This is a genomic window from Streptomyces sp. NPDC107575, assembly GCF_055657265.1.
In genome coordinates this window covers 1-56,058 of the sequence record NZ_JBVKBG010000006.1, presented here as the reverse complement: position 1 = coordinate 56,058, position 56,058 = coordinate 1, and the positions used below count along the sequence as shown (strand labels likewise).

The window sequence follows — 56,058 nt, the reverse complement described above, 5'->3', positions numbered from 1 at the left end:
GGCATGAGCGGCCGCCAGGTCTTCGCCCGGGTCGAACTGCCGCTGGCGTACCCGCTGGTGATGACCGGGCTGCGGTCCGCGACGGTGCAGGTGATCGCGACGGCGACGCTGGCGGCGATGGCGGGCGAGGGCGGGCTCGGGCGGATCATCACGGCGGGGTTCAACCTCCAGGACACGCCGCAGGTGGTCGCGGGGGCGGTGCTCGTGGCCGCGCTCGCGCTGGCGGCGGAGGGGCTGTTCGTCGCGCTGGGGCGGGTCTTCGACCCCATGAGGAGGCGGGCGTGACCCAGGGGCGGGCGCAAGGACTCGGTTTTGTTTTTTCGGTACCGGCAGTGCGACGAGGAGAGCGATGAACAGCAGAACGCGTCGGGTGGCCCTGGCGGCCGTGACCGTGGGTGCGCTGACCGCGGGGCTCACCGCGTGCGGTGGCGACAGCCTCGAGGGCAAGGACGATGCGGGCGCGTCGGGCGGTGGCGGAAAGGGCAAGATCGTCATCGGAGCCGCGCGTTTCACCGAGGCCAAGGTGCTCGGTGAGCTCTATCGGCAGATATTGGGCGACGCCGGGTACGACGCGTCGGTCAAGACGGTGGAGAACCGCGAGATCTATGAACCGCAGCTCGCCAAGGGCGCCATCGACGTGGTGCCCGAATACGCGGCGACCCTCGCCGAATTCCTCAACCTGAAGGAGAACGGGTCGAAGGCGAAGCCGGTCGCATCGAGCGATGTGGACGCCACGGTCTCCGCGCTGCGCAAGCTGGCCGAGCCGCAGGGTCTGAAGGTTCTGGACGCGGGAGAGGCCGTCGATCAGAACGCGTTCGCGGTGAGCAAGGACTTCGCCGCGAAGCACAAGTTGAAGACCCTTTCGGATCTTGGCAAGTCGGGCCAGAAGGTGAAGATCGCGGCCGGTGACGAATGCGAGACCCGGCCGTTCTGCGCACCGGGACTCAAGAAGTCGTACGGGATCGATGTCACCGGAATCGACCCGAAGGGCGTCGGCACCACGCAGTCGAAGCAGGCCGTGAAGAACGGCACGGATCAACTGGTCCTGACGACCACGACCGACGCGACGCTGGAGAACTTCGAACTCGTTCTTCTGGAGGACGACAAGAAGCTGCAGAACGCGGACAACATCGTTCCGGTTGTGAACGCCAAGGATGCGGGCGACAAGAAGGTCGCCGATGTCCTCGGGAAGCTGACGAAGGCGCTCACGACCGACGATCTCGTCGAGCTGAACCGGAAGGTCGACGCCGAGCGGCAGAAGGAAGCCGATGTCGCGAAGGAGTATCTGGAGTCCAAGGACCTCATCGCTGAATGATCTTGTTCGGCGCGCGTCGGCCGGGAGAAGGGTGAGCGGTATCGGCCGCGGTAAGTGGCCTTGTCCGTACGGGGGTTAGGTGGTTTCTGTGACAGGTGTGTCCGAATATTGCCGGGCGGGGCTTCGCGATTTGCCTACGCGCGGTAAGTTTCTGGCCATGCCACGTGGACGCCACCGCCATTCTCCGCCCCTGCACCGCCTCCTGCCTCCGACGGTGATCGCCGGTGTGCCTCTCGTCTGCGCGGGGGCCGCCTGGCTGTCCGAGGATCCGTTCGTGCTGCGGGGTGTCGCGGCCGCGGCCGCCGCCGCGGCGGTCGTCGGCGCCGTGGTGATGCGCCGCTGGGACCGGCTCGCCGGCAAGCGGGTCGCCGAGCTGACGCGCGGCGCCGCGAGCGAGCGGTGGCGGCACGAGGAGGCCGTGGCGGAGCTGGAGGGCGACCTCGACGAGTCGCGTGAGCTGCGCACCCGCCTGGAGGGCAAGCTGCGGGCGAAGCGTGCCGAACTCGCCGCGCTGCGGGGCGAGCACGCGGCGCTGCTGCGCCGGTACGCGAACGCGGAGACGGAGCGGGCCAGCGCGCTCGAGGGCCGTCGTCGCCTCGCGATAGAGGCCTCGGCCCCGGCGCGGGCGCTGCCGCCCGTGCCCCCGGCCGTGCCGGGCCGGCCGACGCCGGAGATGTACCGGCGGGCCAATGTCGCGCTGCAGCGTCTCGCGCGGCCGGAGCCGGCGGCGCCCGCCGCGGAGGAGGCCGATTCGCAGGGGAAGCCCGAGGCGGCCGCCGGTCACTTCACCGTGCCGGCCGCCGCGATGGTCGTACCGGCGGCGCCCGCGCGGAAGGTGCCCCAGGGCGGCTTCGACTTCTTCGGCGCGGGGCGCTCCGCGCAGGGCGAGGAGGATCTGGCGGACGTCGTGGGCGAGGAGCTGGCGGCGGAGGTCGCGGCCGAGGTGGACCAGGCGGACGAGCCGGTGGCCGAGCCGCAGGCGGATGGGGCGACCGAGTCCGAGTCCGAGGCGGTGACGGACACCGAGGTCTCCGAGGAATCCTCCGAAGACGCCGAGCGTGAGCAGCAGGTCATCGACCTGACCGCGCACGACGAGACGGAGCAGATCGACATGGGCGAGCTGCGGTCGGCGCTTCAGGCGTGACGCCACGGGCGTGATGCCATGGGTGTGACGCTACGGGCGGGACGCTTCAGGCGTGAAACGGGCGGGTGAGGGGCGAGTCGGCAGGCGGCCGGCTCGCCCCTCACCCATTCCGGGGTCCCGCCATCCACCGGTCAGGACGCGCGTCCCGCCGCCCCGTGCGGGACCGGTCCGCCTGGGTCCGCAGGAGGTCGGAGGCCTCGTCCGCGTCCCGCAGGCGGGCCGTCACCGTCTTGTTGGCGCCCGTGTCGAGGTGCAGGTCGGCGACGCGCCAGTGCCGCTCCCAGGGCCCCTGAGTGAGGCGCACGCTCTGCACCTTGGCGTGCGGGACGAGCGAGAGACGGCGCTGCAGCAGCCCGTGGCGCGCGGCGAACACCGTCTCCGTGACCGCCACCCCGTAGCCGCGCCACCACACCGGCACGCACCAGCGTCCGCGCCGCGGCGACCCCGCGAAGTCGGCGGGCTTCGGCACCGAGACCCCCGGCAGGATCCGCGCGACGACGTCCTCGGCGTCCTCGCGCGGCGCCACGGGGACGAGCGCGGTGTTCGAGGACCCGGCGACGTGCAGTTCGACGCGGACCCAGCCGCGGCGCCGCCACAGCAGCGGCTCGACGATCCGTACGGTCTGCACCCGCCCCGGCGGCACCGTCTCGTGCACCCGGTCGAGCAGCCCGTGGTCGATGCGCAGCCCGTCCTGGGACTCGCCGACCGTCCAGTCGTACTCCTTGATGAACCGGCCCGCGCTGTTGGTGAACGCCCCGCCGACCAGCGGCACCGCGACCGCGATCACCGTCCACAGGTTGTGGGTGGCGAACCACAGGAGCGTCGGTACGGCGACGGCGGCGAGCAGCATCGCCCAGGGGGCGCCCGTCAGGAGCAGCGCCACCGCGAGCATCCGCGGGGGCGTGTGCAGGATCGGCCGCGCCGGCGCCTCGCCCACCTCGTGCGCCGACTCGGGCGCGAAACCGGCGGCCCGGGCGAGGAGTTCGGCACGCAGCTTCCCGGCCTCGCGCTCCCCCAGGAAGGCGAGCTCGTCCTTCTTGTCGGCGCCCACCACGTCGAGCTTCAGCTTGGCCACGCCGACGAAGCGGGCGAGGAGCGGCTGCGTGACGTCCACCGCCTGGAGCCGGTCGAGCCGGATGTGGGCGGTGCGGCGGAACAACAGGCCCGTACGGATGCGCAGTTCGGTGTCGGTCACCGCGAAGTGCGTGAACCACCAGGTGAGGAATCCGTACAGGGCGGCCGCGGGAACCAGCACCCCGATGCCGAGCAGCAGCATGGCGGTGCTGAGGTTGGCGAGCTGGCGCTGCGCCTGGTCCATGTCGTGGACGGCCCAGCCGAGCAGGATCGCGATCGGCGCCCACGCGCGGCGCAGCGGCGTGACGGGGTGCAGGCGCCGCTCTCGCACGCTCTCGGCGGACTCCTGGGACGGGGCGCCCTCGGGGGCGCGGGAGGCCGTCACAGGCCCGCCGATCGGGCCTCGCCGAGTTCGGTCAGGCGGTCGCGCAGGCGCTCGGCCTCCGCGGGCGCGAGACCGGGGATCGTCGCGTCGGTGGCCGCGGCGGCGGTGTGCAGTTGCAGGCTGGCCAGGCCGAACTTCCGTTCCAGCGGGCCGGATGTCACCTCGACCAGCTGCATCCGCCCGTACGGCACGATCGTCTCCTCGTGCCACAGGACGCCGCGGGTGATCAGCAGGTCGTCGGCCCGCTCCGCGTACCGCCACGAACGCCAGTTGCGGCCGAGCATCACCCAGCCCCACACCAGGACCACCAGGGGCAGCGCGGCGAACGCCGCCCAGCCGGGGCCCGCGAACACGGCGAGCAGCACCGCGAGCGCCACCGTCAGCGGCACCAGCCACAGGACCAGCAGCAGGCGGCGCAGTTTCAGCAGTCCGGCGGGCAACCCGGTCCAGTCCGGCCCTGTCGTGCCTGTCGGCGTCGTCGCCCCTGCCGCCCCTGTTTCCATGGGTTCACCCTACGTACGAGAGACTGTGTCCATGACGCCCACGACTCAGGCCACGGTCGGCATCGGTGGTGCCGCGGAGAGCACCGACATGGTGCTCAACATCGGTCCGCAGCACCCTTCCACCCATGGTGTGCTGCGCCTGCGTCTCGTGCTCGACGGCGAGCGGATCGAGCACGCGGAACCGGTCATCGGTTACATGCACCGCGGTGCGGAGAAGCTCTTCGAGGCGCGCGACTACCGGCAGATCGTGATGCTCGCCAACCGCCACGACTGGCTGTCCGCGTTCTCGAACGAGCTGGGTGTCGTGCTCGCCGTCGAGCGGATGCTCGGCATGGAGGTGCCGGAGCGCGCCGTGTGGCTGCGGACGCTGCTCGCCGAGCTGAACCGGGTGCTCAACCATCTGATGTTCCTTGGTTCGTACCCGCTCGAACTGGGCGGAATCACGCCCGTCTTCCACGCCTTCCGCGAGCGCGAGGAGCTCCAGAACGTGATGGAGGAGGTCTCCGGCGGGCGCATGCACTACATGTTCAACCGCGTCGGCGGCCTCAAGGAGGACCTGCCGCTCGGCTGGACCACCCGCGCGCGTGCCGCGGTCGCGTCCGTGCGCTCCCGGATGGACGTCTACGACAACCTGGTCCTCGGCAACGAGATCTTCCGCGGCCGTACGCGCGGGGTGGGCGTGCTGTCCGCCGAGGCCGCGCACGCCTACGGGGTCAGCGGCCCGATCGCCCGCGCCTCCGGCGTCGACTTCGACCTCCGGCGCGACGAGCCGTACCTCGCCTACGGAGAGCTGCAGGACACCCTGAAGGTCGTCACGCGACAAGAAGGCGACTGCCTGGCCCGGTTCGAGTGCCTCCTGGAGCAGGCTCACAACGCGCTCGACCTCGCCGACGCCTGCCTCGACCGGCTCGCGGACCTCCCGCAGGGCCCGGTCAACCAGCGCCTCCCGAAGGTCCTCAAGGCGCCCGAGGGCCACACGTACGCGTGGACCGAGAACCCGCTCGGCATCAACGGCTACTACCTCGTCTCCAAGGGCGAGAAGACGCCGTACCGGCTCAAGCTGCGCTCCGCCTCGTACAACAACATCCAGGCGCTGACCGAGCTGCTTCCGGGGACGCTCGTCGCCGACATGGTCGCGATCCTCGGGTCACTGTTCTTCGTGGTCGGGGACATCGACAAGTAGGCCGTCCGCGGGGAGGCCCACCGGCTCGACCAGCCAGCCGAAGTCGCCGAGCCCGCCGCGCGCGGTCAGCTCGGCCGCCTCTCCGGCGCCCGCGAGCGCCCGCACGTACGCCGCCGGGTCCTTCGAGGCGAGGGCCAGCGGCGGGCGTCCCGCGCTCACCCCCAGGGCGCCCAGGGCGGCGCGCTGCGTGAGGAGGCGCGCGCCCGGAGCGCTCGCGCACGCGTCCAGTGCCACGTGCGCCGTGATGTCGCAGGAGCCGTCGGGCACGGGCGTCGTCTCGCGGCCCTCGCGAAAGCCCGTGAGCGTGCCGAAGGGCGGCCGGGAGGCGCGCGTGTGCGCGTAGTCCACCGCGACCGCCAGGCCGCGCTCCAGGGTGCGTACGGCGGCGTCCCAGGCCTCGTCGCGGGGGAGCCCGACCTCGGCGCGCAGGCCCGGCTCGGCCGGCAGCGGCCACCACCGGCGCAGCCAGCGCGCCGAGGCCTCGTCCAGGGGCGCCGTGTCGAGGGTCTCCGTGCCGTCCTCGCGTACGAGGACCAGCCGGGGCGTGCCGTCCGCGTCCGCCTCGACGACCTCCAGGGGCACGTTGTCGAGCCACTCGTTCGCGAAGAGGAGTCCGGTGACACCGGTGGGCGGCTCGGCCCGCCACTCGATCCGGTGGTCGAGTCCGGCGGGCGGTTCCGCCTTCTCCACCGCGTAGGCACGCACGCGTGGTGCCACTTTTTCCGGCAGCACCTCAAGGACGCGCGAAATCAGCTCGCCGCGACCCGCCGCCATGTCGACGAACGCCAATTCGGCGGGCTCGCCGAGGGCCGCGTCCACCCGGCACAACAGCTCGGCCACAGCCCCGGCGAAAAGCGGCGACGCATGCACCGACGTGCGGAAATGCCCGGCGGGGCCCTCGGGCCTCCGGTAGAAGCCGGCCGGTCCGTACAGCGCCTCTTCGGTGGCCGCGCGCCATCCGCGCGGTGCCGTCTGTTGTCCGTTCTCCACACCTGAAGGCTATGTGCGCCGGGCGCGTGCGCCGTGGGGTCCCTCCACCTTCAGGAGTACGCGCGCCGGGTCCGGATCGACCCTCCGGTTGACCCCTGCACGCTGCACGCTTCCCTACTCTGGGTTACGTGCAGCGCGTCTACGACTTCATCCGCAGACACCCGACGTGGGTCGACGGCTTCTGGGCCGTGATTCTTTTCGGCATGTCCGTGGTGGGGGCGAACGGCGCGGGCAGTGCGGGACACGGGAACGAGGCGGCGCTGCTGGTCTGCGCCGTCCTGATGTCCGTGGTGGTCGCGCTGCGCCGCCGCTGGCCGGACAAGATGCTGCTGCTCGCGGTGGCCACGGGCCTCGGCCAGCTGGTGTTCGACGCGCGGGTCAACCCGTCGGACTTCGCGATGCTGGTCATCATCTACACGTGCGCGGTGAGCGGACCGCGCTGGGCGTCCCGCTTCGGCCTGATCGGCGGGCTGCTCGCGGCGCCGCTCTCCCAGCTCCGCTGGCCCACCGTCGGCGACATCAGCACCGCGGGCCAGATCCTCGTCACCGTCTTCCAGATGGTGCCGTTCGCCCTCGCCTGGGTGCTCGGCGACTCGCTGCGCACCAGACGCGCGTACCTGGACCAGCTGGAGGAGCGCGCCAACCGGCTCGAGAAGGAGCGCGAGGCGCAGTCGAAGGTCGCGGTGGCGGCCGAACGGGCGCGCATCGCGCGCGAGTTGCACGACGTCGTCGCGCACAACGTGTCGGTGATGGTGGTGCAGGCCGATGGTGCCGCGTACGTCCTCGACCAGGCGCCCGACCAGGCCAAGAAGGCCCTGGAGACCATCTCGGGCACCGGCCGCCAGGCGCTCGCCGAGATGCGCAGGCTGCTCGGCGTGCTGCGCACCGGCGAGCACGAGGAGGCCGGCGAGTACGTTCCGCAGCCCGACGTCGAGCAGATAGAGGAGCTCGTCGAGCAGGTGCGCACGTCCGGACTCCCGGTCGACTTCAAGGTGGAGGGCACCCCGCGCCCGCTGCCCAGCGGCGTCGAGCTGACCGCGTACCGCATCGTCCAGGAAGCCCTCACCAACACCCGTAAGCACGGCGGCCCGAACGCGGGCGCCAGCGTCCGGCTCGTCTACTTCGACGACGGTCTCGGCCTGCTCGTCGAGGACGACGGCAAGGGCGCCCCGCACGAGCTGTACGAGGACGGGGGCGCGGACGGCCGCGGCCACGGCCTCATCGGGATGCGCGAGCGCGTGGGTATGGTCGGCGGCACGCTGGACGCGGGGCCGCGGCCCGGCGGTGGCTTCCGCATCAGCGTGCTGCTGCCTTTGAAGCCCGCCCATTGACACGTACAAGTCCATTTCCACGGACAAGTCCACCGCCACGGACAAACCCGCCGCCACGGACCAGACCACTGCCACGGACAAGTGAGGACCGCCCGATGTCGATCAAGGTCATGCTCGTCGACGACCAGGTGCTGCTGCGCACCGGTTTCCGGATGGTGCTCGCCGCGCAGCCGGACATGGAGGTAGTCGCCGAGGCGGGTGACGGCGTCGAGGCGCTGGAGGTGCTGCGCTCGACCTCCGTGGACGTGGTCCTCATGGACGTCCGCATGCCGAAGCTCGACGGGGTCGAGACGACGCGGCGGATCTGTGCGGACCCCGACTCGCCCAAGGTCCTCATCCTGACCACCTTCGACCTCGACGAGTACGCCTTCTCGGGGCTGCGGGCGGGGGCCTCCGGCTTCATGCTCAAGGACGTGCCGCCGGGCGAGCTGCTCACCGCGATCCGCGCCGTGCACAGCGGCGACGCGGTGGTCGCCCCGTCCACGACCCGGCGGCTGCTCGACCGCTTCGCCCCGATGCTGCCCAGCGGCCCCGACCAGCCGCAGCACAAGCGGCTCGAGCGGCTCACCGAGCGCGAGCGCGAGGTCATGGTCCTGGTCGCCCAGGGGCACTCGAACGGCGAGATCGCCGCGCGCCTGGTGCTGTCGGAGGCCACGGTGAAGACCCATGTGGGCCGCATCCTGACCAAGCTCGATCTGCGCGACCGGGTCCAGGTCGTCGTCCTCGCCTACGAGACGGGGCTCGTCCGCGCGGGCGGCGCCGGGGCCTGAGGACCGGCGGCCCGGGCCGTCAGCGCAGCACCCCCTCGATGAAGTCCCCGCCGAGGCGCGAGACCACGCTGAGGTCCAACTGGTGCTGCACATAGCGGCCGCGCCGCCGCGTCGTGATCAGCCCGGCCTTCTTCAGCACCGACAGGTGCCGGGATATCTCCGGCGCGGACATCCCGTGCGCGTCCGCCAACTCGCTTGTCGTGTAGGGGCCGCGGGCCAGGTGCCGGCACAGCCGCATGCGCGCCGGGTGGGCGAGCGCCGCCATGCGCCGCGTCAGCAGCTCGACCGAGGGCGGCGTCGTGAGTCCGGGGGAGGCGATCGGATAGGTGATCATCGGCTGCCAGCCCTTGCGGTGCAGCACCCACAGATGGGGCCACCCCAGGCTGGTCGGCGTCAGGATCAGATTGCCGCTGCCCGCCTCCGTACGCCCGTCGGAGATCTTGTCGACGACGATGGCGGGGCCCGCCTCGTCGAGCGAGACCGCCGAGGACGTCGCCGCGAGGGCCTCTTTGAGTCCCTTGTGGCGCAGCATCTCCGTCTTGTGTCGCGCGTCGGCCGCCAACTGGTGCCGCACGCGCGCCCATACGTCCGAGAAGAACGCCTCGTCGCAGTCCTGCAGCAGCTCGCGGAACCACGACCTGATGGCGGGCGGGTCCTCGAGCAGGCGTTGCGTGAACCGGACCTGGGGCGCTCCGCGCGCGGCCGCGAGTTCGAGCGCGCGCTCGCGGGTGCTCGGGTCGTCGAGCCGGTTCACCACCCGCTCCGCGTACTGCGACTGGCACGTGAACTCCAGGGCGGCGTCCACGAACTGCTCGTCGGAGAGCTTGTCGAGCAGGTCCAGCTCCTCGGCGAGCGTGGCACCGGGCAGCGTGCGCCGTCCCGGTATCCCCGCGGACGGCGTGAAGACGTCCGAGAACGTCGTCCGCCACAGGAAGTCCGCCTCGCACATCCGGTCCGCGAGGCACGGGTCCAGGCACGCGGTCACGCTTGTCGTCCACCCCTGCAGCCCCGGGTGGTGGGCGGGTTCCGACAGCGCGTGCAGCGCCATGCCCAGCTCGGCCAGGGGCGAGGGCACGACATGGATCCGCTCGGGCGGCAGGCCCGTGATGTCGATGCTCACGCTCATGACCCCATGGTGCACGCCGCCACTGACAGCCGGGTCGTCGATTGACGGCTCCCGTCAATCGACGTGACCGCGCGGCGGCGCCGGGCGCAATCTCGTACCCATCGGCCCCGAACAGCAGCAAACAGGCTGATTCCGGGGCACGGCGCGACAATCGAGATGAAGAGCGAGGTGTTCGACATGAGCGTCACCCAGCAGTACGCCATCGACCTCTACCGCGCCGCCCAGCGCGGCGAAGCGGCCCCGCCGGCGCCCGGGCAGCACGAGCTGGCCGCCCTGCGTGAGCTGCGCGACTACCGCCGGTTCAGGGCGGTCCTGGCCGGCCGCCCGGCCCGCGGCCGGATCCGGGCGGCGCTGACCCGCCTGCTGTCGGGGCGCCGCGGCCACCCGGCCGGTTGCTGAGCCAGGCCCCTACGAGGGGAGCCGCCCCACGAAGTCCGCGACGGCCGCGCGGACGTCGTCAGGGCCCCACTCCAGACCCGCCGCCGCGACCGTGACCTCCGTGGCCGCGAGCCCCGGCACCGCGCCCTCGTCCGACCAGCGCGCGAACAGGGCCGTCCGCGTCTGCTCCGCCTGCGCGATCCCGGCCTCCGTGAGCACCTCGGCGTCGTAGGGCAGCCAGACCTTGAACTGGTGCGTGTGCGGCACCTCGGGGAACACCCGCGCCCCGGTGACACCGGCCTTGGTGAAGCCCTCCACCAGCGCCTGCGCGACCACGCGCGCGTGCGCCACGTACTCGGGAAGCCGTGGCAGCTCCCGATCCAGGCCCGCAAGGGCCGAGACCGCCTGCGGGAACTGCTGGAAGACCTGGCCGCCGTAGCGGTGCCGCCAGGCCCTCGCCTCCCCGACGAACGACTCCGGGCCCGCGAGCACCGCGCCGCTGAGGCCGCCGAGCGACTTGTAGAACGACACGTAGACGCTGTCCGCGAGCTCCGCGATCCCGTCCAGCGGGCGCCCGAAGTGCGTCGTGGTCTCCCACAGGCGGGCCCCGTCGAAGTGGATCACGGCGTCACGCGCGCGTGCCGCTTCGCAGACCTCTTCCAGTTCCTCCCAGGTGGGCAGCGCGAAACCGGCGTCCCTGAGCGGCAGTTCGAGCATCAGCGTCCCGAACGGCTCGGCCAGGTCGTGCACGTCGTCGGCGCCGATCTGCCGCGCCGCCTTCGTGGGGTGCACGGTGCGCAGCCCCGCCACCGCGGTCAGCGCCTCCCGCTCGTGCACCTCGGGGTGCGCCAGCGGGTGCAGGGCCACCGTGGAATTGCCGGTGCGGCCCGCCCAGCAGCGCAGCGCGACCTGCTGGGCCATGGTGCCGGTGGGGAAGAACGCGGCCGCCTCCTTGCCGAGCAGCGCGGCGACCCGTGCCTCCAGGTCGGCGACGACGCCGTCCCCGTAGATGTCGACGTCGTCCGACAGGTCGGCCACCGTCGCGGCGGCGCCGGACAGGCTCTCCCACCGCTCGCCCAAGGTGGCCTCGTTCGGCCTGCGGGCCAGCGTGCGCTCGGCGCCCCGCAACGCCGTGATCAGCCGTTCGGCCTGCGTCTTCTCGGGCGTGACAGTGTTCTCGGCGGTTCCGTCCATCCGTCGATCATGGCGCACCCGCGTGCGCTTGCCCACAGCCTGTGGACAGCCGGGACCCGCGCGGACAGATAGCGTTAACATGACGAGAAATCGTCCGGTACCCCGAGCGGACTGGAACGGAAGGCCATCGCCTCGTGACAACACCCCCTCCGAACCCGCGATCCGAACCCATGGACCCCAAGGACCGCCCCGCCCGCCTCACCGTGGGCGTCGTCGGCGCGGGCCGTGTCGGCCCCGCGCTCGCCGCGTCCCTGCAACTGGCCGGGCACCGCCCCGTCGCCGTCTCCGGGGTCTCCGACGCCTCCGTGCGCCGAGCGGCGACGCTGCTGCCCGACGTGCCCCTGGTGCCGCCCGCCGAGGTCCTCGCGCAGGCCGACCTGGTGCTCCTCACCGTCCCCGACGACGTCCTGCCGGGCCTCGTCGAGGGCTTCGCCGAGACCGGCGCCGTACGCCCTGGCCAGCTGCTCGTGCACACCTCGGGCCGGTACGGCGCGAAGGTCCTCGAACCGGCGCTGCGCGCGGGCGGCCTGCCGCTCGCGCTGCACCCCGCGATGACGTTCACCGGCACCCCCGTCGACGTCCAGCGGCTGGCCGGCTGCTCCTTCGGCGTCACCGCGCCCGAAGAGCTGCGGCTTGCCGCGGAGGCCCTGGTCATCGAGATGGGCGGCGAACCCGAGTGGATCGCCGAGGAGAACCGCGCGCTCTACCACGCGGCCCTCGCGCTCGGCGCCAATCACCTGGTCACCCTGATCGCGGAGTCCATGGAACTGCTCCGCGAGGCGGGCGTCGGCGCCCCCGACCGGATGCTGGGCCCGCTGCTCGGCGCGGCCCTCGACAACGCGCTCAGGTCGGGCGACGCCGCCCTCACGGGTCCGGTGGCGCGCGGCGACGCGGGCACCGTCGCCGCCCACATCACGGAGCTGCGCAAGCACGCCCCGGGGACCGTCGCCGGCTATCTCGCGATGGCCCGCGCCACCGCCGACCGCGCGCTCGCGCACGGACTGCTGAAGCCGGAGCTCGCCGAGGACCTCCTGGGCGTCCTCGCGACCGGTACGGAGGAGACCCGATGAGCCCCACGGACTCCATGGCGGCGAGCCCCGCGGCGACGTCGCGCACGCGGCTCCTCCACAAGGGCGCGGACATGCGGGCACGCACGCGTACCGGGCAGCGCGTCGTCGTCATGACGATGGGCGCCCTGCACGAGGGCCACGCGACGCTGATCCGCTCGGCCAGGGCCCGCGCCGGGGCGGACGGCGAAGTGGTCGTCACGGTCTTCGTGAACCCGCTGCAGTTCGGCGCGGGCGAGGACCTCGACCGCTACCCGCGCACCCTCGACGCCGACGTGCGGATCGCCGAACAGGCGGGGGCGGACGCCGTGTTCGCGCCCTCCGTCGACGAGGTCTACCCGGGCGGGCAGCCCGAGATCCGCATCACGGCGGGCCCCATGGGGGAGCGGCTCGAGGGCGCCTCGCGCCCCGGTCACTTCGACGGCATGCTCACCGTGGTCGCCAAGCTGCTGCACCTCACGCGCGCGGACGTGGCCCTCTTCGGCCAGAAGGACGCGCAGCAACTGGCCCTGGTGCGGCGCATGGTGCGCGATCTGAACTTCGACGTGGAGATCGTCGCCGTGCCCACGGTCCGCGAGGACGACGGGCTCGCGCTCTCCTCCCGCAACCGCTATCTGTCCCCGGCCGAGCGCCGCACCGCGCTGGCCCTCTCCGACGCCCTGTTCACGGGCCGCGACCGGCATGCCGCGCAGGAGGCCCTGCGCGCGCGTGCCGCCGAGAACCCGACGCCGCGCGCGCGGGCGAAGGCGCTCGGCAAGATAGGCGAGGCCCGGGCCGCGGCCGACGCGCACGCCGTCGCCACCGCGGCCCCGGGCAGCCCCTCCGCGGTCCTCGCGGCGGCCCGCCAGATCCTCGACGAGGCGAAGCGCCTCCAGCCGCCGGTCGAGCTCGACTACGTGGCCCTCGTCGATCCGCGCGACTTCACGGACGTGAGCGACGGCTTCGAGGGCGAGGCCGTGCTCGCGGTCGCCGCGCGCGTGGGAAACACCCGCCTCATCGACAACCTGCCGCTGACCTTCGGAGGCCACTCGTGAGCAGCACCGGCATAAGGCTCCACGCCCCCACCCCCGGCTGGAACGTCGAGGCCGACGTCGTGATCGTCGGCTCCGGCGTCGCGGGCCTGACCGCGGCGCTGCGCTGCCAGGCCGCGGGCCTGCGCACCGTCGTCGTCACCAAGGCCCGCCTCGACGACGGCTCCACGCGCTGGGCGCAGGGCGGCGTCGCGGCGGCCCTCGGCGAGGGCGACACCCCCGAGCAGCACCTGGACGACACCCTGGTCGCCGGCGTCGGCCTGTGCGACGAGGAGGCCGTGCGCACCCTCGTCACCGAGGGCCCCGACGCCGTACGCCGCCTGATCGAGACCGGCGCGCACTTCGACGAGTCCGCCGAGGGCGACCTGGAGCTGACCCGCGAGGGCGGCCACCACCGCCGCCGCATCGCGCACGCGGGCGGTGACGCGACCGGAGCGGAGATCTCCCGCGCGCTCGTCGAGGCGGTACGCGCGCGTGGTGTGGAGACCGTCGAGAACGCGCTGGTCCTTGACCTGCTCACGGACGCCGAAGGCCGCACCGCGGGCGTCTCCCTGCACGTCATGGGGGAGGGCCAGCACGACGGCGTCGGCGCCGTCCTCGCGCCCGCCGTGGTCCTCGCGACCGGCGGCATGGGCCAGGTCTTCTCGGCGACCACGAACCCGCACGTGTCCACGGGCGACGGCGTCGCGCTCGCCCTGCGCGCGGGCGCCGAGGTCAGCGACCTGGAATTCGTCCAGTTCCACCCGACCGTGCTGTTCCTGGGCGCGGACGCCGAGGGCCAGCAGCCGCTGGTCTCCGAAGCCGTACGCGGCGAGGGCGCGCACCTGGTGGACGCGGACGGCGTGCGCTTCATGGTCGGCCAGCACGAACTGGCCGAGCTGGCGCCCCGCGACATCGTCGCCAAGGGCATCACGCGCCGCATGCAGGAGCTCGGCACCGAGCACATGTACCTGGACGCGCGGCACTTCGGCGCCGACATGTGGGAGAACCGGTTCCCCACGATCCTCGCCGCCTGCCGCGCCCACGGCATCGACCCGGTCACCGAACCCATCCCGGTCGCTCCCGCTGCGCACTACGCCTCCGGAGGCGTCCGCACGGACCTCTCCGGCCGCACCACCGTGCCGGGCCTGTACGCGTGCGGGGAGGCCGCCTGCACGGGCGTTCACGGGGCGAACCGGCTGGCCTCCAACTCCCTTCTGGAAGGCCTCGTCTACGCCGAGCGCATCGCGGACGACATCACGCGCCTGCACGCGGAGAACGCCCTCCACGCGCGCGTGCCCGCGCCCGTCGAGCACCCACAGACCCCGACCCACCCGCTGCTTCCCCCGGAGGCACGGTTCGCCATCCAGCGCGTGATGACGGCGGGCGCGGGCGTCCTGCGCTCCGCCGACTCCCTCGCCGAGGCCGCCGCCCAGCTCGGCCGCATCCACGCCGACGCGGTCAACTCCCTCACGGAGAACGGCAAGACCGCGGAGCCGGGCGTCGACACCTGGGAGGCCACCAACCTCCTGTGCGTGGCCCGCGTCCTGGTCGCCGCCGCGCGCCGCCGCGAGGAGACCCGCGGCTGCCACTGGCGCGAGGACCACCCGGACCGCGACGATGCCACGTGGCGCCGCCACATCGTCGTACGCCTGAATCCGGACCGGACCCTGGCCACCCGCACCACACCCACAGCAGACTTCCCGGCAACGGCAAAGAACCCTCAGGAGCAGTGACCGACGTGAGCGCCACCCCCGACCTCCCCCTGGCGGACGCAGGCAGCGAAGGCTGCGGCGACAACTGCGGCTGCGCGCAGGGAGATTCCGACGACGTCATGGAGTGCGGCCTCGACCCGTCGCTGGCCCAGCTGCTGCTCGACGCGGGCCTGCACCCGGTCGAGATCGAGGACATCGCCCACATGGCGATCACCGAGGACCTGGACGGCGGCGTGGACGTCACGACCGTCGCCACGATCCCCGAAGACGCCGTCGCCACCGCCGACTTCACGGCTCGCGAGGCGGGCGTCGTGGCGGGCCTGCGGGTCGCCGAGGCGGTCGTCTCCGTCGTGGCCACGGACGAGTTCGAGGTCGAGCGGCACGCGGAGGACGGCGACCGGGTCGAGGCGGGCCAGAAGCTGCTCTCCGTCACCACCCGCACCCGCGACCTGCTCACCGCCGAGCGCACCGCGCTCAACATCATGTGCCGCCTCTCCGGCATCGCGACCGCCACGCGCGCGTGGGCGGACGTTCTGGACGGCACGAAGGCGAAGGTCCGCGACACCCGCAAGACCACGCCGGGCCTGCGCTCCCTGGAGAAGTACGCGGTCCGCATGGGCGGCGGCGTCAACCACCGCATGTCCCTCTCGGACGCGGCCCTGGTCAAGGACAACCACGTGGTCGCGGCAGGCGGCGTCGCCCAGGCCTTCCAGGCCGTGCGCGACCGCTTCCCCGGCCTGCCGATCGAGGTCGAGGTCGACACCCTGCACCAGCTGCGCGAGGTCCTCGACGCGGGCGCCGACCTAATCCTCCTGGACAACTTCACGCCGGGCGAGACCGAGGAGGCCGTGGCGATCACCGACGGCCGCGCGCTCCTGGAGTCCTCCGGCCGCCTCACGCTGGAGAACGCCGCCACGTACGCGAAGACGGGCGTCGACTACCTCGCCGTGGGCGCGCTCACCCACTCCTCGCCGATCCTCGACATCGGCCTCGACCTGCGCGAGGCGGACGCCTGATGCTGCTCACCATCGACGTGGGCAACACCCACACCGTCCTCGGCCTGTTCGACGGCGAGGAGATCATCGAGCACTGGCGCATCTCCACGGACGCGCGCAGAACCGCCGACGAACTCGCCGTGCTGCTCAAGGGCCTGATGGGCATGCACCCGCTGCTCGGCGACGAACTCGGCGACGGCATCGACGGCATCGCCATCTGCTCGACCGTCCCCTCGGTCCTGCACGAGCTGCGCGAGGTCACCCGCCGCTACTACGGCGACGTACCCGCCGTCCTGGTCGAGCCCGGCATCAAGACCGGCGTGCCGATCCTCATGGACAACCCCAAGGAGGTCGGCGCCGACCGGATCATCAACGCGGTCGCGGCCGTCGAGATGTTCGGCGGCCCCGCGATCGTCGTGGACTTCGGCACGGCGACGACCTTCGACGCGGTCTCCGCGCGCGGGGAGTACGCGGGCGGTGTGATCGCCCCCGGCATCGAGATCTCCGTCGAGGCCCTCGGCATGCGCGGCGCCCAGCTGCGCAAGATCGAGCTGGCCAGGCCGCGCAGCGTCATCGGCAAGAACACCGTCGAGGCCATGCAGGCGGGCATCGTCTACGGCTTCGCGGGCCAGGTCGACGGGGTCGTGAACCGGATGGCGAAGGAGCTCGCGGAGGACCCGGACGACGTGACGGTCATCGCGACGGGCGGCCTCGCGCCGATGGTCCTCGGCGAGTCCACCGTGATCGACGAGCACGAGCCGTGGCTGACCCTGATCGGCCTCCGCCTGGTGTACGAGCGGAACGTCTCGCGGCTCTGAGGCCACCGGCAGGCGAGGCGCGCCCGGGAATTGCCGGTTAAGCCGATTTGTCCGTAATCGGTCGTACCGTCCTTTCATGCCCACGCCCTACGGAAATCGTGGCGGCATGGCGTTCGGTGCAGAAGAGCTGCGTGTGCTCCGACGCGCCCTCGCCCTCGCCCTCCACCCCAGCCCCACCTCGGACGAGGACGTCCGGGCCTGTCTGCGACTCGCGGAGTCGGTCGACGAAGCGGCCCGGGAAGGCATCCGCATGCGGGCCTTCCTCCGCTCCGACCTCGACCGCTACCGGGCCGCCCTGCCCGGCTCCGCTCCCGGCTATCTGAGCCTCCTCAAGGAGGCCCTGGCGGCGGGCCACAGGCCCGGCGCCGAGGACCTCGCGGCGCTGCGCGCGCTGCCGGCGAACCCGGCCGCCGTGGCCCTGCTCGCCCGCTGCCGCGACCTGGCGGAACAGGGCGTGCGCGCCAGGTTCGACGAGCGGTACCGGCCCCGCGTCCCGGCCTCCCGCACCCACCTGCTCGCCCTGCCCGGCGGGCTCTCGGCGGCGGACGGCGACAAGCCCGCGCGACCGGCCCCCGAGCCGCCTCAGCGCCCGGTCCCCACCCCGGCCGAGGTCTTCCCGCCCAAGCGCCGCCCCGCCCAGCCCCCGGCCCCGTCGCGGAGACTGGCCGTCGGGTAGCTACTCTGGGGGCATGGACTACGTCTCCGCGCTCGTGCCCCCGGTCGTGATGGCCGCGTTCTTCGTCGGTCTGATCGTGACCATCGTGAAGTCGCAGGGCGGCGACAAGAAGGCCAAGGAGGACGCGGCCGTCGACGCCGCCATCGCGCGCGCCGAGGCCGCCCGGCAGGGCGGCGGCGCGCAGCAGGACGCGACCGCCTGAGCGCGGTCGCGACCGGCACGGAAACCGCAGTGAGGGGCGCCCGCCGGGCGCCCCTTTTGTCATTGCTTGGCGATCGCCGCCACGTCCCGCGTTGAATTACCGACTTCTCCCACTATTGTGCTTCTCGTGCCGCGCCCCTTGGGAGAACTCGAAGACGCAGTGATGACGCGGGTGTGGAAGTGGAACCGCCCGGTCACCGTGAGGGAAGTCCTGGAGGACCTCCAACAGGAACGGTCCATCGCCTACACGACCGTCATGACCGTATTGGACAATCTCCATCAGAAGGGCTGGGTACGCCGCGAAGCGGAAGGCCGGGCCTATCGATATGAGGCGGTCTCCACACGGGCCGCGTACTCGGCCGCGCTGATGAACGAGGCCTGGGCGCAGAGCGACAACCCCGCCGCCGCGCTCGTCGCGTTCTTCGGGATGATGTCGCCGGAGCAGCGCGAGGCCCTCAGGGATGCCATGCGGATCGTCTCGCCCGAACTGCCGGCGGAAGTCCCCTCGGCCCCCGAGGAAGCGGGCGACGGGGCCGGGCGATAGCGTCCGGACATGCCAGCAGAGCTCCCCGAAGTCGGGTCAACCGTCGAATCGACCCGTAAAGCAGTGACCGTACGCAGGGCGAGGACGGCCGATGTGCCCGAGGTGCGCCGCCTGCTCGACGCGTACAGCCGACAGGGGATCCTGCTCGACAAAGCCACCGTGACGCTTTACGAGGACATCCAGGAGTTCTGGGTCGCGGAACGCGACGACAACGCGGCGGTCGTCGGCTGCGGCGCACTGCACGTCATGTGGGAAGACCTCGCGGAAGTCCGCACCCTCGCGGTGGACCCGCAGGTCAAGGGCTCCGGTGTCGGACATCTGCTGCTCGAGAAGCTTCTTCAGACCGCGCGCTGGATCGGTGTTCGGCGGGTTTTCTGCCTCACCTTCGAAGTCGAGTTCTTCGCCAAGCACGCCTTCGTGGAGATCGGCGAGACGCCCGTCGATACGGTCGACACCGATGTCTACAGTGAGCTCCTGCGTTCCTATGACGAGGGCGTGGCGGAGTTCCTCGGTCTCGAACGAGTGAAACCGAACACCTTGGGCAACAGCCGGATGCTTCTGCATCTGTGATCGCCGCCGGGCGCTATTCCGGCATGCGTGCTTGCAACGGTTCCCTATGTCCGAATCGCGCATGTTTTTGGTCCCGGTGGGCAGTGTTCAACTCCGGGATCTCTCCCTGATCTCAGCCAGGGGTTTGTGTTTTTCGGGCAAAAGCGGTTTGCTTTCCGACGTACTGCAGTACTGCATATAACAAGGGGACGGCGAATCAGCGGCCGTGGTCGCGGGGCCGCCCTTCAGATTTCGATGAAAGGAAATCCGGTGGCACAGAAGGTTCAGGTCCTTCTTGTCGATGACCTCGACGGTGGCGAGGCGGACGAGACCGTGACGTTCGCGCTCGACGGCAAGTCGTACGAGATCGACCTCACCACCGCCAATGCGGACAAGCTCCGCGGCCTCCTTGAGCCGTACCTCAAGGGCGGTCGTCGCACCGGTGGCCGCTCGAGCGGCCGGGGCAAGGCGCGCGCCACGTCCGGCGGCGGCAACCAGGACACCGCGCAGATCCGCGCGTGGGCGAAGGAGAACGGCTACGAGGTCAACGACCGCGGCCGTGTTCCCCAGTCGATCCGTGAGGCCTACGAGAAGGCCAACGGCTGACGGGACGGCCGCATTGGTCGCTTTGTTGACGTGGTCGCGGGCGTGGCAGCGCCGCGACGCAGCCGGGCCCGGTGGCAGTGCGTCGCCGCCGTGTCCACGAGGCGTACGAGATCGGGGGCGCCCCCACCGCCCCCCACGACCGACCAGGTCGAGACGGCCGTCAGGCTCGTCAGGGCCGGTAGCACCGGTTCCACCTCGCAGCCGGGCTCGGGGGGCCGCACCCAGACGGCGGCCTCCTGCGAGCCGGACCATCCCGGAGGCGTCGGCGCGTCGATGAGACCGCCCGCCCCGACGGCGACGAGATCCAGGGGCAGCGCCCCCCACTCCAGCCAGTCGAGCAGCCCCGGCAGTTCGTCCGCGCTGCCCGCGGCGACCAGCAGCCGCATCGTTTCCCCGCACACGGCCACCGGTGACCGGGGATCGAGTCTGCGCAGCATCGCGAAGCCGGCGTCGGTCGGCACCTCCAGTACGTCGAAGCGCAGCCCGGTGTGCAGCAGCGCGCCATCGGGGCCTGCCGCAGTCGCCCAGCCGAGCTCGTCCTCGTACCACTGCCGGACCGGATCGCGTCCGGTGTCGGTCAGCGGTTGCCGGGGAGCGGGAACGGTCGTGCCGGAGGTGGTGACCATGCCAGGAGCAACAGCCACCGACGCTCCGGGGTTACGCACCGTCGCCGAGTGCATGCGTACTGTGTCCGGAAAAGGGGCGTACGGGAGCGTTGGGCGGCGCAAAGATGTTCGCCCGTAGCGGAGGGAACCGGGGCGCGCCGCATGGAGTGTCAGTCCGTACGGGTAAGACATCCCTAGTGGGAGGGGCGACACGTGCGGGACGGGCAGCCTGCGTTCGCCATCGGCGTACTGATGGTGGGGGTATCTGCCTGGCCTGCGGGAACATCGTCTCGCACCATCGGGTTGGAGCAGTTGTCGGCGTTCGGGGCAGGAGACCATGAACGGGTGTCGGCAGATGGAATGAGCGGTCCCCGCTTGCGGGACTAAGCTGCGGAAGGACAGGGAGGGGACCGACCCCTAACTGCCTGACCGCTCTGAGGAGCGATTAACGATGTTCGAGAGGTTCACCGACCGCGCGCGGCGGGTTGTCGTCCTGGCTCAGGAAGAAGCCCGGATGCTCAACCACAATTACATCGGCACCGAGCACATCCTCCTGGGCTTGATCCACGAGGGCGAGGGTGTCGCCGCTAAGGCCCTGGAGAGCCTCGGGATTTCGCTCGAGGCGGTCCGCCAGCAGGTGGAGGAGATCATCGGCCAGGGCCAGCAGGCCCCGTCCGGCCACATCCCCTTCACCCCCCGTGCCAAGAAGGTCCTGGAGCTGTCGCTCCGCGAGGCCCTTCAGCTGGGCCACAACTACATCGGCACGGAGCACATCCTGCTCGGCCTGATCCGTGAGGGCGAGGGCGTCGCCGCCCAGGTCCTGGTCAAGCTGGGCGCAGACCTCAACCGGGTGCGGCAGCAGGTCATCCAGCTGCTCTCCGGTTACCAGGGCAAGGAGACCGCCGCCGCCGGCGGTCCTGCCGAGGGCACGCCCTCCACGTCCCTGGTGCTCGACCAGTTCGGCCGCAACCTGACGCAGGCCGCTCGTGAGTCCAAGCTCGACCCGGTCATCGGGCGCGAGAAGGAGATCGAGCGCGTCATGCAGGTCCTGTCGCGCCGGACCAAGAACAACCCGGTCCTGATCGGTGAGCCCGGCGTCGGCAAGACCGCCGTCGTCGAGGGCCTCGCTCAGGCCATCGTCAAGGGCGAGGTGCCCGAGACCCTCAAGGACAAGCACCTCTACACCCTCGACCTCGGCGCGCTGGTCGCCGGCTCCCGCTACCGCGGTGACTTCGAGGAGCGCCTCAAGAAGGTGCTCAAGGAGATCCGCACCCGCGGCGACATCATCCTGTTCATCGACGAGCTGCACACGCTGGTCGGTGCGGGTGCCGCCGAGGGCGCCATCGACGCGGCTTCCATCCTGAAGCCGATGCTGGCCCGCGGTGAGCTGCAGACCATCGGTGCGACGACGCTCGACGAATACCGCAAGCACCTGGAGAAGGACGCGGCCCTCGAGCGCCGCTTCCAGCCGATCCAGGTCGCGGAGCCGTCGCTGCCGCACACGATCGAGATCCTCAAGGGTCTCCGTGACCGCTACGAGGCCCACCACCGCGTCTCGATCACGGACGAGGCCCTCGTCCAGGCCGCGACGCTGGCCGACCGGTACATCTCGGACCGCTTCCTGCCGGACAAGGCGATCGACCTGATCGACGAGGCCGGTTCCCGGATGCGCATCCGCCGGATGACCGCGCCGCCGGACCTCCGCGAGTTCGACGAGAAGATCGCGGGCGTGCGTCGCGACAAGGAGTCGGCCATCGACTCCCAGGACTTCGAGAAGGCGGCCTCTCTCCGCGACAAGGAGAAGCAGCTGCTCGCCGCGAAGGCCAAGCGCGAGAAGGAATGGAAGGCCGGCGACATGGACGTCGTCGCCGAGGTCGACGGCGAGCTGATCGCCGAGGTCCTCGCGACCGCCACCGGCATTCCGGTCTTCAAGCTGACCGAGGAGGAGTCCTCGCGTCTGCTGCGCATGGAGGACGAGCTCCACAAGCGGGTCATCGGCCAGAAGGACGCCGTCAAGGCGCTCTCCCGGGCGATCCGCCGTACGCGGGCCGGTCTGAAGGACCCGAAGCGTCCGGGTGGTTCGTTCATCTTCGCCGGTCCGTCCGGTGTCGGTAAGACCGAGCTCTCCAAGGCGCTGGCCGAATTCCTCTTCGGTGACGAGGAGGCGCTGATCTCCCTCGACATGTCGGAGTTCAGCGAGAAGCACACGGTGTCGCGTCTCTTCGGTTCACCCCCCGGTTACGTGGGCTACGAAGAGGGCGGTCAGCTGACCGAGAAGGTGCGCCGCAAGCCGTTCTCCGTCGTCCTCTTCGACGAGGTGGAGAAGGCCCACCCGGACATCTTCAACTCGCTCCTCCAGATCCTGGAGGACGGTCGACTGACCGACTCCCAGGGTCGCGTCGTGGACTTCAAGAACACGGTCATCATCATGACGACCAACCTTGGAACCCGTGACATCTCGAAGGGCTTCAACCTCGGCTTCGCGGCCCAGGGCGACTCGAAGTCCAACTACGAGCGCATGAAGAACAAGGTGTCGGACGAGCTCAAGCAGCACTTCCGTCCCGAGTTCCTCAACCGTGTCGACGACGTCGTCGTCTTCCCGCAGCTCAGCCAGGGCGACATCCTCGAGATCGTCGACCTGATGATCTCGAAGGTGGACGAGCGCCTGAAGGACCGCGACATGGGCATCGAGCTCTCGCAGTCCGCCAAGGAGCTGCTCTCGAAGAAGGGCTACGACCCCGTGCTCGGCGCGCGTCCGCTGCGTCGCACGATCCAGCGCGAGGTCGAGGACAGCCTGTCGGAGAAGATCCTCTTCGGCGAGCTGCGCCCGGGCCACATCGTGGTCGTGGACACGGAGGGCGAGGGCGAGAACAAGACCTTCACCTTCCGCGGCGAGGAGAAGGCGGCCCTGCCGGACGCCCCGCCGATCGAGGACGCGGCTGCCGGTGGCGGCCCGAACCTGAGCAAGGAGGCGTAACCCCTCCGGGGCGAGCCTGATACGGGTGGGCCCGAGCTGTTCCTGACGGAACGGTTCGGGCCCACCCGTTTTTTCGTGTGCGGGTCAGCGCTGGTCGACGGTGACGTCGGCGTCCGGGAAGAGGCGGGCGTAGCGGTCGAGCGGGAGGGTCACGCCGGGGGCGGTCTGGAGGACGACCTCGCGTACGCCCGGGAAGCGGGACGGCAGCGTGGAGACGTCCTCGGTGCCGCTCAGCGCCGTCAGACGCAGCATCCGCACGTCCGGCAGCTCGGGCAGCAGGCCGATCGAACGCGGGTGCTCGTGGAAGAGGACCTCGTTCAGGGACAGGCAGGTGAGCGCGGGCAGCGCGGCGACCTCGGCCCAGTCCTCGGCGGTCGGGGCGGTCGTCAGCCGGCCGAGGCTGAGCTGGTTCAGGGTGGGCCAGTGGCCGAGGCCCCGCAGCCCGGTGGTGTCGGTCGTGCGGCGGCCCAGGAAGAGGTACTCCAGCGGGGCGCCGACCGGGAGCCCGGTGGTGAGCGAGTCGCCCGGGAGCGCCTGGTCGAGCGAGATGCGGCGCAGCGTGCGCAGGGCCGCCAGGCCGGTCACGTCGGCGGCGCCCGAGCACGTGAGGTGGGTCGGTGACAGCCCGGCGAGGCCCGCGAACCCGTGGGCGTTCGCGTTGCCCTCCATCCACAGCCCCCGCAGGTTCGGGAACGCCGTCAGCGCGCCGAGGTCGTCGAGCAGTGGATCGTCCCGGAAGTACAGGATCCGTACGGCGGCAGGGTCGGGCACCGCGGCGGCGATGTCCGCCGGGGCGTGCGGGCCGCGGAACGTCATGTCGGGCCACGGCCGCATCCGGGCCAGCGCCGCCCGCTGCTCGCCGGACTCGCACAGGAGGTGCAGTCCGTCGCGCTCCACGTGGTCCAGGACCTCCGCCGCGTACTCCTCGGTGGGGAACCGGCTCCAGGTGCCCGCCAGTTGGCGCCGCACCGTCAGCGACGGGTGCTCGCGCAGCCGGCGCAGGACGCCCAGCGCGCCCGCCGGTTCCAGGCCGCCGAGCAGCGACGCGGTCACCGCGACGCCGTGCGCCGCCCCGTCGTCGAGGCCGTCCGGGTGCGGCAGCAGCTCCAGGACCAGAGGACCCGCCTCGGCCAGCGTCTTCGCGTCCTGCGTGGTGCGCGGCGGGATCAGGGAACCGGCGCGGCGCTCGACCTCGGCGCGCACCGCCGGGTCGAGGGCCGTCGCATGCTCCAGGCAGGCCAGTGCCAGGAGCGTGAGGCGCGGGTGGTCGTACGCGAGCAACTCGCGCAGCAGGTGGGCGCGTTCGCCGGGGCGGGCGTGGGCGACGGCCATCCGGATCGCGTCCTCGCCCTGCGGGTCGTCGGCGAGGCGCTGGACGAAGGGGAGCGCGTGGCCCTCCTCCACGGCGTAGCGGGCGGCGAGGTAGTCCTGGAAGGTGCGGTGGCTGAAGTCGACCGTGTCGGCGGCGGGTTCGCGCAGCAGGCCGCTTCGTAGCAGCAGGGTGCGCAGGACGGTCGCCGCGTCGCCGTGCGCCGCCGCCGTGGCCACCGCGGGCAGCCGGCGTTCCAACGCGCCGATGGCGGCCTCGCGGCTCATCTCGGTGCGGCCGCTGAGGACGAGGGCGTACGCGAGGTGCTGGAGGAGGTCGAGCTGGGCCTCCTCGCCCAGCTCGGGCACGGCCATGCCGCGCTCCCGGTCGCGCCGGTGGAGCAGCATCGACAGGGCGGCGTCGTACAACTCCTTGCGCCCTGTGGGCAGATAGCCGCGGCGTTCGCGGTGCAGCGCGCAGATCAGGCCGCACATCAGGGGGTTGGTGGCGAGGCGGGCCAGGTCGCGTTTGGTGCGCAGCGAGTCGAGCAGCGCGGTCTCGTACGGGAGGGCGTCGGCGGCCGTGTGCCAGCGGTGCACGAACGTGGCGACGTCCGCGGAGCGCATCGGCGGCAGCAGCACCTCGCGGAAGCCGCTGTCGGCGAGCCATTCGGGGCGTACGGCGGTGGGGCGCGAGGTGAGCAGCCAGCGGTTGCCGGGGTGCGCGTCGACGAGGGCGAGCAGCCAGTCGCGCACCCGGTTCCGCTCGGCCGTGGGGATCTCGTCGAGGCCGTCCACGAGGACCAGGGCGCGGGAGGCGGCCAGGACCCGCTCGGCCCATCCGGCGGGCGCGCCCAGTGGGCAGGAGACCGCCGTCAGGAAGGCCTCGGGGGCGGGCAGCGGACCGGCCGCCAGCGTGCGCAGCGGCAGGACGAACGGGACGCGGTCGCCGTCCGCCGCGGCCCTCGTCGCCAGCCACTGGATCAGTGTCGTCTTGCCGGAGCCCGCCTCGCCGCGCAGCAGCACCCGGGAGACGCCGTCGCCGAACGCGTCCTCGGCGCGGATGCGGGCGGACGCGGCGGGAGCCTCGGTCTCCGCGTCGAAGGCATCGAAGGTGTCGAAGGTGTCGAAGGCGCCGTCCCGCGGCGCGACCGTCGCCTCCAGGCTCAGATACGCCACGTCGAGGGGCCAGCGTTCGGGGGCCTCGCGCAGGTCGATGCCGTAGATGGTCAGGTGCCGGTGGCGGTCGGCGATGTGCCGGGCGTAGCGCTCCTCGAAGGCGGTGTCGGCCGCGTCGGCGCGCGGTGTGCGGGCGATGAGCTCGTCCGCCCTGGCGAGGAGTTCGGCCTCGCCCCGGCGCTGCTCGACCAGGGTGCGGGGGACAAAGGTGGACCGCTGGGTGAAGAACTGCAGCACCTGACGGCAGGCCTCGTCGACGGCCGCGTCCAGGAAGTGCCCCGCGTCGGCGGAGAGCCCGTGCGAGGCGGGGGCCGCGCGGCGCAGCGAGCGGGCCAGCGCGTGCGGGTCGAGGCGGGCCGCCTGTACGTCGTCCATGGTGAGGCCGCCGAGGGCGGACAGCGTGGCGGCCAGGGCGAGGGCGAGGGGTTCCGCCTCGTCGGCCGGGTACGGTGCCTCGCCCGGTGCGTCCGCGGCGGCGGTGACGAGGGCGCGGGCGATCCGCTCGGCGTCGGCGCCGTCCAGGGCGCGCTTCTCGCCGCGGAAGGAGACAGGACCCGACAGGCGGACCGGCTTGTCCGTCAGGCCCGCGCCCGGGCCCTCCTGGACGAGGAGCTTCTTGAGCGCCGGGGCGATCAGGCTCGATGCCAGACGGGTGCCGAGAGCAGCGGGATCCATGGTTCGGGAGCGTAGCCCCGGTCACATCCGCGAGGGGTTGGATCTTGCCGACCGGTGACATGCCGCACAGGACGTGGATCACGTACTAACGGAAATAGTGGGTCGCGGGCGATCCGGTGGTGCCGTTACACGGTCGACGGGTTCCGGTGATGTGTCCGTTCCGGTGGGACAGGGTGGCCGCCGGGCCCGTATTGCCTTGCCTTGCTTTGATGAAGTGGGCTTAAACCAAGGATGAAGTCATAAATCGGACTACTTTCACCTGGGCTCGACGACGGTCCGGGCGGGAGGGTTCGCGGGGCGGGTCTACGAGGACATGTCGTAGATGGGCGTTTTGGGTGGCGATGGGGGGCGGGGTTACCAAGGGATGGCCGGCCCGGCAGCACGAGGCAGTGCGCCGGGCCCCGTCACGTCCCCGTTGAAAGGTCTGCCCATATGTCGAAGCGCACCCAGTCCCACCGCCCCGGTACGTCGATGCTCCGTAAGCGGGCTGCCGTCGTGGCCGCCGGATTCGGTGTGTCGGCGCTGCTCGGGACCGGGGCCGCGGTCGCCGACTCCGCAGACACCGCCCTCCCCGGTATCGCCGCCTCCTCCGTCGAGGCCCAGGCCACCGCTCAGGCCAAGGCCGCCGACAACGCCGCGAAGGCCAAGAAGAAGGCCGAGGCGAAGAAGAAGGAGGCCGAGGCCAAGAAGAAGGCGGCCGAGGAGAAGAAGGCCAAGTCCTGGATCGACCCGGTCGAGGACTACGAGCTCTCCGCAGGCTACTCGCAGGGCGGCGCCATGTGGGCGAGCGGCCACCACTCCGGCCAGGACTTCGCCGTGCCGATCGGCACCGACGTCTCCGCCGTGCACGGCGGCACCGTCGTCAAGGCCGGCGGCAACGGCGCCGGTGACGGCCCCGCGTACGGCAACGCCATCGTCATCAAGCACAGCAACGGCACGTACTCGCAGTACGCCCACCTGTCCCGGATCGACGTGAAGGTCGGCGACACCGTCACCACGGGCGACCACATCGCGAAGTCCGGCAACACCGGCAACTCCAGTGGCCCGCACCTGCACTTCGAGATCCGCACGACGGCGGACTACGGCTCGGCGGTCAACCCCGTCAACTTCCTGAAGAAGGAGGGCGTGCGCGTCTGACGACGCCCGCGCCGATGGCCCGTCAGTCGTGATGGGCCCGCGTGACCAGGTCGGAGGCGACCTCGAGGATGGCCTTGCGCTTCTCCTCGGGGTCGCCTTCGACGTCTCTGAGGACGAACATTCCGGCGTGCATCGAGATCAGCGCGCTGAGGCAGCGGACCCGGTCGGTCAGCGTGACGTCCTCGGGGAGCAGGTGGTCCAGCAGGGACGTCATCCGCTCCTTGAAGTTCTCGCCGATGCTCAGCTCGCGCATCGTCGCCTGGTTCTCCTGCATGAAGCGGAAGAGCGGGGCGGCGTCGGCGAGCGCGCTCGAGTAGCGGCCGAGGATCTCGAGCTTGGCCTCGAGCGTCGGCGGCTGCTCGGCGGCCCAGGTGATCACGTCGTCGATCGGCCCCATCAGATCCGTGAAGAGGCTGACGAGGATGTCTTCCTTGGTCTTGAAGTGGTAGTAGAGCGCGGCCTTCGTCACACCGAGGCGCTCCGCGATCTCCCGCAGTGAGGTCTTCTCGTACCCCTGCTCGGCGATGAGTTCCAAGGTCACGTCCTGAATGCGCTGGCGGGTGTCCCCGCGGCGCTGCTGCGGCTTGCTGCTGCCCGTGACCATCGGCTGCTGCCCTTCGTGCCCTTGGAGAAAAACTTACTTGACGCCCGGCTAGTTGGCGCTCTACTTTCCTCATTGTAGAGAACTAGCCGGGCGGCAAGTAAGTCCGGGTGACGCAGGGGGAGTGGGGACCATGACGCAGGCGGCGGTGCAGCCGGCGAAAGCGGATCAGGAGCCAGTGAAACAACCGCGCAGCGTGCGGGTGGTGCTGCTCGCGCTGATGCTCGCCATGTTGCTGGCCATGCTCGACAACATGATCGTGGGCACCGCGATGCCCACCATCGTCGGCGAGCTGGGCGGCCTGGAGCATCTGTCGTGGGTGGTCACCGCGTACACGCTCGCGACGGCCGCCTCCACGCCGATCTGGGGGAAGATCGGCGACATGTACGGCAGGAAGGGCGCCTTCCTGACCTCCATCGTGATCTTCCTGCTCGGCTCCGTTCTCAGCGGGATGGCCCAGGACATGGGCCAGCTGATCGGCTTCCGGGCCGTGCAGGGGCTCGGCGCCGGCGGACTGATGGTCGGGGTCATGGCCATCATCGGCGATCTGATTCCGCCGCGTGAGCGGGGCAAGTACCAGGGCATGATGGCCGGCGTGATGGCGCTCGCCATGATCGGCGGGCCGCTCGTCGGCGGCACCCTCACGGACCACCTCGGCTGGCGCTGGGCCTTCTACATCAACGTGCCGCTCGGCATCGTCGCCCTCGTGGCGATCACCGCGGTGCTGCATCTGCCGAAGAAGCGGGCCGCGCACTCCATCGACTACTTCGGTGCCGCGCTGCTCACCGTCGGCATCACCTCGATCGTGCTCGTCACGACCTGGGGCGGGACCGAGTACGCCTGGGACTCCGCCGTGATCATGGAGCTCGTCGGGATCGGCGTCGCCGCGCTCGTCGGGTTCGTGTTCTGGCAGACCAAGGCCGCCGAGCCGATCGTGCCGCTGCACATCTTCCGCAACCGGAACTTCACGCTGATGTCCGTGATCGGCTTCATCACCGGCTTCGTGATGTTCGGCGCGGTGCTCTTCCTGCCGCTGTACCAGCAGTCCGTGCAGGGCGCGTCCGCGACCAACTCCGGTCTGCTGCTGCTTCCGATGCTGCTCGCGATGATGGTCGTCTCGCTGATCGCGGGCCGGGTCACCACCAACACCGGCAAGTACAAGGTGTTCCCGGTGGTGGGCAGCGTCCTGATGATCGCCGGTCTGTTCCTGCTCGCGCAGATGGACACCGGGACCTCGCGGTTCACGTCCGGGCTCTACATGGCCGTGCTGGGCGCCGGGATGGGCTGCCTGATGCAGATCACGATGCTGGTCGCGCAGAACAGCGTCGAGATGAAGGACATGGGCGTGGCCTCCTCGTCGACGACCCTGTTCCGTACGCTCGGCTCCTCGTTCGGCGTCGCCATCATGGGCGCGCTGTTCAACAACCGGGTGCAGGACGTCATGGCGGAGCGGGCCGGAGCGCTCGGCGGGAAGATCACCGAGCAGTCGGCGCAGCTGGACGCGGCGAGCCTGGCGAAGCTGCCGGAGCAGGCGCGGGACGCCTACCAGTTCGCGGTCTCCTCCGGCACGCACTCGGCGTTCCTGCTGGGCTCCGTGGTCGCCCTCGGCTCGCTGCTCGCGGCGGTCTTCGTCAAGGAGGTCGTGCTGCGGGGCGCGGGGCCCAAGGACCAGGACCCCGCGGACAAGGTGCCCGCCGCCTAGTCGGGCACTGGTCGGGAACTAGTCGGGCAGCTTCACCATCGGGAAGCTGCCCGTGTTCGTCGGAGCGTGCTCCGGCAGCCACAGCACCGCCACGGCGCCCTCGGAGGGGGCGTCGTGGTCCGCTCCCTGCGGGCGGATGTTGCGGAACGTGAGGCGGGCGCCGAGCACCCGGGCCTGGCCCGCGGCGATCGTCAGACCCAGGCCGTGGCCGTGCCCCGCGCGGTCGGCGGCGCCGGTGCGGAAGCGGCTCGGGCCCTCCTCCAGGAGCTCCTCCGGGAAACCGGGGCCGTGGTCGCGCACCCGCAGGACCCGGCCCTCGACGCTGACCTCGATGGGCGGGCGGGCGTGCTTGGAGGCGTTGGCCAGCAGGTTGAGGAGGATGCGCTCCAGGCGGCGCGGGTCCGTGGTCACCTCGGACTCGTGTATCACCCGGACCGTGACGCCGTCGCCCGCGCGGGCCGCGATCCGGCGCTCCACGAACTCGCCGAGCATGATGTCCTGCAGCTCGGCCCGCTCGGCGGCGCTGTCGAGGCGGGCCACTTCCAGCACGTCCTCGACGAGCGTACGCATCGCCTGCGCACGGTCCTTGACCAGCTCGCTCGGCCGCCCCGGCGGCAGCAGCTCGGCGGCGGTGAGCAGCCCGGTGACCGGTGTGCGCAGCTCGTGCGCGATGTCGGCGGTGACCCGGCGCTCGGCCTCAAGCCGCTGCTTCAGGGCGTCGGCCATCGCGTCGACGGCGCGCGCGAGATCGTCCGTCTCGTCCCGTACGACACCGCCGATGGCGCGCCGCACCTGGACGTCGCTCTGGCCCGCGGCGACGTCGCGGGCCGCGCTCGCCGCCTTGCGCAGGCGGCGGGAGAGCTGGCCGCCGATGAGGACACCGAGCGCGCTGCCGCCGAGCACGACGGAGATCGAGCCGATGAGCAGCGCCTTGTCGAGGTCCTTCATCACCGTGGCGCTGCGGTCGGCGAACCGGGTGTGCACCGAGAGGATCCCGCCGTTGCTGAGCGGGACCGCGGCCCAGATGTCGGGCACGCCGCTGGCCGACTCCGACACGTAGGTGACGCGGCGGCCCTCGCGGGCCTTCAGGCGCAGATCGTGCGGGAGCGCCGGGTCGTCGACCTTGAAGCCGACGGGCAGATTGCCGCCGCGCGCCTCGTACTGCCGCTGCACGAACTGGATCCGCTCGTCCTGCACGTCCCGCGCGTTGTCCAGCATGGAGACGCGGGCCGCGTTGTGCACGACGAGGCTGAGCGCCACGGCGACGAGCGCGCCCACGAAGGCGATGGCGACGCTGATCTTCCAGCGCACGCCGGTGCGCAGGCCGTACGGGATCCAGGAGCGGGCGGGCCGCGCCGCCGCGGCCGACTGCTTACCGGGGGCGCCCGTGGCGCGCGGCGCGGGTACGGCCGCCGCGGAAGCGGCTCCGGTGGCCCCGGTGGTTCCTGCGGTCCCGGTGGACCGGGTGGTCCCCCTTCTCATATGCGCTGTCCCATCAGCCCGGTCAGGCCTTGAGCTTGTAGCCGAAGCCGCGGACCGTCTCGATCCGGTCCTGGCCGATCTTCGTGCGCAGTCGCTGCACATGGACGTCGACGACGCGGGTGTCGCCGCCCCAGCCGTAGTCCCAGACCCGCTCCAGGAGTTTGTCGCGGGAGAGCACCGAGCCGGGCGCGGAGGAGAACTCGAGCAGCAGGCGCATCTCGGTGGGCGTCAGGGCCACCGGCTGTCCGCCCTTCCTGACCTCCATGCCGTCCGTGTCGATCTCCAGGTCGCCGAAGTGCAGCGTGCCGCTGTCGGGCGCGGGGCCCTCCCCGGCCGCGCCGGCGGCGGCCGCCGCGCCGCCCGCGTGCCCGAAGCGGCGCAGCACGGCGCGGATCCGGGCCACGAGCACCGCCCCGTCGAACGGCTTCGTCACGTAGTCGTCGGCCCCCGCCTCCAGGCCGAGCACGACGTCGATGGAGTCCGCCCGCGCGGAGAGCATGATCACCGGGACCGTCGACTCGTCGCGGATGCGGCGGCACAGGGAGACCCCGTCGAGCCCCGGCACCATCACGTCGAGCAGCGCGATGTCCGGACGGTCCGACCGGAACGCCTCCAGGCCCTTGAGCCCGTCCGGCATCGCGGTGACCACGAACCCGTCGCGCTCCAGGGCGAGCTGGGTGGCCTCGCGGATGACGTCGTCGTCCTCGACGAACAGGACGTGCGTCGGCTCGCCCTTGCGCTCACCGCCCATGCCAGCCATCCGTTCTCTCCTCCACGTCTGCCCTCACCGGGCCGCTCAGCCGGCGTCGTCGTCCGAAGGCGCCGGGCTCTCCCCGTCCACCGCGTTGCTGTAGTCGTTGTGCGTGCGGCTCTCCTGGGTGAATCCGTGCCCGCTCCACCGGTACGTGAGGATCTCCTCGCCGGACGGTGAGGCGACCGAGTCACCCTTCTCGTACACCTGCTTGGTGACCACGAGATCACCCCGGTCGATCTCCGCGTACACCGGGGGCTCTTCGTCCTTGAACACATTCTTGTACGTGCCGCCCTCGTCGCGATACACGTACGTGCCGATGCCGACCGCGTCCCCGCAGGTCATCACGTTGACCACGACGTCGCTCCGGGAGCTGCCGGTCAGCGTCCCGTAGCTCACGTCCACCGGGTACTCGTCCGCCACGCACGGCTTCAGATCGCGCTTGATGTCGGCGCCGACCTTCGGGTCCTTCTTCACGATCCGCACCGCCGCGGCGGAGTTCGGGGCGCTCGGCGACGCGGAGGCGGAGGGGCTCGCGCTGCCCGTCGCGGTCGAACCGACCGGGTCCGTGCGGGCCGGGCCCTCGTCACGGGGGCCGGTGCCGCCGGTCGAGCAGGCGGCGAGGCCACCGGCGAACAGGCCGAGGGCGGCGAGCCCGGCGATCACCGTGCTCCCCGCCTTCAAGCCCCGCATCAGGGCGGACCGCCCCCGCATCAGGGACGTACGAATCCCCGAGGCACGTATGCCTAGGCCGCGCAACGCTCCCGCTCCTTCACGTCGAGCGCGCGACCGGCCAGTTCCTCGCGCTCCCGCTTCTCCAGCTCCTCACGGAGCCGGGCGAGGGCCCGGTGCAGCGTGCTCTTCACGGTTCCGGCCGACATTCCGAGAGCGGCGGCCGTCTCCTCTGTGGACATCTGCTCCCAGTGTCGCAGCACCACGACGCTGCGCTGCTTCGGAGCGAGCACCTTCATGACGTCCATCAGCAGGGCGCGGTCCGCGTGCTGCTCCGTCGAGTCGTCGATCGAGGATTCCGGCAGCTGCTCGGTGGGCACTTCCTCCAGCTTGCGGGCGCGCCACCACTCGGTCCGCGTGTTGATCATGACGCGGCGCAGGTACGCGTCGGCAAGGCGCTTGTCCGCTATGCCGTCCCAGCGCCCGTACGTCCGCACGAGGGCGGTCTGCAGCAGGTCCTGGGCGTCGACCGGGTCGGGCACCAGACGCCGGGCGCTGCGCAGCAGGGCGTCCTGCCGCGTCCGCACGTACTCTTCGAACCCGAGCACTTCACCGGCGTGCGCCATGATCAACTGCCTCCCGCTTCCCGCAATCCCCGTGGTCCGCACAGATTGTGTGCGGTTACGAGGAAGAAGTTACGGAGGAGTTGTCACGGCGTTGTCCGTTCCGGCCAGCGGCCAACGCACGACTACCCGTCGGTTGTGTAACGAACGTAAGGGCGGCCTAAAGGTGGCCCAGGGGCGGGCCCGGATCAGCCCTGCGGGAGCCGGTACAGGCCGCCCGCGAGCGGCTCCACCAGACCGTCGTCGACCAGGCCGTCCAGGGCCCTCGCCCGCTGCACCGGCTCGTCCCACACGCGGTCGAGCACCGACTGCGGCACCGGGGCGACGGCCTCCCGCAGCACGGCGAGCAGCTTGCCGCGGACCTGGCGGTCCGTGCCGGCGTACGTCTGGCCGCGGCGCGGCGGGCCCTCGTGGGCGGGCTTGCCGGCGAGCCGCCAGGAGCACATCGCGGCGATCGGGCAGCGGTGGCACTCCTCGTTCTTGGCGGTGCACACCAGGGCGCCCAACTCCATGGAGGCGGCCGCCCACTTCGCGGCGGTGTCCTCCTCCTCGGGCAGCAGCGCGCGGGCGAGCTTGCGCTCGGCGGCGGTCGTCGCGTTCGGCGGGTACTGGACGCCGGCCACGGCGCGGGCGAACACCCGCCGCACGTTCGTGTCCAGCACGGCGTGCCGCTGGCCGTACGCGAACGAGGCGACGGCGGCGGCCGTGTACTCGCCGATGCCGGGCAGCGCGAGGAGCTGCGCGTGGCCGGTGGGTACGTCGCCGCCGTGGCGTTCCGTTATGGCGACGGCGGCGCCGTGCAGGCGCAGGGCGCGGCGCGGGTAGCCGAGCCGGCCCCAGGCGCGGACGGCCTCGCCGGGGGCCTCGGCGGCGAGGTCGGCGGGGCGGGGCCAGCGGGCGAGCCACTGCTCGTACACGGGGAGCACGCGGTTGACCGGGGTCTGCTGGAGCATGAACTCGCTGACCATCACGCCCCACGGGCCTGCCTCGGGGCGGCGCCAGGGGAGGTCGCGGGCGTGCTCGGTGAACCAGTCGATGACCGGTGCGTGGAGATCGGCGTTCTCGGGGTTCTTCGTGAGCGCAGTCATGGCGTATCCGATCCTGCCATGTGCGGGGGGCGGGGCGGGGGAGCGCGGTGCCGTCCGGCTGCGCCGGGGCTGGTACGGGGTGGGCTCCGGCTGCGTCTGGGGTGGTCCGGGGGTGGGCTGCGGCTGCGCCGGGGCGGCGCGGGGGCGGGCCGGCACCTCGGCTGCGCCGGGCCCCCGGGCCGCGCTCCGGTTGATCCGCCTTCTTGGGCTGCGCCGGGCCCGGGCCGCGTTCCGGTTGATCCGTTCCCTTCGGCTGCGCCGGGCTTCTTGGCAGCGCCGTGTCCTCGGCCGCACCGGGTCTATCGGCTGTGCCGGGCTTTGCTCATCTCCCACCCGCCCGCCCCCTCCGGGGGCTTCGGCCCGTCCGGGGCTCGGGGCGGTGTCGGGGCCGGGGCTGTTGTGGGTTTGGGCCCGCCGGGGCCCGGGGCTGTGTCGGGCTCGGGGTCGTTGTGACGGATGCGCGGTGCCGGAGCTTTTCGGCTGTGCCGTGTCCTCGGCCGCACCGGGCCTTTCGGCTGTGCCGGGGTTTGCTCATCTCCCACCCGCCCGCCCCCTCCGGGGGCTTCGGCCTACCCGGGGTTCGGGGGCTGTGTCGCGTCCGGGCCGTTGTGGGCTTGGGCCCGCCGGGGTTCGGGCCGTGTCCGGTCCGGGGCCGTCGTGACGGATGCGCGGCACCGGGCCCGGAGCCTGGCGCCCGTCGTTTATGTTGCGCGGCACCGTGGGCCGCCTTGCCCACCCTGCCGCCCCAGGCGGCAGATTGCCCAAGGCGGTTGCGGTCGGCCGGTGGGGCGGGGGGAGGCGTGGTGGCGGACTAGCCATGGCGGGGCGGACTTGTCGGCCCCTTCGGCGGAGGCGGGGCGGCCTCGTCGGTCCCGTTGGCGGAGGCGGTGGGCCGCCCACGGTGGCGTGGGGCTGCCCATGGCCGGCCCACGCCTCCGCCAACGGGACCCGGGAGGGGCCACCTCCGCCGAGGCCACCGCGGTGGGCAGCCTCCCCGCAGGACCTGACGATCGGCAGGGGCGCCCCGGTGTGCCCCGCTTGTACCGTCGGCGGAGTGAAACCCCGACGTCGGACGCTGCTGGTCGAGCTGGTGCTCTGGGTGGCGCTTGCCGTGCCCGTGGTCGGTGTCGAGTGGCTGCATCTGCACGAACCCGACAGCACCTGGCAGCAGATCGCCGGGATCGCCGTGCTCGGGGTCGCCACCGCGCTGCACCGACGGTTCCCCGCCACCGCGTTCCTGCTCGCGGCCGCGCCGGGGCTCGCCGTCGCCTCGTCCCTGTTCACGCTCTCGTACGGGTGCGCGCTCGCGGCCTTCGCGTATCTGATGGGGCTGCGTTCGCCGGCCGTGCGGTCCGCGCTTCTTGGTTTCGGGGCGGTCGCCGTCGCCGGCACCGTCAAGATCAGCGTGCGGCAGGTAGACCCCGCCGCCGAGTGGCTGGTGCTCATGGGGACGCTGCTGTTCGGCGCGGTGTTCCCGTGGCTCATCGGGCGGTACTGGCGCCAGAGCAGGGAGCTGACCGCCGCCGGCTGGGCCAGGGCCGAGCAGCTGGAGCGCGAGCACCGGATCGTCGCGGACCGCGCCCGGCTGCGCGAACGGGCCCGGATCGCCCAGGACATGCACGACTCCCTGGGCCACGAACTCAGCCTCATCGCCCTGCGCGCCGGCGCCCTCCAGGTCACCCCCGGCCTCGCCGAAGCGCACCGCACGGCCGCCGCCGAACTCCGCTCCGCCGCCTCCGATGCCACCGACCGGCTCGGCGCCATCATCGGCCTGCTGCGCGAGGAGGACGACGAGCAGGCCCCGCTCGCCCCGCCCGGCGAGACGGTCGCGGAACTCGTCGAGCGGGCCGCCGGGTCGGGACTCCCGGTGCGGCTGGTGGGCGACCCCGACACCGCGCCCGGCGCCGACGACCGCACCGCCCACCGCGTCGTCCAGGAAGCCCTGACGAACGCCGCCAAGTACGCGCCGGGCGCCCCCGTCACCGTAGAGGCGCGGCAGGACGGCACCACCACGACCGTCACCGTCACCAACGCCCGCCCGACGGAGGCACCCGCCGCGCCGTCCGGCAGCGGCACCGGGCTGCTCGGGCTGCGGGACCGGATCACCGCGCTCGGCGGCGACTTCGAGGCGGGACCGTACGACGGCGGATTCCGGGTGAGCGCGCGCCTCCCCGCGCCCGGCGCCCCGCGCGCGCACCCCGCCGACACCGGTTTCGTGCACGCCCGCCGCACCGCCAGACGCCGGGTGGGCCTGGCCTTCGGGGCCGCCTCGGTCGTGGGAACCGTCCTGATCGGCGGGGCGTTCACCTGGTACGCGTACACGAAGACGCACGCCGTCCTCACCCCGCAGGCGTACGCGCAGCTGCGTGTCGGCGCCCCCCTGGCCGACGTCGAACCGCGGCTGCCCGAGCGCACGATCAGCGATCCGCCGGTCGAGCGCGCGCCGACGCCGCCGCCCGCGCGGGCCGATTGCCGCTACTACCGGGCGAGCGGCGAACTGTTCGTGACGGTCGAGCACTTCAGGCTCTGCTTCGCCGACGACGCGTCGCACACGCTCGTCGACAAGGCGGTGATCCCCAAGGCGGGCACCGCGGACCAGGTACAGGAAGAGGAGCGGGAATGGGCGCGCTGAGCGAGCCGGGCAGACGGATCCGGGTGCTGCTCGCCGACGACGAGGCGATGGTCAGGGCCGGAGTCGCCGCGATCCTCGCCGCGGGCGGCGACTTCGAGGTCGTCGCGGAGGCCGCCGACGGGCGGGAGGCCGTGCGCCTCGCCCAGGCCCACCGCCCGGACGTGGCGCTCCTCGACATCCGGATGCCGCGCCTGGACGGGCTCGCGGCGGCGGAGGAGATCACGGGGACGGTGCCGGGGACGGCCGTCGCCATGCTGACCACGTTCTCCGAGGACGCGTACGTCGCGCGGGCCCTCGGCGGCGGCGCGACCGGCTTCCTGCTCAAGTCCGGCGACCCGCACGAACTGATGGCGGGCGTACGGGCGGTGGCCGACGGCGCCGCGTTCCTGTCGCCGAAGGTGGCCCGGCACGTCATCGACGGGCTCGGCGGCGGCCGGCTGACCCGGGAGGCCGCGGCCCGGCAGCGGGTCGCGGCGCTCACCCCGCGCGAGCGCGAGGTGCTCGGCCTGCTCGGCGCGGGCCTGTCGAACCCGGAGATCGCCGGGCGGCTGCACCTCGTGGAGGGCACGGTGAAGGCCTACGTCAGCGCGGTCCTCGACCGGTTGGAGGTCAAGAACCGCGTGCAGGCGGCCATCGTGGCGTACGAGGCGGGGCTGGTGACGTGACCACCGGCGGCGGGGTTCAGCGGCGGTGCGAACCGCGCCGGGAGCGGCCCCCGGACGCCGCGCCGTACCCGGCCCCGGCGGGCCCAGGACCGGCGAACCACTTCACCAGCCCGTTCCCCGAGCCCCGCATCGCCTCGGTCACCCGCGCCCCCGGCCGCGTCAGCAGACGGACGACGAGGAACGCGACTAGGGTGCCGAGCAGCAGGCCCACCGCGACGTCGTGCGGATAGTGCACGCCCACGAAGACGCGCGAGAACGCCATCAGGATCGCCATCGGCACCGTCAGCCAGCCGATCTTCGGCCAGGCCAGCGCGAGGCCCACGGCCGCGGCGGCGGCGATCGTGGCGTGGTTGGAGGGGAAGGACCAGTCCCCGTAGACCGGGCAGTCGATCAGGGACGGCAGGGCGCCCGAGACCGCACGGCAGGGCCGCTCCTCGTCGATCCCCGACTTGACCACCTCGCTGATCACGTACGCAAGGGCGGTGGCCAGCGGAGCGAGGACCGCGACGGCGAAGGCCTTCGGGTCGCTGCCCCGTGCCCGCCACCAGGCGACGACGAAGAGCACGGCGAACAGCAGCAGTCCGACTTCCGTCCACACCTCCATGAGGTGCTGGAACCACGACGGCGTGTCGTGGGCGAAGTCGAGGATGCTGCGATACAGGTCGGAGTCGATGGTTCCCATGGTGACGGACAGTATGCAATACCCAAGGCCTGTCACATCCAGCGATGGTCCCGGCCCGCACCTGACGATCGACAGGGGTCCAGGAGCCCGTTCGGCGGCCCGCGCGTGATGATGATCCGGAAAACTTGCGGCCCGAGGCGGCGGGTGGCACCGGACAACGGCCCGATCTCTCGTAAGGTTTGAGCCGTGGGATCTCTGCGCAATCCGATCGGGCCGCTTCCCTCCTCCATCTATTGGCGACGGAGGGTTGTTCTGCTGTCCGTGGTGGCGCTGCTCGCGCTGCTGATCGTATGGATCGTCAGCCTGGGCGGTGGCGGCCGCAACAACGGCGCCGACGGCCCCGGCGGCAAGAGTCCGACGGAGTCCATCACGCCCGGACCCTCCGGCACGGGGCCCGCGATCAGCGAACACCCCGGCGGGCGCGACGAGTCGGGCGGCTCCGGCGGCTCGGGCTCGGGCTCCGGCGGCGGTTCCGGCTCCGATTCCGGTGCGGGCTCCGGCGGTTCGGACGACGCCGCGGGCGGCGACTCCGGTGACGGCGGGGGCGGCGGCAGCGGGGGCACGTCCTCCGGGGACCAGGTCCCGGCCGGCTCCAGCCTGCCGGACTGCACGGCGGGCGGCGTGACCCTGAAGGTGCGCAGCGTCCACAACTCGTACGCGCCCGGGGACAAGCCGAAGCTCCAACTCGTCGCCAAGAACACGGCGGACAAGTCCTGCAAGGTCGACCTCGGGCCGAAGACCGCGGTGGTCACGATCACCAAGGCGGAGGGCGACAAGCCGTTCTGGTCCTCCGACGACTGCCCGTCCGGGGCGGGCCGCATGGTTCTGCGGGCGCCCGCGGGTGGCACGGTTCAGCGCGACTTCACGTGGGACCTGCGGCCGAGTGAGCCGCGCTGTGCGACGCCGCCCGCGGGTTCCGCGACGCCGGGGACCTATCTGGTCGAGGTGAAGGCAGCGCAACTGCCTGCGGCGCAGACGTCGTTCGTCCTCAAGGAGGACTGAGCCAATCAAGCCCCGCCGGCGTTTGAGGCGCGGGGCCCGGGGCAGAGCCCCGAGACCGCGCGCCGGGTGACGTTGTCAGACGTACCGCTCAAGGATCGACGACTCGGCCAACCGGGACAGACCCTCCCGCACGCTGCGCGCACGCGCCTCGCCCACGCCGTCGACCGTCTGCAGGTCGTCCACGCTCGCGGCCAGCAACTTCTGCAGGCCGCCGAAGTGTTCGACGAGGCGGTCGATGATGGCGCCGGGCAGCCGCGGCACCTTGGCGAGGAGCCGGAAGCCGCGCGGGGACACCGCCGAGTCCAGCGCCTCGGGGGAGCCGGTGTAGCCCAGGGCCCGTGCCACTATCGGCAGTTCGAGCAGTTCCGCGTGGCTGAGCGCGTCCAGCTCGACCAGGGCCTCCGCGACCGTGCGGGAGCGCTTGGCGGTGGGCTCGGGCACGTAGTCCCGCGCGACCAGCTCGCGCTCCGGCTCGACGCCCGCGATCAACTCGTCGAGCTGCAGGGCCAGAAGCCGGCCGTCCGTGCCCAACTCGACGACGTACTCGGCGATCTCCGTGGCGATCCGGCGCACCATCTCCAGGCGCTGCGCGACCGCCGTGACGTCCCGGACCGTGACCAGGTCCTCGATCTCCAGGGCGGAGAGCGTGCCCGCCACCTCGTCGAGGCGCAGCTTGTAGCGCTCCAGGGTCGCGAGGGCCTGGTTGGCGCGGGACAGGATCGCCGCCGAGTCCTCCAGGACCCGGCGCTGGCCGTCCACGTAGAGCGCGATCAGGCGCATCGACTGGGAGACGGAGACGACGGGGTACGAGACCTGCTTGCTGACGCGGTCCGCCGTGCGGTGCCGCGTGCCCGTCTCCTCCGTGTGGATCATCGGGTCCGGCACCAACTGGACGCCGGCCCGCAGGATCTTGTCGAGGTTCGAGGAGACCACGATGCCGCCGTCGAGCTTGCACAGCTCGCGCAGGCGGGTGGCCGTGAACTCCACGTCGAGGATGAAGCCGCCCGTGCACATCGACTCGACCGTCTTGTCGGAGCCGAGGACGATCAGCCCTCCGGTGTTGCCGCGGAGGATGCGCTCCAGGCCGTCGCGCAGGGCGGTTCCGGGCGCGACGGCGCTCAGCGCGGCGCGCATCAGACTGTCCGCACCGGAGCTTCCGCCGGACTTGCCGGGAGTTGCCGCCCGGTCGTTGGCTGCCACTGCACTCCTCCGGATCGCAGACTTTGGGGTGCCCTGTGGGCTCGGGGCCCTCGTCCCTCGCGTTCGCACGCACGGGCGAGACCAGGGCAAAGTCTACCGGCGCTGCTCCGGCTCCCGTGGGGCGTCTCGGCGACGGCCCTTCGGGAGCACCCGCAGAGCATCCCCTATATCGGCGACTTCCAGGACCTTCATACCGGGCGGGACCTTTCCGGGATCGGCCGGGACCAGGGCGTGTGTGAACCCGAGCCGGTGCGCCTCGGCGAGCCGGCGCTGCACGCCGGTGACCCTTCTGACCTCGCCCGCGAGGCCCACTTCTCCGATCGCCACGAGGTTCTTGGGGAGCGGGGTGTCGCTCGCCGCGGAGGCGAGGGCCAGCGCGACGGCCAGGTCGGCCGCGGGCTCGGAGAGCTTCACGCCGCCGACCGTCGCGGAGTAGATGTCGCGCTTGCCCAAGGCGCTGATCCGCCCGCGCTGTTCGAGCACCGCCAGCATCATGGAGACGCGGGAGGTCTCGAGGCCTGACGTGGTGCGCCGGGGGGAGGGGATCTGCGAGTCCACCGTGAGCGCCTGGACCTCGGCGACCAGCGGGCGGCGGCCCTCCAGGGTGACGGTCAGGCAGGTGCCCGGCACCGGCTCGTCGCGCCGGGTCAGGAACAGGCCGCTGGGGTCGGCCAGGCCCGTGATGCCCTCGTCGTGCAGCTCGAAGCAGCCGACCTCGTCCGTCGTCCCGTAGCGGTTCTTGACGCCGCGGACGAGGCGCAGGCGCGCGTGCCGGTCGCCCTCGAAGTTCAGGACGACGTCGACCAGGTGCTCCAGGAGGCGCGGGCCCGCGATGGTGCCCTCCTTGGTGACGTGGCCGACCAGGAGCGTGGACATGCCGCGCTCCTTGGAGGCGCGGATGAGCGCCCCGGCCACCTCGCGGACCTGGGACATGCCGCCGGGCGCCCCGTCGATCTCCCCGGACGCGATCGTCTGTACGGAGTCCAGGATGAGCAGCGACGGCTTCACCGCGTCCAAGTGGCCGAGGACCGTGGCCAGATCGGTCTCGGCGGCCAGGTACAGGTGGTCGTCGATCGCGTGGATGCGGTCGGCGCGCAGGCGGACCTGGGAGGCCGACTCCTCGCCCGTCACGTAGAGGGTCTTGTGCTCCTCGCTGGCCGACTTGGCCGCCACGTCCAGCAGGAGCGTGGACTTGCCGACGCCGGGCTCGCCCGCGACCAGCACCACGGCGCCGGGCACCAGGCCGCCGCCGAGCACCCGGTCCAGCTCGGGCACGCCGGTCGTCCGGGCCGTCGCCTGCTTGCCGTCGACCTCGCCGATGGGCAGCGCCGACGTCGTGACGCGGCCCGGGGCGGTGGTGCGCACGGCGGGCGCGCCGTACTCGTCGATCGTCCCCCAGGCCTGGCACTCGGGGCAGCGGCCCAGCCACTTGGCCGTCTGCCAGCCGCACTCGGTGCAGCGGTAGGACGGACGGTCCTTGGTCTTGGTACGGGCAGCCATGAACGAAACCGTAGCGGGCAGGACTGACAACGGACGCCCGCGGCCCGTGGCGCCCCCGCGGAAGTCGCCCCGCGTAGCCGTGCTGGCCACGGAATGACGGCTTCCTGTCCTCTTTTGAGGGATCGTTTCACCCGTAAGGATTAAATGTGCTCAAGGGGGAGGAAGCCCCCGCGCGGTGAGCCTACGGTCGCACGGTGATGAGCAGCAGGCCGGAAACTCCCACACAGACCACCGGCGCACACCGGGCGCAGCGCGCCGGGGCGAGGCGGCAGGGGCCGCGTACCGCCCCGCAGCGCCCGCCCGCCCGCTACGAGTCCTGTCTGGACGGCCTGTTCACCTACTGCCTCTCCGTGCTCTGCGATCACGACGAGGCGACCGAGGCCCTCGGGGACGCCCTCGCGCTCGCCGAGCGGCGCGGCTCGCGCGCCCCGTCCGGGGACTCGCCCGCCGAGCGCAGGGCCTGGCTCTACGCGCTGGCCCGCTGGTCCTGTCTGCGCCGTCTCGCGGAGGCCAATCGGCGGCGGCAGAGCGCGCAGGACAGCGGCCGCCCCGAGGACGGCCTCCTCCAGGAGGAGCGCAGGCGGCAGCTGGCCCAGCTCGCCTGGCCGGAAGCCGCGGGCACCACCCCTGAGCAGCGCGAGGCCCTGGAGCTGGCCGTGCGCCACCAGCTGTCGCCGCGCGAGGTCGCCGCCGTCCTCGGCACCGACCCCACCGCCACCCGTGAGCTGCTCTCGGCCGCGGCCTGCGAGGTCGAGCGGACCCGCGCCGCCCTGGCCGTCGTCGAGACGGGCACCTGCCCCAGCGTCGCCCGCCTCACGGGGGACAACCAGGTGCTCCTGTCGGCCGCCCTGCGCCGCGAGCTGGTCCGGCACGTCGACGACTGTCCGCGCTGCCGCCGCACCGCCGAGCGCGCCGCGCCCCGCGCCTGGCCCGGCACCTCGGTGACGCCCGCCGCGCTGCCCCTCGTGGAGGCCCCGCGGCCCGCCCTGCACTTCGCGATGAGCGGCCGGCACACCGGCGCCCCCCGCTTCGACCGGCGCGGCTACCCGATGGACCCCAAGGACCGGGCGGCCCGCCGCGACCGGCTGCGCTCGCGCGCCGTGACGACGACGGTGGTCGCCACCGTGGTCGCCGCCCCGGTGCTCGCCCTGTGGGCCGCCTACCGAGGCGCCCCGCTGACCGGCGAGGCCGCGGACGGCCGCTCCGTGACGGCCAGCGAGGACGGCACGGCGGACAGCCTCGACGGCGAGCGCACCGGCGGCGCGTACGAGAACGCGGGGAACGCGCGGACGAGCCCCGACCCCCGCTTCACCAAGGGCAGCCGCTCGCCGGACGTCTCCGTGGAGGTCACCTCGCCCCCCGGGCACGCGGGCCGCGGCCCCGGCCGCATCACCGTGGAGGCCCAGCCCAGCGGGAACGCGACGGCGATCACGCTCACCGCCTCTGGCCGCTCACCCGTCGACTGGACGGCCACCACGGACGCGTCCTGGCTGTACCTGAGCCAGGCCTCGGGCACGCTGCGTCCTGGCGAGTCGCTCACCGTCTACGTCTACGTCAATGAGTACCGGGAGCCGCGCGGGCACTGGACGGCCCACGTCGGGATCGACCCCTCCGGTGCGATCATCTCCCTTGAGGGCTACGGGAGTTCGGGCTCCGGCGGCGGCGGTGGCACCTCGCGGCCCTCGCCGACCCACTCCGTCCCGACGTCCCCGTCCGAGCCGACGCCCACGCCGACGCGCACCTCGCCGGAGCCGACGAAGGAGCCGACGACGTCGCCGAGCCCGAGCGACCCCGAGCCCACCGACTCGGCGTCGCCGACCGACTCGGCCTCGCCCTCCGGGACCGGAGGGTCCGGGTCGGGCTCGCCGTCGGGGACTCCCTGACCGCCGCCCGTCCCGGACGTCCGGATGTGCGCGTTACGCCGGGTCGGCCGGGTGCGGGGCGATCAGCGGCAGGCCCTTGGGCGCGGCCGCGAGACGCTCCTCGCACAGCTCGACCAGCTTGTCGTAGCCGGCCTTGCCCATCAGCTCCGTGAGCTCGGGGCCGTAGCTGACATAGACCGGGTCGCCCGCGCCGTGCGCCGAGGTCGCCGACGTGCACCACCAGTGCAGGTCGTGGCCGCCCGGGCCCCAGCCGCGCCGGTCGTACTCGCCGATCGAGACCATGAGCACCTTGGTGTCGTCCGGCCGCTCGACCCACTCGTACGTACGCCGGACCGGGAGCTGCCAGCACACGTCCGGCTTCGTCTCCAGGGGCTCGCGGCCCTCCTTGAGCGCCAGGATGTGCAGCGAGCAGCCCGCGCCGCCCTTGAAGCCCGGCCGGTTCTGGAAGATGCACGAGCCCTGGTACGGGCGGGTCTGGCGCTCCCCGTCCTCGTCCGTGGACACCCAGCCGGTCTCGGTGCCGACGTCGTGGTGCTGCCAGATGTCCGGCGTGAGGCGTGCCACGTGCTCCGCGACCCGCTTCTCGTCGTCCTCGTCGGAGAAGTGGGCGCCGAGCGTGCAGCAGCCGTCGTCGGCGCGGCCCAACTGGATGCCCTGGCAGCCGCTGCCGAAGATGCAGCTCCAACGGGAGGTCAGCCATGTCAGATCGCAGCGGAAGATCTGCTCGTCGTCCGCCGGGTCCGGGAACTCGACCCACGCGCGCGGGAAGTCGATGGGCTTCTCGTCCGCCTTGGCCCGCTGCTTCAGTTGCTTCTGCTGATCCTTCTGCTTCTTCAGCTCCTGCTTTGCCGACTTCGTCTGCTTGTCGCTCTTGTCGGCCTTGGCCTTTTTCGTCTTTGGCACCGTTCCAGAGTAAAGGCGACGCCGCCTTCAACAGGACCTTCCTGGACGGGCAAGCCGCCGGGGTGGGTAGCGTTCCCCATATGAGACTCGGTGTCCTCGACGTGGGTTCGAATACGGTCCATCTGCTCGTGGTGGACGCGCACCCCGGCGCCCGCCCGCTGCCCGCGCACTCGCACAAGGCGGAGCTGCGGCTCGCCCAACTCCTCGACGACCGCGGGGCGATCGGGCCCGACGGCGTGGACCTGCTGATCGGCACGGTCAGAGGGGCCCTGGAGGCCGCGGAGGACAAGGGCGTCGAGGACCTGCTGCCGTTCGCGACCTCGGCGGTGCGCGAGGCCAGCAATGCCGACGACGTCCTCGCCCGGGTCAAGGAGGCCACGGGCGTCGAACTGCGGGTGCTCAGCGGCGAGGAAGAGGCGCGGCTCACGTTCCTGGCGGCCCGGCGCTGGTTCGGCTGGTCCGCGGGCAGGCTCCTCGTGATCGACATCGGCGGCGGCTCCCTGGAGATCGCGTACGGCATCGACGAGGAGCCCGACGCCGCGGTGTCGCTGCCGCTCGGTGCGGGCCGGCTGACGGCGGGCTGGCTGCCGGGGGACCCGCCGGATCCGGACGACGTGAAGGCGTTGCGGCGGCACGTGCGGGCGCAGATCGCGCGCACGGTCGGCGAGTTCAGCCGGTTCGGGGCGCCGGACCACGTGGTGGCCACATCGAAGACGTTCAAGCAGCTCGCACGCCTCGCCGGAGCGGCGCGCTCCGCGGAAGGCCTGTACGTCCAGCGGGAGTTGAAGCGGAAGTCCCTGGAGGACTGGGTGCCGCAGCTCGCCGCGATGACCGTGCAGGAGCGCTCCGAGCTGCCGGGGGTCTCCGAGGGCCGGTCCGCGCAGCTGCTCGCCGGGGCGCTGGTGGCGGAGGGCGCGATGGACCTCTTCGCCGTAGAAACCCTCGAAATCTGCCCCTGGGCCCTCCGCGAGGGCGTCATCCTCCGCCGCCTGGACCACCTGCCGGCGGAATCAAGCCCCTCCGGCGATTGAGGAGCGGGGTCCGGGGCGGAGCCCCGAGACGTGGGCACGGACTGGGCGCAAGCTTCCGGACGGCGTGATCCCCCGGGTGGGCGCCCCACCGATACGACGGGGCCGTACCCTGTCCCCGTGGCAGAACCAGTGGTGCGCATCCCGGATGCGAAGGTCGCGCTGTCCACGGCCTCCGTGTACCCGGAGTCGACGGCGACGGCCTTCGAGATCGCCGCGCGCCTGGGCTACGACGGCGTAGAGGTCATGGTCTGGACCGATCCCGTCAGCCAGGACATAGAGGCCCTGCGCCGCCTCTCCGACTACCACCGCATCCCGATCCTCGCCGTCCACGCGCCATGTCTGCTGATCACGCAGCGCGTGTGGTCGACGGACCCGTGGGTCAAGCTCCAGCGCGCCCGGGCCGCCGCGGAGAAGCTGGGCGCGTCGACCGTGGTCGTGCACCCCCCGTTCCGCTGGCAGCGCCAGTACGCGCGGGACTTCGTCCAGGGGATCTGGCGGATGGCCGGCGAGACCGATGTGCGGTTCGCCGTCGAAAACATGTACCCGTGGCGCTACCGGGACCGCGAGATGCTCGCGTACGCCCCCGACTGGGACGTGACGAAGGACGACTACCGGCACTTCACGGTCGACCTCAGCCACACCGCGACGGCACGCACCGACGCGATGCAGATGATCGACCGCATGGGCGACCGTCTCGGCCACGTCCACCTCGCCGACGGCGGCGGCTCCGGCAAGGACGAGCACCTGGTGCCGGGCCGCGGCACGCAGCCCTGCGCCGAGCTCCTGGACCGCCTCGCGGTGAACGGGTTCGACGGGCACGTCGTCATCGAGGTCAACACACGCCGCGCCATGTCCAGCGCCGAACGCGAGGCCGACCTGGCGGAGGCCCTCGCCTTCGCCCGCCTGCACCTGGCGTCGGCCGCGCGGGTGCCGCGTTCATGACCCAGCCGGTGCGCCGCAGGGGCCGCCCCGCTCGTACGGAGACCGGGGACACCCGGGCCCGGATCCTTGACGTCGCCCGCGAGGAGTTCGCCGAGCGCGGCTACGACAAGGCTTCGGTACGCGGCATCGCCAAGGCCGCCGGGGTGGACTCGGCCCTGGTGCACCACTACTTCGGCACCAAGGAGCAGGTGTTCGCCGCGTCGATCGAGGTGGCGCTCGCCCCGGCCCTCGAGGCCCCCGCCGCCCTGGCCGACGGGCCCCTGGACGAGGTCGGCGAGCGCATGACCCGGTTCTTCTTCGGCGTATGGGAGTCGCCCGAGACCCGCGTCCCGCTGCTCGCGATCCTGCGCTCCGCCGTGAACAACGACGTGGCCGCGGGCGTCCTGCGCCGGCTCATCGCCTCCCGGCTCCTCGCGAGCATCGCCGAGCGGATCGACCTGCCGAAGGACGAGGCGGAGCTGCGGGTCGCACTGGCCGCCGCGCAGCTCGTCGGGACCGCGATGATCCGGTACGTGATGCGGGTGGAGCCCATCGCGTCGGCGGACCCGGAGCGGATCATCGCGCGGATCGCCCCCGTGGTGCAGCTGCATCTGACAGGCCCGTGAGAAGAGCCCACCGAGCAGCACGTGAGACGGCCGTCCCGGCATTCGGACACCCTGTCCAGTGCTTGGATCGGCGGCGTAGTCTCGGGAGACAGTCTTGATATCCCTCTGAAGGAGCGAGCGACGATGCCCGAGCTGAGGTCCCGCACAGTCACCCACGGCCGCAACATGGCGGGCGCCCGCGCCCTTATGCGTGCCTCCGGTGTACCCGGTGCGGACATCGGCCGGAAGCCGATCGTCGCGGTCGCCAACTCCTTCACCGAGTTCGTGCCCGGTCACACGCACCTGGCGCCCGTGGGCCGCATCGTCAGCGAGGCCATCACGGCCGCGGGCGGCATCGCCCGAGAGTTCAACACGATCGCCGTCGACGACGGCATCGCGATGGGCCACGGCGGCATGCTGTACTCCCTGCCCTCCCGCGACCTGATCGCGGACTCGGTCGAGTACATGGTCGAGGCGCACTGCGCGGACGCGCTGATCTGCATCTCGAACTGCGACAAGATCACCCCCGGCATGCTGAACGCCGCGCTGCGGCTCAACATCCCGACGGTCTTCGTCTCCGGCGGCCCCATGGAGGCCGGCAAGGCCACGCTGGTCGACGGCACCGTTCGAAAACTCGACCTGGTCAACGCGATCAGCGACGCGGTGAACGAGAGCGTCTCGGACGAGGACATCCTCCGTATCGAGGAGAACGCCTGCCCGACGTGCGGCTCCTGTTCCGGCATGTTCACCGCCAACTCGATGAACTGCCTGACCGAGGCCATCGGCCTCTCCCTGCCGGGCAACGGCTCGGTGCTCGCCACGCACACCGCCCGCAAGGCGCTGTACGAGAAGGCGGGCGCCACGGTCGTCGAGATCGCCAAGCGCTACTACGACGGCGACGACGAGTCGGTGCTGCCGCGCAACATCGCGACCCGCGCCGCCTTCGACAACGCCATGGCGCTCGACATCTCCATGGGCGGCTCGACGAACACGATCCTGCACCTGCTGGCCGCCGCCCAGGAGGCCGAACTCGACTACACCCTTGCGGACATGGACGCCGTCTCGCGCCGCGTCCCGTGCCTGTCCAAGGTCGCGCCGAACGTGGCGCCCGGCGGCACGTACTACATGGAGGACGTGCACCGCGCCGGCGGCATCCCCGCGATCCTCGGCGAGCTGTACCGCGGCGGGCTGCTCCACGAGGACGTGCACACCGTCCACTCCTCGTCGATCAAGGAATGGCTCGACGACTGGGACATCCGCGGCGGCGCGGCGACCGAGGAGGCGAGCGAGCTGTGGCACGCCGCCCCCGGCTGCAAGCGCTCCGCCGAGGCCTTCTCGCAGTCCGAGCGCTGGGACACCCTCGACACCGACGCCGCGGGCGGCTGCATCCGCGACGTCGCGCACGCGTACTCGGAGGACGGCGGCCTCGCCGTCCTGAAGGGCAACCTCGCCGAGAACGGCTGCGTCGTGAAGACCGCCGGCGTCGACGAGTCCATCTGGACCTTCGAGGGCCCGGCCGTCGTCTGCGAGTCGCAGGAGGAGGCCGTCGAGAAGATCCTGCTCAAGCAGGTCAAGGAGGGCGACGTCGTCGTCATCCGCTACGAGGGCCCCAAGGGCGGCCCCGGCATGCAGGAGATGCTCTACCCGACCTCGTACCTGAAGGGCCGCGGCCTCGGCAAGGCCTGCGCGCTCGTCACGGACGGCCGCTTCTCCGGCGGTACGTCGGGCCTGTCCATCGGCCACGCCTCGCCCGAGGCCGCCGCCGGTGGCACCATCGCGCTCGTCGAGGACGGCGACCGCGTGCGCATCGACATCCCCAACCGCGGCATCGAACTCCTCGTGAGCGAGGAGGAGCTGGCCGCGCGCCGCGAGGCCCTGGGCGGCGTCTACGCCCCCAAGTCCCGCGAGCGCAAGGTCTCGGCCGCGCTGCGCGCCTACGCCGCGATGGCCACCAGCGCCGACACGGGCGCGGTCCGCGACGTGTCGCAGCTCGGCTAGGACCCTTACGGATCGTCCGCCGTGGCGGCACCGGAGACGGTGCCGTCCGGCGCGCTCCCGTACACCCGCCCGCCGCTCACGACGGGCGCCGGAATGTCCGCCACCACCCGGTCGGAGCGGCCCGCGGGCCGGGGAGCGCTCTGGCCGACCGGACGCCCCGTGCGCCGGTCCACGGCGAGCAGCCGCCCGTCGGGGGCCGTCACGTACACGCGGTCCGATGCGGCGTCGACGGCGGGCGCGGAGCCCCGGCTCACGGAGGTCTCCGACCGCCACAGCTGCTTGCCGGACGCGAGGTCCTGCGCCACCAGCGCGCCGCCCGCCGCGAGCAGATACGCGGTGTCGCCGTGCAGCGCCGCCGTCGCGGAAGGCAGCGGCAGCGCAAGCCGTACGCGACGCGCCACCGACCCGTCTGCGAGGCGATGGCCGACGAGCGCGACGGTCCGCCCGGAGGCGTCCCGCTCCGTGCACCAGACGACCCCGTCGGACACCCCGATCGGCGTCGCGGTGCCCGGCGACCGCTGCCGCCAGCGGACCTCACCCGTCCTCGGATCCACCGCGCTCACCTGGGTGTTCGCCCCGTCGGTCGCAGGTGCGGTGGCGTAGGCGAGGCCGCCACCGACGTACGAGAGCGTGGACCGCGGCCCCACGGCGTGACGGCGGCTCCACTCCCGTCTCCCGGTCGCACCGTCGACCGCGCTGAGCGTGCCGTCCGGCGCCGCGAGGAGCACCCGCCCCGCTGCCTGGCGCACCTGCCCCTGGAACCGGGACACGTCCATCGACCAGCGGGACCTCCCCGTATCGGCCGCCATGGCGACGAGCCGGGAGCCGTCCGGGGTGAGCGCGTGCACCAGGCCGCCCGACACCACGGGCGCCGCCCCGCCGACGTCCCCCGAGCCGCCGGACGCCTTCCGCTTCCACCGCACCGAGCCGTCCCGCGGATCCAGCGACACGGCCAGCGCGCCGGGCACGGCGCAGTTCAGGCTCCCGGCCCCGTACGAGCAGGAGGGCGCGGCACCGGAACCGAGCTTGGTCCGCCAGGGGTGGAACGTGGCGGGGGAGCCCGCCGGGGCGGTCCGGGTGCCGGTGCCGGAGTCGCCTCCCGTGAGCAGGGCCGCCGTGAGCGCGCCGCCCAGGGCGAGGGCGGCCCCGGCGAGGGTGAGGAGGGTGCGGGGGCGGGGGCGCCGGCGCGGCGCGGGCGAACCGGGCTCCTGGTCAACGGGGTCGACGGACTCGGCGGTGGCGGGCTCGACCGGTTCGCGCTGCGCCGGGATGAACGCCTGGGTGTCGTACCGCGCCGAGATGTGCCGCAGCTCCGCCATCAGCTCGTCGGGCGTGGGCCGGTCCTCCGGCTCCTTCGCCAGGCAGGCGAGGACGAGCGGCGCGAGATCGTCGGGCACGCCCGACACATCCGGCTCGTCGTGCACCACCTGGTACGCCACCAGATAGGGGCTGTCGGAGTCGAAGGGGCCCCGCCCGGTCGCGGCGTGCACGAGCAGCGAACCGAGTGCGAACACGTCGGCGGCCGGGCCGACCTCGCGCGGGCGGCGGAACTGCTCGGGCGCCATGAAAGGCGGCGTACCGATCAACTTCCCCGTCTCGGTCCGCAGTTCACTGTCCTTCGGCCGCGAGATCCCGAAGTCGATGACCTTGGGGCTGTCCTCGGCGAGCAGCACATTGCTCGGCTTCAGGTCCCGGTGCACAACACCGGCGCGATGGATGTCGCGCAGCGCCTCCGCGAGCCCCGCCGTCAGGTGCCGCAGCTGGGCCGGGCACAGCGGCCCGTTCCGCTTGACGTGCTCGGCGAGGGTTGGTCCTGGGATGAACAGCGTGGCCATCCACGGCAGTTCGGCCTCGGGGTCGGCGTCCACGACCGGCGCGGTGAAGGCCCCGCTGACCCGCCGCGCGGCCGCCACCTCCTGCCGGAACCGTCCCCTGAACTCGGGGTCCTCCGCGAACTCGGCGTGCACCACCTTCACCGCGAGCGGCAGCCCCGCCGCCGACCGCGCCAGATGCACGACGCCCATGCCGCCCGCCCCGAGCCGCTCCTCGAGCCGGTAGTGCCCGGCATACTCCGGAAGTTCCGCTTCCGGACCGCTCCCGATGCTGTTGTACGACGGCATGTCCACGCCCCCCGTGGCTGATGAACGGGCCTTGCTAGCCTGCGTGTTCGACATTCCAACACACAAATTTATGCGGGCCCTCAACGAACGTTGAACGAGTCGGCCCGGCGGGGGAGGCGCAGAAAATGGCACCAGAGGAGCAGTCCGTCCGGTCCGCTCAGTCCGACCAGCCCGCTCAGTCCGTGGAAGCGGCGGCGGCGTCGATGTACTACCCGGTGGCCCCGGGCTACAACGTGAACGTCCGCAGCGGCCCCGGCACCCAGTACCGCGTGGTGCGCGTGCTGCCGCTGAGTGCGAAGGTGCCGATCTTCTGCCAGAAGCCGGGCCAGACGGTCTCGGGCCCGTACGGCACGTCGAAGGTCTGGGACAACATCGGCGTCGGCGAGTACGTCTCCGACACCTACGTGAAGACGGGCAGTGACGGCTACGTGGCGCCGCGCTGCGCCTGAGCCGCGCGATCGGACCGGGCTGCGGGACGTGCGGCCCGGTCCGGTGATAATCGAGGGCGTGAGCGACGAAACCGGCACCCCCAGCACCTCCCCGGCCCCGGGGCCCCAGCCCGAGGAGATCCGCTTCTTCGGCACGACCTGGGTCGACCACAGCGGCAACTACGGCCTGCGCCGGGCCGCGGTCGGAGTGGGCGCGCTGGCCCTGGCCGTCATCGGCTGCTTCATCCTCCGGTTCGCCTACGAGGGCCTGGCCATCGCCGACGTCGGCTCCCTCGTGAACCTGCTGCTCATCGTGATGTTCGCGGTCTGCAGCGCGCTCGCCTTCGCCCGCACCCGCACCGGTTTCACGGAGCGCCACGACCCCGAGAAGCAGGCGTCGCTGCGCGGCTTCCTGGCGATCGGCTTCGTGGGCGTCCTCATCGCCTACGCCCTGCGCTGCCTCGTCGAGGCACCGGGCGAGAAGCTCCGCCGCGAGGAGTACGAGGCGGCTCGCGCCCAGTACACCCGCCGCACCTCCCGCCGCACGGGCAACCCTTCCAAGAAAAACCGCAAGAGCTGACGGCGGGGCTTGATCCGGTCGTCTGAGCCTTGGGCAATCTGCCGCCTTGGGCGGCAGGGTGGGCAAGGCGGCCCCCGGCGCGGCCAGCACCCTCAGGCCCCGGCCCCGGAAGCCGTAGTTGACGCCTCGGGGCTCCGCCCCGGCCCCCGCTGCTCAATCGCCGCAGGGGCTTGAAATACCTACCGGCACCGCCCCACCAAGCCCCCGTTGCCCGCCCCGTTCCCCCGCCCAATTCCCCACCCACCCGCCCCCTCCAGGGGCGTAGGCCCGACGGGGCGCTGCCCCGGCTTGGGCAACCCGCCGTCGGAACGGCTCCCCACCCGTGGCGCTGGGCTGCCATCGCCTTGGGCGCTCTGCCGCCACCACGCCTCCCCACCCGTGGCGCTGGGCCGCCCCCGCCTTGGGCAATCTGCCGCCTGGGGCGGCAGGGTGGGCAAGGCGGCCCCCGGTGCCGCGCACCCATGGCGACGGGCGCCGACCCCGGCATAAGCACCGCCCCCCGTCGCCGCGCACCCAAAACCTCCGGCCCCGCCCCCGCCCCACCTTGACGCCCCCCACCCTCCGGAGGATTATTCATCGTGTGATGAATAAAACGCCACCCGCCGTGGACGCCACCGACCTCACCGTCACCCGAGGCCCCCGCCCCGTCCTGCGCGGACTGAACTTCACCGTCCCGCGCGGCCAGATCACCGGCCTGCTCGGCCCCTCCGGCTGCGGCAAGTCGACCCTCATGCGCGCCGTCGTCGGCACCCAGGCCAAGGTCACCGGCACCCTCACGGTCCTCGACCACCCCGCAGGCCACCCGAAGCTGCGCTCCCGCGTCGGCTACGTGACCCAGGCCCCCTCCGTCTACCTCGACCTCTCCATCCGCCAGAACCTCGCCTACTTCGCCTCCGTCCTGCTCCCCGGCAGGCCGGCCGCCGCCCACCGCGCCACAGAGGTCGACCGCGTCCTGACCGACGTAGACCTCACCTCCCACGCCGACGCCCTCGCCGGAAACCTCTCCGGCGGCCAGCTCAGCCGCGTCTCCCTGGCCGTCGCCCTCCTCGGCACCCCGGAACTCCTGGTCCTCGACGAACCGACCGTCGGCCTCGACCCGGTCCTCCGCCGCGACCTGTGGAACCTCTTCCACGACCTCGCCGCCCGCGGCGCCACGATCCTCGTCTCCTCGCACGTCATGGACGAGGCCGAGCGCTGCCACCGCCTCCTCCTCATGCGCGAGGGCGAACTCCTCGCCGACGACACCCCCGACGCCCTGCGCGAGCGCACCGCCACACCGACCGTCGAAGAGGCCTTCCTCCACCTCGTCGACGAAGCGAACGCGAACACCCCCGCCCACTGACGCACCCACCGACCGAAGCCCCGGGGAACCCGCCATGAACACGTACCGCACCACCGCCACCGCGCTCCGCGTCCTGCGCCAGCTCCGCCACGACCCGCGCTCGATCGCCCTGATGCTGCTCGTCCCGTGCGTGATGCTCTTCCTGCTCCGCTACGTCTTCGACGGCAGCCAGGCCACCTTCAACTCCATCGGCGCCTCGCTCCTCGGCATCTTCCCGCTGATCACGATGTTCCTGGTGACGTCCATCGCCACCCTCCGCGAACGCACCAGCGGCACCCTCGAACGCCTCCTGTCCATGCCCCTCGGCAAGGCGGACCTGATCGGCGGCTACGCGCTCGCCTTCGGCACCGTGGCCGTCGTCCAATCGGTCCTCGCCACGGGCCTCGCCCTCTGGGTCCTGGACCTCGACGTCACGGGATCGGCCTGGCTGCTCCTCCTGGTCGCTCTCCTCGACGCCCTGCTCGGCACGGCCCTCGGCCTCTTCGTCTCGGCCTTCGCGGCATCGGAGTTCCAGGCGGTCCAGTTCATGCCGGCCGTGATCTTCCCGCAGCTCCTCCTCTGCGGCCTGTTCACCCCGCGCGACCAGATGCAGCCGGTCCTGGAGGGAATCTCCAACGTCCTCCCCATGTCGTACGCCGTCGACGGCATGAACGAGGTCCTCAGGCACACCGACCTCACCGCCACCTACCTCCGCGACGTCGTGATCGTCGCCGGCTGCGCCGTCCTCGTCCTCGCCCTCGGCGCCGCGACCCTGCGCCGCCGTACGGCGTGACCCCGGGGCCTCCGCCCCGTTCCGCCCACCGGACACCACGCGAACCCCGGGCCCGCCCGATGCGAGGATGCCCCGGACGGACGACGCACACGGAAGGCCCCGCTCATGAGCCAGCACCCCCGCCACAAGGTCGCCGTACTCGGCACGGGCAAGATCGGCGAAGCCCTGCTCAGCGGAATGATCCGCGGCGGCTGGGCCCCGGGCGACCTCATGGTCACGGCCCGCCGCCCCGAGCGCGCCGAGGAACTCCGCACCCGTTACGGCGTCACCCCGGTCACCAACCAGGAAGCGGCCAGGCAGGCCGACACCCTGATCCTCACGGTCAAGCCCCAGGACATGGGCACCCTGCTCACCGAGCTCGCCCCGCACGTCCCCGCCGACCGCCTCGTCATCAGCGGCGCCGCCGGCATCCCCACCACCTTCTTCGAGGAGCGCCTCCCCGAGGGCACCCCGGTGGTCCGCGTCATGACGAACACCCCGGCCCTGGTCGACGAGGCCATGTCCGTCATCTCCGCGGGCACGCACGCGACGGCGGACCACCTGACCCACGCCGAGGAACTCTTCGGCTCGGTCGGCAAGACCCTCCGCGTCCCCGAGTCCCAGCAGGACGCCTGCACGGCCCTCTCCGGCTCGGGCCCCGCCTACTTCTTCTTCCTGGTGGAAGCCATGACCGACGCGGGCATCCTCCTCGGCCTCCCGCGCGACAAGGCCCACGACCTCATCGTCCAGTCCGCCATCGGCGCCGCCACGATGCTCCGCGACAGCGGCGAGCACCCGGTCAAGCTCCGCGAGAACGTGACGTCCCCCGCCGGCACCACCATCAACGCGATCCGCGAACTCGAGAGCCACGGCGTACGCGCCGCCCTCATCGCCGCCCTCGAAGCCGCCCGCGACCGCAGCCGCGAACTGGCCTCCGGCAACAACAGCTGACCTGCGTACGGGCCCGAGGCGTGAAGTTGACACGCCCCGGGCCCATCCGTAGTGTTCTCCGAGTTGTCCGCCGTGAGCGCCGACTCCGGTCGGTCCCCGGGCAACCATTCCGCAAGACCTCTCAAATGCACGACGACTGGCTTCTGCTCGGTCGTCGTCTGTATTTACGTGCGTCTTTGCGAAATGAGGAATCCACGTTCGAAAGGACGCGACCCCGATTAGCTCGGGGGCCGGGAATCCGCTAAAGTCTCACTCGTCGGAACGGCCCAACAGCCGGGAAGACAAGCCCCGCTGACTGGGAATCAGGCCCGAAAGGATCTGATAGAGTCGGAATCGCCGGAAAGCCGAAAGGCCGGAAAGCGAAGCGGAACCGAGGAAATCGGCCGGTGAAACGGTCTGATAGAGTCGGAAACGCAAAACAGCAAGACCGAAGGGAAGCGCCCGGAGGAAAGCCCGAGAGGGTGAGTACAAAGGAAGCGTCCGTTCCTTG

52 protein-coding genes (1 of these 52 only partly in view) are annotated in these 56,058 nt (G+C 72.1%); 33 read left to right on the top strand and 19 right to left on the bottom strand.

The genetic code is table 11. The features are described from left to right. From ACZ7L4_RS29760 to ACZ7L4_RS29750, 3 genes are all read left to right on the top strand, one after another. A protein-coding gene (locus ACZ7L4_RS29760; RefSeq protein ID WP_472107454.1) for an ABC transporter permease crosses the window boundary here: on the top strand, positions 1 to 285 show its final stretch. 384 nt of this gene lie to the left of the window's left edge; 285 of the gene's 669 nt are visible here — the last part of the coding sequence; the start codon falls outside the window, past its left edge; the stop codon is at positions 283 to 285. 64 nt (positions 286 to 349) lie between these two features. Continuing rightward, positions 350 to 1,315 carry an ABC transporter substrate-binding protein gene (locus tag ACZ7L4_RS29755; RefSeq protein ID WP_472107452.1) on the top strand — a complete coding sequence of 322 codons (966 nt, stop codon included), beginning with the start codon at positions 350 to 352 and terminating at the stop codon, positions 1,313 to 1,315. A gap of 157 nt (positions 1,316 to 1,472) precedes the next feature. Then, entirely contained in the window at positions 1,473 to 2,459 is a 987-nt protein-coding gene (locus ACZ7L4_RS29750; protein WP_472107450.1) for a hypothetical protein, read from the top strand. A 100-nt stretch (positions 2,460 to 2,559) separates the two neighbouring features. Here ACZ7L4_RS29750 and ACZ7L4_RS29745 read toward each other — a convergent pair whose 3' ends face one another. Together ACZ7L4_RS29745 and ACZ7L4_RS29740 are read right to left on the bottom strand one after the other, a co-directional pair. Then, complete coding sequence (locus ACZ7L4_RS29745) at positions 2,560 to 3,918, bottom strand: PH domain-containing protein (protein WP_472107448.1); 1,359 nt, start codon at positions 3,916 to 3,918, stop codon at positions 2,560 to 2,562. After that, positions 3,915 to 4,421: a PH domain-containing protein gene (locus ACZ7L4_RS29740; protein ID WP_472107447.1), complete on the bottom strand. Its 507-nt coding sequence runs from the start codon at positions 4,419 to 4,421 to the stop codon at positions 3,915 to 3,917. Before ACZ7L4_RS29740 ends, ACZ7L4_RS29745 begins: the two co-directional genes overlap by 4 nt. Here ACZ7L4_RS29740 and ACZ7L4_RS29735 point away from each other — a divergent pair. Beyond that, positions 4,420 to 5,604, top strand: a complete 1,185-nt coding sequence (locus ACZ7L4_RS29735; RefSeq protein ID WP_472107445.1) for an NADH-quinone oxidoreductase subunit D — start codon at positions 4,420 to 4,422, stop codon at positions 5,602 to 5,604. The two genes, ACZ7L4_RS29740 and ACZ7L4_RS29735, sit on opposite strands and share 2 nt — an antisense overlap. Here ACZ7L4_RS29735 and ACZ7L4_RS29730 read toward each other — a convergent pair. Continuing rightward, positions 5,569 to 6,594, bottom strand: a complete 1,026-nt coding sequence (locus ACZ7L4_RS29730; protein WP_472107443.1) for an SAM-dependent methyltransferase — start codon at positions 6,592 to 6,594, stop codon at positions 5,569 to 5,571. The two genes, ACZ7L4_RS29735 and ACZ7L4_RS29730, sit on opposite strands and share 36 nt — an antisense overlap. 128 nt (positions 6,595 to 6,722) lie before the next feature. On the opposite strand from ACZ7L4_RS29730, the gene ACZ7L4_RS29725 reads away from it, so the two are divergent. Beyond that, on the top strand, positions 6,723 to 7,925 hold the full coding sequence (locus tag ACZ7L4_RS29725) for a sensor histidine kinase (RefSeq protein WP_472107442.1): 1,203 nt from the start codon (positions 6,723 to 6,725) through the stop codon (positions 7,923 to 7,925). Positions 7,926 to 8,020: 95 nt separating this feature from the next. Then, positions 8,021 to 8,695 (top strand): response regulator, encoded by a 675-nt coding sequence (locus ACZ7L4_RS29720; RefSeq protein WP_472107441.1) that lies wholly within the window; start codon positions 8,021 to 8,023, stop codon positions 8,693 to 8,695. A 19-nt stretch (positions 8,696 to 8,714) separates the two neighbouring features. On the opposite strand, the gene ACZ7L4_RS29715 is transcribed toward ACZ7L4_RS29720, so the two are convergent. Then, the gene (locus tag ACZ7L4_RS29715; protein ID WP_472107440.1) at positions 8,715 to 9,821 is read right to left on the bottom strand and encodes a DUF5937 family protein; all 1,107 of its coding nucleotides are present in this window, start codon (positions 9,819 to 9,821) and stop codon (positions 8,715 to 8,717) included. Between the two features lie 177 nt (positions 9,822 to 9,998). Between ACZ7L4_RS29715 and ACZ7L4_RS29710 the strand changes: the two genes are divergently transcribed. After that, a complete protein-coding gene (locus ACZ7L4_RS29710) occupies positions 9,999 to 10,220 on the top strand; it encodes a hypothetical protein (protein WP_472107439.1) in 222 nt (73 codons plus the stop codon). 9 nt (positions 10,221 to 10,229) lie between these two features. On the opposite strand, the gene ACZ7L4_RS29705 is transcribed toward ACZ7L4_RS29710, so the two are convergent. Then, entirely contained in the window at positions 10,230 to 11,393 is a 1,164-nt protein-coding gene (locus ACZ7L4_RS29705) for a threonine aldolase family protein (protein ID WP_472107438.1), read from the bottom strand. A gap of 170 nt (positions 11,394 to 11,563) precedes the next feature. Here ACZ7L4_RS29705 and ACZ7L4_RS29700 point away from each other — a divergent pair, with 170 nt between their 5' ends. From ACZ7L4_RS29700 to ACZ7L4_RS29655, 10 genes are all read left to right on the top strand, one after another. Next, positions 11,564 to 12,463: a Rossmann-like and DUF2520 domain-containing protein gene (locus ACZ7L4_RS29700; protein WP_472107437.1), complete on the top strand. Its 900-nt coding sequence runs from the start codon at positions 11,564 to 11,566 to the stop codon at positions 12,461 to 12,463. 71 nt (positions 12,464 to 12,534) lie between these two features. Further along, positions 12,535 to 13,494, top strand: coding sequence for a pantoate--beta-alanine ligase (panC, locus tag ACZ7L4_RS29695; RefSeq protein ID WP_472108143.1), 960 nt, complete (start codon positions 12,535 to 12,537; stop codon positions 13,492 to 13,494). Further along, complete coding sequence (locus tag ACZ7L4_RS29690; RefSeq protein ID WP_472107436.1) at positions 13,491 to 15,206, top strand: L-aspartate oxidase; 1,716 nt, start codon at positions 13,491 to 13,493, stop codon at positions 15,204 to 15,206. The genes panC and ACZ7L4_RS29690 overlap by 4 nt, the downstream gene beginning before the upstream one ends. Then, positions 15,203 to 16,201, top strand: coding sequence for a carboxylating nicotinate-nucleotide diphosphorylase (nadC, locus tag ACZ7L4_RS29685; protein WP_472107435.1), 999 nt, complete (start codon positions 15,203 to 15,205; stop codon positions 16,199 to 16,201). Before ACZ7L4_RS29690 ends, nadC begins: the two co-directional genes overlap by 4 nt. Further along, positions 16,201 to 16,998 (top strand): type III pantothenate kinase, encoded by a 798-nt coding sequence (locus tag ACZ7L4_RS29680; protein WP_472107434.1) that lies wholly within the window; start codon positions 16,201 to 16,203, stop codon positions 16,996 to 16,998. Before nadC ends, ACZ7L4_RS29680 begins: the two co-directional genes overlap by 1 nt. A gap of 76 nt (positions 16,999 to 17,074) precedes the next feature. After that, entirely contained in the window at positions 17,075 to 17,674 is a 600-nt protein-coding gene (locus ACZ7L4_RS29675) for a hypothetical protein (RefSeq protein ID WP_472107433.1), read from the top strand. 13 nt (positions 17,675 to 17,687) lie between these two features. Further along, positions 17,688 to 17,876, top strand: coding sequence for a hypothetical protein (locus ACZ7L4_RS29670; protein ID WP_472107432.1), 189 nt, complete (start codon positions 17,688 to 17,690; stop codon positions 17,874 to 17,876). A 126-nt stretch (positions 17,877 to 18,002) separates the two neighbouring features. Beyond that, positions 18,003 to 18,419 (top strand): BlaI/MecI/CopY family transcriptional regulator, encoded by a 417-nt coding sequence (locus ACZ7L4_RS29665; RefSeq protein ID WP_385762866.1) that lies wholly within the window; start codon positions 18,003 to 18,005, stop codon positions 18,417 to 18,419. Between the two features lie 9 nt (positions 18,420 to 18,428). Further along, on the top strand, positions 18,429 to 18,989 hold the full coding sequence (locus ACZ7L4_RS29660) for an amino-acid N-acetyltransferase (RefSeq protein ID WP_326020024.1): 561 nt from the start codon (positions 18,429 to 18,431) through the stop codon (positions 18,987 to 18,989). Positions 18,990 to 19,238: 249 nt separating this feature from the next. Next, on the top strand, positions 19,239 to 19,574 hold the full coding sequence (locus ACZ7L4_RS29655) for a histone-like nucleoid-structuring protein Lsr2 (RefSeq protein WP_266711306.1): 336 nt from the start codon (positions 19,239 to 19,241) through the stop codon (positions 19,572 to 19,574). Here ACZ7L4_RS29655 and ACZ7L4_RS29650 read toward each other — a convergent pair. Continuing rightward, positions 19,553 to 20,200, bottom strand: coding sequence for an SCO3374 family protein (locus ACZ7L4_RS29650; RefSeq protein WP_472108141.1), 648 nt, complete (start codon positions 20,198 to 20,200; stop codon positions 19,553 to 19,555). The two genes, ACZ7L4_RS29655 and ACZ7L4_RS29650, sit on opposite strands and share 22 nt — an antisense overlap. Before the next feature lie 430 nt (positions 20,201 to 20,630). Here ACZ7L4_RS29650 and ACZ7L4_RS29645 point away from each other — a divergent pair, with 430 nt between their 5' ends. Continuing rightward, entirely contained in the window at positions 20,631 to 23,156 is a 2,526-nt protein-coding gene (locus tag ACZ7L4_RS29645) for an ATP-dependent Clp protease ATP-binding subunit (RefSeq protein WP_399238987.1), read from the top strand. An 84-nt stretch (positions 23,157 to 23,240) separates the two neighbouring features. Here the strand turns inward: ACZ7L4_RS29645 and ACZ7L4_RS29640 are convergent, their stop codons facing one another. After that, complete coding sequence (locus ACZ7L4_RS29640; RefSeq protein WP_472107431.1) at positions 23,241 to 26,318, bottom strand: NACHT domain-containing protein; 3,078 nt, start codon at positions 26,316 to 26,318, stop codon at positions 23,241 to 23,243. Between the two features lie 432 nt (positions 26,319 to 26,750). Between ACZ7L4_RS29640 and ACZ7L4_RS29635 the strand changes: the two genes are divergently transcribed. After that, positions 26,751 to 27,455, top strand: coding sequence for a M23 family metallopeptidase (locus ACZ7L4_RS29635; RefSeq protein ID WP_472107430.1), 705 nt, complete (start codon positions 26,751 to 26,753; stop codon positions 27,453 to 27,455). Between the two features lie 22 nt (positions 27,456 to 27,477). On the opposite strand, the gene ACZ7L4_RS29630 is transcribed toward ACZ7L4_RS29635, so the two are convergent. Continuing rightward, on the bottom strand, positions 27,478 to 28,059 hold the full coding sequence (locus tag ACZ7L4_RS29630) for a TetR/AcrR family transcriptional regulator (RefSeq protein WP_472107429.1): 582 nt from the start codon (positions 28,057 to 28,059) through the stop codon (positions 27,478 to 27,480). A 130-nt stretch (positions 28,060 to 28,189) separates the two neighbouring features. On the opposite strand from ACZ7L4_RS29630, the gene ACZ7L4_RS29625 reads away from it, so the two are divergent. Beyond that, positions 28,190 to 29,758 carry an MDR family MFS transporter gene (locus tag ACZ7L4_RS29625; RefSeq protein ID WP_472107427.1) on the top strand — a complete coding sequence of 523 codons (1,569 nt, stop codon included), beginning with the start codon at positions 28,190 to 28,192 and terminating at the stop codon, positions 29,756 to 29,758. 18 nt (positions 29,759 to 29,776) lie between these two features. Here the strand turns inward: ACZ7L4_RS29625 and cseC are convergent, their stop codons facing one another. The 5 genes from cseC to ACZ7L4_RS29600 form a co-directional block, all read right to left on the bottom strand. Further along, positions 29,777 to 31,240 carry a two-component system sensor histidine kinase CseC gene (cseC, locus tag ACZ7L4_RS29620; RefSeq protein WP_472107426.1) on the bottom strand — a complete coding sequence of 488 codons (1,464 nt, stop codon included), beginning with the start codon at positions 31,238 to 31,240 and terminating at the stop codon, positions 29,777 to 29,779. A gap of 22 nt (positions 31,241 to 31,262) precedes the next feature. Next, positions 31,263 to 31,991, bottom strand: coding sequence for a two-component system response regulator CseB (cseB, locus tag ACZ7L4_RS29615; protein ID WP_472108139.1), 729 nt, complete (start codon positions 31,989 to 31,991; stop codon positions 31,263 to 31,265). Between the two features lie 45 nt (positions 31,992 to 32,036). Continuing rightward, positions 32,037 to 32,684, bottom strand: coding sequence for a hypothetical protein (locus tag ACZ7L4_RS29610; RefSeq protein ID WP_472107425.1), 648 nt, complete (start codon positions 32,682 to 32,684; stop codon positions 32,037 to 32,039). Positions 32,685 to 32,737: 53 nt separating this feature from the next. Continuing rightward, positions 32,738 to 33,289, bottom strand: coding sequence for a SigE family RNA polymerase sigma factor (locus ACZ7L4_RS29605; RefSeq protein ID WP_385762887.1), 552 nt, complete (start codon positions 33,287 to 33,289; stop codon positions 32,738 to 32,740). A gap of 185 nt (positions 33,290 to 33,474) precedes the next feature. Further along, entirely contained in the window at positions 33,475 to 34,374 is a 900-nt protein-coding gene (locus ACZ7L4_RS29600) for an HhH-GPD family protein (protein ID WP_450810344.1), read from the bottom strand. Between the two features lie 1,054 nt (positions 34,375 to 35,428). On the opposite strand from ACZ7L4_RS29600, the gene ACZ7L4_RS29595 reads away from it, so the two are divergent. After that, positions 35,429 to 37,006: a sensor histidine kinase gene (locus tag ACZ7L4_RS29595; RefSeq protein ID WP_472107423.1), complete on the top strand. Its 1,578-nt coding sequence runs from the start codon at positions 35,429 to 35,431 to the stop codon at positions 37,004 to 37,006. Continuing rightward, positions 36,994 to 37,671: a response regulator transcription factor gene (locus ACZ7L4_RS29590; RefSeq protein ID WP_472107422.1), complete on the top strand. Its 678-nt coding sequence runs from the start codon at positions 36,994 to 36,996 to the stop codon at positions 37,669 to 37,671. Before ACZ7L4_RS29595 ends, ACZ7L4_RS29590 begins: the two co-directional genes overlap by 13 nt. 16 nt (positions 37,672 to 37,687) lie before the next feature. Here the strand turns inward: ACZ7L4_RS29590 and ACZ7L4_RS29585 are convergent, their stop codons facing one another. Continuing rightward, on the bottom strand, positions 37,688 to 38,353 hold the full coding sequence (locus tag ACZ7L4_RS29585; RefSeq protein ID WP_472107421.1) for a phosphatase PAP2 family protein: 666 nt from the start codon (positions 38,351 to 38,353) through the stop codon (positions 37,688 to 37,690). A 186-nt stretch (positions 38,354 to 38,539) separates the two neighbouring features. Here ACZ7L4_RS29585 and ACZ7L4_RS29580 point away from each other — a divergent pair, with 186 nt between their 5' ends. Then, complete coding sequence (locus ACZ7L4_RS29580) at positions 38,540 to 39,355, top strand: hypothetical protein (protein WP_472107419.1); 816 nt, start codon at positions 38,540 to 38,542, stop codon at positions 39,353 to 39,355. A gap of 75 nt (positions 39,356 to 39,430) precedes the next feature. Here ACZ7L4_RS29580 and disA read toward each other — a convergent pair whose 3' ends face one another. Together disA and radA are read right to left on the bottom strand one after the other, a co-directional pair. Continuing rightward, positions 39,431 to 40,555: a DNA integrity scanning diadenylate cyclase DisA gene (gene disA / locus ACZ7L4_RS29575; protein ID WP_450810349.1), complete on the bottom strand. Its 1,125-nt coding sequence runs from the start codon at positions 40,553 to 40,555 to the stop codon at positions 39,431 to 39,433. Positions 40,556 to 40,648: 93 nt separating this feature from the next. After that, positions 40,649 to 42,055 (bottom strand): DNA repair protein RadA, encoded by a 1,407-nt coding sequence (gene radA / locus ACZ7L4_RS29570; protein ID WP_450810350.1) that lies wholly within the window; start codon positions 42,053 to 42,055, stop codon positions 40,649 to 40,651. A 197-nt stretch (positions 42,056 to 42,252) separates the two neighbouring features. Between radA and ACZ7L4_RS29565 the strand changes: the two genes are divergently transcribed. Further along, the gene (locus tag ACZ7L4_RS29565; protein ID WP_472107417.1) at positions 42,253 to 43,938 is read left to right on the top strand and encodes a BACON domain-containing protein; all 1,686 of its coding nucleotides are present in this window, start codon (positions 42,253 to 42,255) and stop codon (positions 43,936 to 43,938) included. 33 nt (positions 43,939 to 43,971) lie between these two features. On the opposite strand, the gene ACZ7L4_RS29560 is transcribed toward ACZ7L4_RS29565, so the two are convergent. Then, entirely contained in the window at positions 43,972 to 44,841 is an 870-nt protein-coding gene (locus ACZ7L4_RS29560) for a DUF3109 family protein (protein WP_472107415.1), read from the bottom strand. Between the two features lie 80 nt (positions 44,842 to 44,921). On the opposite strand from ACZ7L4_RS29560, the gene ACZ7L4_RS29555 reads away from it, so the two are divergent. From ACZ7L4_RS29555 to ilvD, 4 genes are all read left to right on the top strand, one after another. Continuing rightward, positions 44,922 to 45,872 carry a Ppx/GppA family phosphatase gene (locus tag ACZ7L4_RS29555; protein ID WP_472107413.1) on the top strand — a complete coding sequence of 317 codons (951 nt, stop codon included), beginning with the start codon at positions 44,922 to 44,924 and terminating at the stop codon, positions 45,870 to 45,872. 117 nt (positions 45,873 to 45,989) lie between these two features. Continuing rightward, on the top strand, positions 45,990 to 46,814 hold the full coding sequence (locus ACZ7L4_RS29550; protein ID WP_266711285.1) for a sugar phosphate isomerase/epimerase family protein: 825 nt from the start codon (positions 45,990 to 45,992) through the stop codon (positions 46,812 to 46,814). Beyond that, positions 46,811 to 47,419, top strand: coding sequence for a TetR/AcrR family transcriptional regulator (locus tag ACZ7L4_RS29545; protein WP_472107411.1), 609 nt, complete (start codon positions 46,811 to 46,813; stop codon positions 47,417 to 47,419). The genes ACZ7L4_RS29550 and ACZ7L4_RS29545 overlap by 4 nt, the downstream gene beginning before the upstream one ends. A 123-nt stretch (positions 47,420 to 47,542) precedes the next feature. Next, complete coding sequence (gene ilvD / locus ACZ7L4_RS29540; RefSeq protein ID WP_472107409.1) at positions 47,543 to 49,396, top strand: dihydroxy-acid dehydratase; 1,854 nt, start codon at positions 47,543 to 47,545, stop codon at positions 49,394 to 49,396. A 5-nt stretch (positions 49,397 to 49,401) separates the two neighbouring features. On the opposite strand, the gene ACZ7L4_RS29535 is transcribed toward ilvD, so the two are convergent. Further along, on the bottom strand, positions 49,402 to 51,516 hold the full coding sequence (locus ACZ7L4_RS29535; protein ID WP_472107407.1) for a protein kinase domain-containing protein: 2,115 nt from the start codon (positions 51,514 to 51,516) through the stop codon (positions 49,402 to 49,404). 203 nt (positions 51,517 to 51,719) lie between these two features. Here ACZ7L4_RS29535 and ACZ7L4_RS29530 point away from each other — a divergent pair, with 203 nt between their 5' ends. The 5 genes from ACZ7L4_RS29530 (at position 51,720) to proC (ending at position 55,568) form a co-directional block, all read left to right on the top strand. Then, complete coding sequence (locus tag ACZ7L4_RS29530; protein WP_472108137.1) at positions 51,720 to 51,965, top strand: peptidase; 246 nt, start codon at positions 51,720 to 51,722, stop codon at positions 51,963 to 51,965. 58 nt (positions 51,966 to 52,023) lie between these two features. Beyond that, on the top strand, positions 52,024 to 52,524 hold the full coding sequence (locus ACZ7L4_RS29525; RefSeq protein ID WP_472107405.1) for an EamA/RhaT family transporter: 501 nt from the start codon (positions 52,024 to 52,026) through the stop codon (positions 52,522 to 52,524). A 583-nt stretch (positions 52,525 to 53,107) separates the two neighbouring features. Beyond that, positions 53,108 to 53,866, top strand: a complete 759-nt coding sequence (locus ACZ7L4_RS29520) for an ABC transporter ATP-binding protein (protein WP_472107403.1) — start codon at positions 53,108 to 53,110, stop codon at positions 53,864 to 53,866. Between the two features lie 34 nt (positions 53,867 to 53,900). Beyond that, on the top strand, positions 53,901 to 54,638 hold the full coding sequence (locus ACZ7L4_RS29515) for an ABC transporter permease (RefSeq protein ID WP_472107402.1): 738 nt from the start codon (positions 53,901 to 53,903) through the stop codon (positions 54,636 to 54,638). A 105-nt stretch (positions 54,639 to 54,743) separates the two neighbouring features. Further along, positions 54,744 to 55,568, top strand: coding sequence for a pyrroline-5-carboxylate reductase (proC, locus tag ACZ7L4_RS29510; protein WP_472107401.1), 825 nt, complete (start codon positions 54,744 to 54,746; stop codon positions 55,566 to 55,568). Positions 55,569 to 55,817: 249 nt separating this feature from the next. On the opposite strand, the gene ACZ7L4_RS29505 is transcribed toward proC, so the two are convergent. Beyond that, positions 55,818 to 56,058 (bottom strand): hypothetical protein (locus ACZ7L4_RS29505; protein ID WP_472107399.1); only part of this gene is annotated, 241 nt, incomplete at its 5' end.

Coding starts and splice junctions, on each gene's coding strand:
- ACZ7L4_RS29755 (WP_472107452.1), top strand. CDS start 350: ATGAACAGCAGAACGCGTCGGGTGGCCCTGGCGGCCGTGACCGTGGGT.
- ACZ7L4_RS29750 (WP_472107450.1), top strand. CDS start 1,473: ATGCCACGTGGACGCCACCGCCATTCTCCGCCCCTGCACCGCCTCCTG.
- ACZ7L4_RS29735 (WP_472107445.1), top strand. CDS start 4,420: ATGGGTTCACCCTACGTACGAGAGACTGTGTCCATGACGCCCACGACT.
- ACZ7L4_RS29740 (WP_472107447.1), bottom strand. CDS start 4,421: ATGGAAACAGGGGCGGCAGGGGCGACGACGCCGACAGGCACGACAGGG.
- ACZ7L4_RS29720 (WP_472107441.1), top strand. CDS start 8,021: ATGTCGATCAAGGTCATGCTCGTCGACGACCAGGTGCTGCTGCGCACC.
- ACZ7L4_RS29715 (WP_472107440.1), bottom strand. CDS start 9,821: ATGAGCGTGAGCATCGACATCACGGGCCTGCCGCCCGAGCGGATCCAT.
- ACZ7L4_RS29710 (WP_472107439.1), top strand. CDS start 9,999: ATGAGCGTCACCCAGCAGTACGCCATCGACCTCTACCGCGCCGCCCAG.
- ACZ7L4_RS29705 (WP_472107438.1), bottom strand. CDS start 11,393: ATGGACGGAACCGCCGAGAACACTGTCACGCCCGAGAAGACGCAGGCC.
- ACZ7L4_RS29700 (WP_472107437.1), top strand. CDS start 11,564: ATGGACCCCAAGGACCGCCCCGCCCGCCTCACCGTGGGCGTCGTCGGC.
- panC (WP_472108143.1), top strand. CDS start 12,535: ATGCGGGCACGCACGCGTACCGGGCAGCGCGTCGTCGTCATGACGATG.
- ACZ7L4_RS29680 (WP_472107434.1), top strand. CDS start 16,201: ATGCTGCTCACCATCGACGTGGGCAACACCCACACCGTCCTCGGCCTG.
- ACZ7L4_RS29675 (WP_472107433.1), top strand. CDS start 17,075: ATGCCCACGCCCTACGGAAATCGTGGCGGCATGGCGTTCGGTGCAGAA.
- ACZ7L4_RS29670 (WP_472107432.1), top strand. CDS start 17,688: ATGGACTACGTCTCCGCGCTCGTGCCCCCGGTCGTGATGGCCGCGTTC.
- ACZ7L4_RS29660 (WP_326020024.1), top strand. CDS start 18,429: ATGCCAGCAGAGCTCCCCGAAGTCGGGTCAACCGTCGAATCGACCCGT.
- ACZ7L4_RS29650 (WP_472108141.1), bottom strand. CDS start 20,200: ATGGTCACCACCTCCGGCACGACCGTTCCCGCTCCCCGGCAACCGCTG.
- ACZ7L4_RS29645 (WP_399238987.1), top strand. CDS start 20,631: ATGTTCGAGAGGTTCACCGACCGCGCGCGGCGGGTTGTCGTCCTGGCT.
- ACZ7L4_RS29640 (WP_472107431.1), bottom strand. CDS start 26,318: ATGGATCCCGCTGCTCTCGGCACCCGTCTGGCATCGAGCCTGATCGCC.
- ACZ7L4_RS29635 (WP_472107430.1), top strand. CDS start 26,751: ATGTCGAAGCGCACCCAGTCCCACCGCCCCGGTACGTCGATGCTCCGT.
- ACZ7L4_RS29630 (WP_472107429.1), bottom strand. CDS start 28,059: ATGGTCACGGGCAGCAGCAAGCCGCAGCAGCGCCGCGGGGACACCCGC.
- ACZ7L4_RS29625 (WP_472107427.1), top strand. CDS start 28,190: ATGACGCAGGCGGCGGTGCAGCCGGCGAAAGCGGATCAGGAGCCAGTG.
- cseC (WP_472107426.1), bottom strand. CDS start 31,240: ATGAGAAGGGGGACCACCCGGTCCACCGGGACCGCAGGAACCACCGGG.
- cseB (WP_472108139.1), bottom strand. CDS start 31,991: ATGGGCGGTGAGCGCAAGGGCGAGCCGACGCACGTCCTGTTCGTCGAG.
- ACZ7L4_RS29610 (WP_472107425.1), bottom strand. CDS start 32,684: ATGCGGGGCTTGAAGGCGGGGAGCACGGTGATCGCCGGGCTCGCCGCC.
- ACZ7L4_RS29605 (WP_385762887.1), bottom strand. CDS start 33,289: ATGGCGCACGCCGGTGAAGTGCTCGGGTTCGAAGAGTACGTGCGGACG.
- ACZ7L4_RS29600 (WP_450810344.1), bottom strand. CDS start 34,374: ATGACTGCGCTCACGAAGAACCCCGAGAACGCCGATCTCCACGCACCG.
- ACZ7L4_RS29590 (WP_472107422.1), top strand. CDS start 36,994: ATGGGCGCGCTGAGCGAGCCGGGCAGACGGATCCGGGTGCTGCTCGCC.
- ACZ7L4_RS29585 (WP_472107421.1), bottom strand. CDS start 38,353: ATGGGAACCATCGACTCCGACCTGTATCGCAGCATCCTCGACTTCGCC.
- radA (WP_450810350.1), bottom strand. CDS start 42,055: ATGGCTGCCCGTACCAAGACCAAGGACCGTCCGTCCTACCGCTGCACC.
- ACZ7L4_RS29565 (WP_472107417.1), top strand. CDS start 42,253: ATGAGCAGCAGGCCGGAAACTCCCACACAGACCACCGGCGCACACCGG.
- ACZ7L4_RS29555 (WP_472107413.1), top strand. CDS start 44,922: ATGAGACTCGGTGTCCTCGACGTGGGTTCGAATACGGTCCATCTGCTC.
- ACZ7L4_RS29545 (WP_472107411.1), top strand. CDS start 46,811: ATGACCCAGCCGGTGCGCCGCAGGGGCCGCCCCGCTCGTACGGAGACC.
- ilvD (WP_472107409.1), top strand. CDS start 47,543: ATGCCCGAGCTGAGGTCCCGCACAGTCACCCACGGCCGCAACATGGCG.
- ACZ7L4_RS29535 (WP_472107407.1), bottom strand. CDS start 51,516: ATGCCGTCGTACAACAGCATCGGGAGCGGTCCGGAAGCGGAACTTCCG.
- ACZ7L4_RS29530 (WP_472108137.1), top strand. CDS start 51,720: ATGTACTACCCGGTGGCCCCGGGCTACAACGTGAACGTCCGCAGCGGC.
- ACZ7L4_RS29520 (WP_472107403.1), top strand. CDS start 53,108: ATGAATAAAACGCCACCCGCCGTGGACGCCACCGACCTCACCGTCACC.
- ACZ7L4_RS29515 (WP_472107402.1), top strand. CDS start 53,901: ATGAACACGTACCGCACCACCGCCACCGCGCTCCGCGTCCTGCGCCAG.
- proC (WP_472107401.1), top strand. CDS start 54,744: ATGAGCCAGCACCCCCGCCACAAGGTCGCCGTACTCGGCACGGGCAAG.